Source organism: Dactylosporangium sp. CA-092794 (assembly GCF_050948465.1).
In the GTDB taxonomy this organism is placed as follows: Bacteria; Actinomycetota; Actinomycetes; order Mycobacteriales; family Micromonosporaceae; genus Dactylosporangium.
The window spans coordinates 10,340,370-10,393,091 of the sequence record NZ_CP192044.1; the positions used below are offsets into that span (position 1 = coordinate 10,340,370).

The 52,722-nt window shown below is 72.2% G+C and carries 61 protein-coding genes, 4 tRNA genes and 1 pseudogene (2 of these 66 running past the window's edge); 32 read left to right on the top strand and 34 right to left on the bottom strand.

The window, feature by feature from the left end; translation table 11 throughout:
- Positions 1-540 carry the 3' end of a LamG-like jellyroll fold domain-containing protein gene (locus ACQPXD_RS44440; RefSeq protein WP_432829155.1) on the top strand. The gene continues 1,452 nt to the left of window position 1, outside the view, so 540 of the gene's 1,992 nt are visible here — the last part of the coding sequence; its start codon lies off the left edge, out of view; its stop codon occupies positions 538-540.
- Positions 541-917: 377 nt separating this feature from the next.
- Here the strand turns inward: ACQPXD_RS44440 and ACQPXD_RS44445 are convergent, their stop codons facing one another.
- From ACQPXD_RS44445 to ACQPXD_RS44465, 5 genes are all read right to left on the bottom strand, one after another.
- Positions 918-1,334, bottom strand: a complete 417-nt coding sequence (locus ACQPXD_RS44445) for a PIN domain nuclease (protein WP_432829157.1) — start codon at positions 1,332-1,334, stop codon at positions 918-920.
- A complete protein-coding gene (locus ACQPXD_RS44450; RefSeq protein WP_432829159.1) occupies positions 1,331-1,549 on the bottom strand; it encodes a hypothetical protein in 219 nt (72 codons plus the stop codon). The genes ACQPXD_RS44445 and ACQPXD_RS44450 overlap by 4 nt, the downstream gene beginning before the upstream one ends.
- A 414-nt stretch (positions 1,550-1,963) precedes the next feature.
- Entirely contained in the window at positions 1,964-2,317 is a 354-nt protein-coding gene (locus ACQPXD_RS44455) for a hypothetical protein (RefSeq protein ID WP_432829161.1), read from the bottom strand.
- On the bottom strand, positions 2,314-2,784 hold the full coding sequence (locus ACQPXD_RS44460) for a hypothetical protein (protein WP_432829163.1): 471 nt from the start codon (positions 2,782-2,784) through the stop codon (positions 2,314-2,316). Before ACQPXD_RS44460 ends, ACQPXD_RS44455 begins: the two co-directional genes overlap by 4 nt.
- Complete coding sequence (locus ACQPXD_RS44465; RefSeq protein ID WP_432829165.1) at positions 2,781-3,095, bottom strand: helix-turn-helix domain-containing protein; 315 nt, start codon at positions 3,093-3,095, stop codon at positions 2,781-2,783. The genes ACQPXD_RS44460 and ACQPXD_RS44465 overlap by 4 nt, the downstream gene beginning before the upstream one ends.
- A 156-nt stretch (positions 3,096-3,251) precedes the next feature.
- Between ACQPXD_RS44465 and vapB the strand changes: the two genes are divergently transcribed.
- Both vapB and ACQPXD_RS44475 read left to right on the top strand, forming a co-directional pair.
- Positions 3,252-3,476, top strand: coding sequence for a type II toxin-antitoxin system VapB family antitoxin (gene vapB / locus ACQPXD_RS44470; RefSeq protein WP_432829167.1), 225 nt, complete (start codon positions 3,252-3,254; stop codon positions 3,474-3,476).
- The gene (locus ACQPXD_RS44475; protein ID WP_432829169.1) at positions 3,467-3,883 is read left to right on the top strand and encodes a PIN domain nuclease; all 417 of its coding nucleotides are present in this window, start codon (positions 3,467-3,469) and stop codon (positions 3,881-3,883) included. The genes vapB and ACQPXD_RS44475 overlap by 10 nt, the downstream gene beginning before the upstream one ends.
- 540 nt (positions 3,884-4,423) lie before the next feature.
- Here ACQPXD_RS44475 and ACQPXD_RS44480 read toward each other — a convergent pair.
- Complete coding sequence (locus ACQPXD_RS44480) at positions 4,424-4,807, bottom strand: PIN domain-containing protein (protein ID WP_432829171.1); 384 nt, start codon at positions 4,805-4,807, stop codon at positions 4,424-4,426.
- 22 nt (positions 4,808-4,829) lie between these two features.
- On the bottom strand, positions 4,830-5,162 hold the full coding sequence (locus tag ACQPXD_RS44485) for an AbrB/MazE/SpoVT family DNA-binding domain-containing protein (protein WP_432829173.1): 333 nt from the start codon (positions 5,160-5,162) through the stop codon (positions 4,830-4,832).
- Between the two features lie 151 nt (positions 5,163-5,313).
- Here ACQPXD_RS44485 and ACQPXD_RS44490 point away from each other — a divergent pair.
- A pseudogene (locus ACQPXD_RS44490) lies at positions 5,314-5,578 on the top strand (site-specific integrase); the annotation flags it as partial.
- A 57-nt stretch (positions 5,579-5,635) separates the two neighbouring features.
- Here ACQPXD_RS44490 and ACQPXD_RS44495 read toward each other — a convergent pair.
- The 3 genes from ACQPXD_RS44495 to ACQPXD_RS44505 form a co-directional block, all read right to left on the bottom strand.
- A tRNA-Val gene (locus ACQPXD_RS44495) sits at positions 5,636-5,707 on the bottom strand.
- Positions 5,708-5,740: 33 nt separating this feature from the next.
- Positions 5,741-5,811, bottom strand: a tRNA-Cys gene (locus ACQPXD_RS44500).
- A 14-nt stretch (positions 5,812-5,825) separates the two neighbouring features.
- Positions 5,826-5,898: transfer RNA gene (locus ACQPXD_RS44505), tRNA-Gly, on the bottom strand.
- Between the two features lie 383 nt (positions 5,899-6,281).
- On the opposite strand from ACQPXD_RS44505, the gene ACQPXD_RS44510 reads away from it, so the two are divergent.
- The 4 genes from ACQPXD_RS44510 to ACQPXD_RS44525 all read left to right on the top strand — a co-directional run bounded on the left by ACQPXD_RS44510 (position 6,282) and on the right by ACQPXD_RS44525 (position 8,029).
- Positions 6,282-6,354 (top strand) — tRNA-Gly (locus ACQPXD_RS44510).
- 409 nt (positions 6,355-6,763) lie between these two features.
- The gene (locus ACQPXD_RS44515) at positions 6,764-7,117 is read left to right on the top strand and encodes a hypothetical protein (RefSeq protein ID WP_432829175.1); all 354 of its coding nucleotides are present in this window, start codon (positions 6,764-6,766) and stop codon (positions 7,115-7,117) included.
- A gap of 18 nt (positions 7,118-7,135) precedes the next feature.
- Positions 7,136-7,666, top strand: a complete 531-nt coding sequence (locus tag ACQPXD_RS44520) for a hypothetical protein (protein ID WP_432829177.1) — start codon at positions 7,136-7,138, stop codon at positions 7,664-7,666.
- Positions 7,667-7,771: 105 nt separating this feature from the next.
- Positions 7,772-8,029 (top strand): hypothetical protein, encoded by a 258-nt coding sequence (locus ACQPXD_RS44525; protein ID WP_432829179.1) that lies wholly within the window; start codon positions 7,772-7,774, stop codon positions 8,027-8,029.
- Positions 8,030-8,065: 36 nt separating this feature from the next.
- Here ACQPXD_RS44525 and yaaA read toward each other — a convergent pair whose 3' ends face one another.
- Both yaaA and ACQPXD_RS44535 read right to left on the bottom strand, forming a co-directional pair.
- Complete coding sequence (gene yaaA / locus ACQPXD_RS44530) at positions 8,066-8,806, bottom strand: peroxide stress protein YaaA (protein ID WP_432829181.1); 741 nt, start codon at positions 8,804-8,806, stop codon at positions 8,066-8,068.
- Between the two features lie 713 nt (positions 8,807-9,519).
- Entirely contained in the window at positions 9,520-9,939 is a 420-nt protein-coding gene (locus ACQPXD_RS44535) for a GntR family transcriptional regulator (RefSeq protein WP_432829183.1), read from the bottom strand.
- Positions 9,940-10,541: 602 nt separating this feature from the next.
- Between ACQPXD_RS44535 and ACQPXD_RS44540 the strand changes: the two genes are divergently transcribed.
- From ACQPXD_RS44540 to ACQPXD_RS44560, 5 genes are all read left to right on the top strand, one after another.
- Positions 10,542-10,967, top strand: a complete 426-nt coding sequence (locus ACQPXD_RS44540) for a hypothetical protein (protein ID WP_432829185.1) — start codon at positions 10,542-10,544, stop codon at positions 10,965-10,967.
- 125 nt (positions 10,968-11,092) lie between these two features.
- Positions 11,093-11,593 (top strand): hypothetical protein, encoded by a 501-nt coding sequence (locus tag ACQPXD_RS44545; protein WP_432829187.1) that lies wholly within the window; start codon positions 11,093-11,095, stop codon positions 11,591-11,593.
- The gene (locus ACQPXD_RS44550) at positions 11,590-12,033 is read left to right on the top strand and encodes a roadblock/LC7 domain-containing protein (RefSeq protein WP_432829189.1); all 444 of its coding nucleotides are present in this window, start codon (positions 11,590-11,592) and stop codon (positions 12,031-12,033) included. The genes ACQPXD_RS44545 and ACQPXD_RS44550 overlap by 4 nt, the downstream gene beginning before the upstream one ends.
- A 13-nt stretch (positions 12,034-12,046) precedes the next feature.
- Positions 12,047-13,330, top strand: a complete 1,284-nt coding sequence (locus tag ACQPXD_RS44555; protein WP_432829191.1) for a hypothetical protein — start codon at positions 12,047-12,049, stop codon at positions 13,328-13,330.
- A gap of 100 nt (positions 13,331-13,430) precedes the next feature.
- Entirely contained in the window at positions 13,431-13,892 is a 462-nt protein-coding gene (locus ACQPXD_RS44560; protein WP_432829193.1) for a hypothetical protein, read from the top strand.
- 17 nt (positions 13,893-13,909) lie between these two features.
- Here the strand turns inward: ACQPXD_RS44560 and ACQPXD_RS44565 are convergent, their stop codons facing one another.
- Positions 13,910-14,797, bottom strand: coding sequence for a sigma-70 family RNA polymerase sigma factor (locus ACQPXD_RS44565; protein WP_432829195.1), 888 nt, complete (start codon positions 14,795-14,797; stop codon positions 13,910-13,912).
- Positions 14,798-14,987: 190 nt separating this feature from the next.
- Between ACQPXD_RS44565 and ACQPXD_RS44570 the strand changes: the two genes are divergently transcribed.
- From ACQPXD_RS44570 to ACQPXD_RS44580, 3 genes are read left to right on the top strand one after another with little or no spacing between them, the layout of a single operon-like run.
- Entirely contained in the window at positions 14,988-16,709 is a 1,722-nt protein-coding gene (locus tag ACQPXD_RS44570; RefSeq protein WP_432829197.1) for a RecQ family ATP-dependent DNA helicase, read from the top strand.
- A gap of 5 nt (positions 16,710-16,714) precedes the next feature.
- The gene (locus ACQPXD_RS44575; RefSeq protein ID WP_432829199.1) at positions 16,715-16,963 is read left to right on the top strand and encodes a hypothetical protein; all 249 of its coding nucleotides are present in this window, start codon (positions 16,715-16,717) and stop codon (positions 16,961-16,963) included.
- Between the two features lie 10 nt (positions 16,964-16,973).
- Positions 16,974-17,402, top strand: coding sequence for a nitroreductase/quinone reductase family protein (locus ACQPXD_RS44580; protein WP_432829200.1), 429 nt, complete (start codon positions 16,974-16,976; stop codon positions 17,400-17,402).
- A gap of 13 nt (positions 17,403-17,415) precedes the next feature.
- On the opposite strand, the gene ACQPXD_RS44585 is transcribed toward ACQPXD_RS44580, so the two are convergent.
- On the bottom strand, positions 17,416-17,766 hold the full coding sequence (locus ACQPXD_RS44585) for a DUF6980 family protein (protein WP_432829202.1): 351 nt from the start codon (positions 17,764-17,766) through the stop codon (positions 17,416-17,418).
- Positions 17,767-18,026: 260 nt separating this feature from the next.
- Here ACQPXD_RS44585 and ACQPXD_RS44590 point away from each other — a divergent pair, with 260 nt between their 5' ends.
- The 3 genes from ACQPXD_RS44590 to ACQPXD_RS44600 all read left to right on the top strand — a co-directional run bounded on the left by ACQPXD_RS44590 (position 18,027) and on the right by ACQPXD_RS44600 (position 20,196).
- A complete protein-coding gene (locus ACQPXD_RS44590) occupies positions 18,027-18,449 on the top strand; it encodes a hypothetical protein (RefSeq protein ID WP_432829204.1) in 423 nt (140 codons plus the stop codon).
- A 382-nt stretch (positions 18,450-18,831) separates the two neighbouring features.
- Complete coding sequence (locus tag ACQPXD_RS44595; RefSeq protein WP_432829206.1) at positions 18,832-19,647, top strand: isocitrate lyase/PEP mutase family protein; 816 nt, start codon at positions 18,832-18,834, stop codon at positions 19,645-19,647.
- Between the two features lie 120 nt (positions 19,648-19,767).
- Positions 19,768-20,196 carry a hypothetical protein gene (locus tag ACQPXD_RS44600; RefSeq protein ID WP_432829208.1) on the top strand — a complete coding sequence of 143 codons (429 nt, stop codon included), beginning with the start codon at positions 19,768-19,770 and terminating at the stop codon, positions 20,194-20,196.
- Here the strand turns inward: ACQPXD_RS44600 and ACQPXD_RS44605 are convergent.
- Positions 20,193-20,561, bottom strand: a complete 369-nt coding sequence (locus ACQPXD_RS44605) for a VOC family protein (RefSeq protein WP_432829210.1) — start codon at positions 20,559-20,561, stop codon at positions 20,193-20,195. The genes ACQPXD_RS44600 and ACQPXD_RS44605 overlap by 4 nt on opposite strands.
- Before the next feature lie 60 nt (positions 20,562-20,621).
- Between ACQPXD_RS44605 and ACQPXD_RS44610 the strand changes: the two genes are divergently transcribed.
- Complete coding sequence (locus tag ACQPXD_RS44610) at positions 20,622-21,107, top strand: MarR family winged helix-turn-helix transcriptional regulator (protein WP_432829212.1); 486 nt, start codon at positions 20,622-20,624, stop codon at positions 21,105-21,107.
- Here the strand turns inward: ACQPXD_RS44610 and ACQPXD_RS44615 are convergent.
- Both ACQPXD_RS44615 and ACQPXD_RS44620 read right to left on the bottom strand, forming a co-directional pair.
- Positions 21,083-21,670, bottom strand: coding sequence for a hypothetical protein (locus ACQPXD_RS44615; protein ID WP_432829214.1), 588 nt, complete (start codon positions 21,668-21,670; stop codon positions 21,083-21,085). The genes ACQPXD_RS44610 and ACQPXD_RS44615 overlap by 25 nt on opposite strands.
- 121 nt (positions 21,671-21,791) lie before the next feature.
- Complete coding sequence (locus tag ACQPXD_RS44620) at positions 21,792-22,280, bottom strand: beta-class carbonic anhydrase (protein ID WP_432829216.1); 489 nt, start codon at positions 22,278-22,280, stop codon at positions 21,792-21,794.
- Positions 22,281-22,366: 86 nt separating this feature from the next.
- Between ACQPXD_RS44620 and ACQPXD_RS44625 the strand changes: the two genes are divergently transcribed.
- A complete protein-coding gene (locus ACQPXD_RS44625; protein WP_432829218.1) occupies positions 22,367-23,482 on the top strand; it encodes a geranylgeranyl reductase family protein in 1,116 nt (371 codons plus the stop codon).
- Between the two features lie 36 nt (positions 23,483-23,518).
- Here ACQPXD_RS44625 and ACQPXD_RS44630 read toward each other — a convergent pair whose 3' ends face one another.
- From ACQPXD_RS44630 to ACQPXD_RS44645, 4 genes are all read right to left on the bottom strand, one after another.
- A complete protein-coding gene (locus ACQPXD_RS44630) occupies positions 23,519-24,169 on the bottom strand; it encodes a pentapeptide repeat-containing protein (protein ID WP_432829220.1) in 651 nt (216 codons plus the stop codon).
- Between the two features lie 234 nt (positions 24,170-24,403).
- Complete coding sequence (locus ACQPXD_RS44635) at positions 24,404-25,147, bottom strand: SRPBCC family protein (RefSeq protein WP_432829222.1); 744 nt, start codon at positions 25,145-25,147, stop codon at positions 24,404-24,406.
- 1 nt (position 25,148) lies between these two features.
- Complete coding sequence (locus tag ACQPXD_RS44640) at positions 25,149-25,763, bottom strand: ArsR/SmtB family transcription factor (RefSeq protein WP_432829224.1); 615 nt, start codon at positions 25,761-25,763, stop codon at positions 25,149-25,151.
- 94 nt (positions 25,764-25,857) lie between these two features.
- Complete coding sequence (locus tag ACQPXD_RS44645; protein WP_432829226.1) at positions 25,858-27,768, bottom strand: Hsp70 family protein; 1,911 nt, start codon at positions 27,766-27,768, stop codon at positions 25,858-25,860.
- 204 nt (positions 27,769-27,972) lie between these two features.
- On the opposite strand from ACQPXD_RS44645, the gene ACQPXD_RS44650 reads away from it, so the two are divergent.
- From ACQPXD_RS44650 to ACQPXD_RS44670, 5 genes are all read left to right on the top strand, one after another.
- The gene (locus ACQPXD_RS44650) at positions 27,973-29,325 is read left to right on the top strand and encodes a GH1 family beta-glucosidase (RefSeq protein ID WP_432829228.1); all 1,353 of its coding nucleotides are present in this window, start codon (positions 27,973-27,975) and stop codon (positions 29,323-29,325) included.
- A 263-nt stretch (positions 29,326-29,588) separates the two neighbouring features.
- Entirely contained in the window at positions 29,589-30,029 is a 441-nt protein-coding gene (locus ACQPXD_RS44655; protein WP_432829230.1) for a DUF5709 domain-containing protein, read from the top strand.
- A gap of 83 nt (positions 30,030-30,112) precedes the next feature.
- The gene (locus tag ACQPXD_RS44660) at positions 30,113-30,637 is read left to right on the top strand and encodes a GntR family transcriptional regulator (RefSeq protein WP_432829232.1); all 525 of its coding nucleotides are present in this window, start codon (positions 30,113-30,115) and stop codon (positions 30,635-30,637) included.
- 187 nt (positions 30,638-30,824) lie between these two features.
- Entirely contained in the window at positions 30,825-31,685 is an 861-nt protein-coding gene (locus ACQPXD_RS44665) for a L,D-transpeptidase (protein ID WP_432829234.1), read from the top strand.
- Between the two features lie 181 nt (positions 31,686-31,866).
- Positions 31,867-32,523 carry a histidine kinase dimerization/phospho-acceptor domain-containing protein gene (locus tag ACQPXD_RS44670; RefSeq protein WP_432829236.1) on the top strand — a complete coding sequence of 219 codons (657 nt, stop codon included), beginning with the start codon at positions 31,867-31,869 and terminating at the stop codon, positions 32,521-32,523.
- Positions 32,524-33,155: 632 nt separating this feature from the next.
- Here the strand turns inward: ACQPXD_RS44670 and bioD are convergent.
- Positions 33,156-33,845 (bottom strand): dethiobiotin synthase, encoded by a 690-nt coding sequence (gene bioD / locus ACQPXD_RS44675; protein ID WP_432844180.1) that lies wholly within the window; start codon positions 33,843-33,845, stop codon positions 33,156-33,158.
- Positions 33,846-34,090: 245 nt separating this feature from the next.
- The gene (locus ACQPXD_RS44680) at positions 34,091-35,284 is read right to left on the bottom strand and encodes an 8-amino-7-oxononanoate synthase (protein ID WP_432829238.1); all 1,194 of its coding nucleotides are present in this window, start codon (positions 35,282-35,284) and stop codon (positions 34,091-34,093) included.
- A gap of 87 nt (positions 35,285-35,371) precedes the next feature.
- Here ACQPXD_RS44680 and bioB point away from each other — a divergent pair, with 87 nt between their 5' ends.
- Both bioB and ACQPXD_RS44690 read left to right on the top strand, forming a co-directional pair.
- Entirely contained in the window at positions 35,372-36,355 is a 984-nt protein-coding gene (gene bioB, locus ACQPXD_RS44685) for a biotin synthase BioB (RefSeq protein ID WP_432829240.1), read from the top strand.
- Entirely contained in the window at positions 36,352-36,543 is a 192-nt protein-coding gene (locus ACQPXD_RS44690) for a hypothetical protein (RefSeq protein WP_432829242.1), read from the top strand. The genes bioB and ACQPXD_RS44690 overlap by 4 nt, the downstream gene beginning before the upstream one ends.
- Here the strand turns inward: ACQPXD_RS44690 and ACQPXD_RS44695 are convergent.
- Together ACQPXD_RS44695 and lgt are read right to left on the bottom strand one after the other, a co-directional pair.
- Positions 36,533-37,705 carry an FAD-dependent oxidoreductase gene (locus ACQPXD_RS44695; protein WP_432829244.1) on the bottom strand — a complete coding sequence of 391 codons (1,173 nt, stop codon included), beginning with the start codon at positions 37,703-37,705 and terminating at the stop codon, positions 36,533-36,535. The two genes, ACQPXD_RS44690 and ACQPXD_RS44695, sit on opposite strands and share 11 nt — an antisense overlap.
- Positions 37,705-38,700, bottom strand: coding sequence for a prolipoprotein diacylglyceryl transferase (lgt, locus tag ACQPXD_RS44700; protein WP_432829246.1), 996 nt, complete (start codon positions 38,698-38,700; stop codon positions 37,705-37,707). The genes ACQPXD_RS44695 and lgt overlap by 1 nt, the downstream gene beginning before the upstream one ends.
- A gap of 123 nt (positions 38,701-38,823) precedes the next feature.
- On the opposite strand from lgt, the gene ACQPXD_RS44705 reads away from it, so the two are divergent.
- Positions 38,824-39,309 carry an NUDIX hydrolase gene (locus tag ACQPXD_RS44705; protein ID WP_432829248.1) on the top strand — a complete coding sequence of 162 codons (486 nt, stop codon included), beginning with the start codon at positions 38,824-38,826 and terminating at the stop codon, positions 39,307-39,309.
- A gap of 11 nt (positions 39,310-39,320) precedes the next feature.
- Positions 39,321-40,004: an SGNH/GDSL hydrolase family protein gene (locus ACQPXD_RS44710; RefSeq protein WP_432829250.1), complete on the top strand. Its 684-nt coding sequence runs from the start codon at positions 39,321-39,323 to the stop codon at positions 40,002-40,004.
- Positions 40,005-40,197: 193 nt separating this feature from the next.
- On the opposite strand, the gene ACQPXD_RS44715 is transcribed toward ACQPXD_RS44710, so the two are convergent.
- Genes ACQPXD_RS44715 through trpC form a run of 4 tightly spaced genes read right to left on the bottom strand, consistent with a single transcriptional unit; the run spans position 40,198 to position 44,238 of the window.
- The gene (locus ACQPXD_RS44715; protein ID WP_432829252.1) at positions 40,198-41,400 is read right to left on the bottom strand and encodes a PQQ-binding-like beta-propeller repeat protein; all 1,203 of its coding nucleotides are present in this window, start codon (positions 41,398-41,400) and stop codon (positions 40,198-40,200) included.
- 26 nt (positions 41,401-41,426) lie between these two features.
- The gene (trpA, locus tag ACQPXD_RS44720; RefSeq protein WP_432829254.1) at positions 41,427-42,224 is read right to left on the bottom strand and encodes a tryptophan synthase subunit alpha; all 798 of its coding nucleotides are present in this window, start codon (positions 42,222-42,224) and stop codon (positions 41,427-41,429) included.
- The gene (gene trpB / locus ACQPXD_RS44725) at positions 42,221-43,408 is read right to left on the bottom strand and encodes a tryptophan synthase subunit beta (RefSeq protein WP_432844182.1); all 1,188 of its coding nucleotides are present in this window, start codon (positions 43,406-43,408) and stop codon (positions 42,221-42,223) included. Before trpB ends, trpA begins: the two co-directional genes overlap by 4 nt.
- Before the next feature lie 26 nt (positions 43,409-43,434).
- Complete coding sequence (gene trpC / locus ACQPXD_RS44730; protein WP_432844184.1) at positions 43,435-44,238, bottom strand: indole-3-glycerol phosphate synthase TrpC; 804 nt, start codon at positions 44,236-44,238, stop codon at positions 43,435-43,437.
- 174 nt (positions 44,239-44,412) lie between these two features.
- On the opposite strand from trpC, the gene ACQPXD_RS44735 reads away from it, so the two are divergent.
- Entirely contained in the window at positions 44,413-45,477 is a 1,065-nt protein-coding gene (locus ACQPXD_RS44735; protein WP_432829256.1) for a hypothetical protein, read from the top strand.
- On the opposite strand, the gene ACQPXD_RS44740 is transcribed toward ACQPXD_RS44735, so the two are convergent.
- From ACQPXD_RS44740 to hisI, 5 genes are read right to left on the bottom strand one after another with little or no spacing between them, the layout of a single operon-like run.
- The gene (locus ACQPXD_RS44740) at positions 45,402-46,037 is read right to left on the bottom strand and encodes a Uma2 family endonuclease (RefSeq protein ID WP_432829258.1); all 636 of its coding nucleotides are present in this window, start codon (positions 46,035-46,037) and stop codon (positions 45,402-45,404) included. The genes ACQPXD_RS44735 and ACQPXD_RS44740 overlap by 76 nt on opposite strands.
- A 16-nt stretch (positions 46,038-46,053) precedes the next feature.
- Positions 46,054-47,352 (bottom strand): non-homologous end-joining DNA ligase, encoded by a 1,299-nt coding sequence (gene ligD, locus ACQPXD_RS44745; protein ID WP_432829260.1) that lies wholly within the window; start codon positions 47,350-47,352, stop codon positions 46,054-46,056.
- A gap of 52 nt (positions 47,353-47,404) precedes the next feature.
- A complete protein-coding gene (locus ACQPXD_RS44750) occupies positions 47,405-47,965 on the bottom strand; it encodes a Trp biosynthesis-associated membrane protein (protein ID WP_432829262.1) in 561 nt (186 codons plus the stop codon).
- The gene (locus ACQPXD_RS44755; protein WP_432829264.1) at positions 47,962-49,497 is read right to left on the bottom strand and encodes an anthranilate synthase component I; all 1,536 of its coding nucleotides are present in this window, start codon (positions 49,495-49,497) and stop codon (positions 47,962-47,964) included. Before ACQPXD_RS44755 ends, ACQPXD_RS44750 begins: the two co-directional genes overlap by 4 nt.
- Complete coding sequence (gene hisI, locus ACQPXD_RS44760; protein WP_432844186.1) at positions 49,494-49,850, bottom strand: phosphoribosyl-AMP cyclohydrolase; 357 nt, start codon at positions 49,848-49,850, stop codon at positions 49,494-49,496. Before hisI ends, ACQPXD_RS44755 begins: the two co-directional genes overlap by 4 nt.
- 288 nt (positions 49,851-50,138) lie before the next feature.
- On the opposite strand from hisI, the gene ACQPXD_RS44765 reads away from it, so the two are divergent.
- Positions 50,139-52,722: the 5' portion of a hypothetical protein gene (locus tag ACQPXD_RS44765; protein WP_432829266.1), read on the top strand. 452 nt of this gene lie beyond the right edge of the window; 2,584 of the gene's 3,036 nt are visible here — the first part of the coding sequence; its start codon is at positions 50,139-50,141; the stop codon falls past the right edge of the window.

The following is a 52,722-nucleotide window of genomic DNA, read 5'->3' on the forward strand; positions in this document are numbered from 1 at the left end:
AACGGCGGCGTCCAGCTCGACGGCGTCTCCGGCTACGTCTCCACCCGGGACGACAAGGGCACGTGGGACACGGCCGACGACGTCGAGCGGCCCGTCCTTCGCACCGACCAGTCGGTGACGGTCACCGCCTGGGCCAAGCTCGACACGATCACCAATGTCGACCAGATCGTGGTCAACCAGGGCCCGTTCCACCTGTACTTCCGCGGCTCGGATCACAAGTGGGGCGTCACCGTTCGCCAGCCCAACGGCTCCGGCGGATACGTCAACATCGAGGCGACCTCCAACGTCGTCGCCACGACCGGGCAATGGGTACACCTCACGGGCGTGTTCGACGCGGCGATGGGCGACGTGCGGCTCTACGTCAACGGCGTGCGACAGAACACGATCGGCCACGGCGCGGTCGGCAACGAGTCGACAACCAGCCTCATGATCGGCAACCAGCCGGACCCCCATCCCCTCGGCGGTGCCATCGATGACGTCCACGTGTACCAGGGCGTCCTCAACGACCGAGAAATCGCGGACACCTACTCCGGCACGTGACCGTTCCAGCACATCCAGCGCGGGCCCGCCACCGGTGGCGGGCCCGCGCGCTGGGCGCTCCCCCTCCCGGCCGGTCCACGATCGGCCGCCGCCCGCCTCGCCGGGCACCTCGTCCACATCATCAGCGACGGTGCCCTCGTCAAGACCGCGTCCGGCCCGGCGATCACCGCATCCGTAACGCCGGCCTTCGGTCTGTCAATCGCGTGCCTGGAATGGGGACTTCGAGCGAGGCATCCCTCACCGGATCGCCCCGGTCTTCCTCCGAACAAGTGTCAACGTGTGGCGGCGGTGCGGGCCTTGGTAGCTGTGCCGAGCGCGGGGCGTTCCGGTCTGAACGCCATCGCGAAGCCGTCGGCGTTCAACCCCTTCGCAGGGGTTCAAGGAGTCGTCGGCTGGTCGATCCGGACCATCGCGATGCCAGGGCGCACCTTGGCGATCGCGTCGAAGTCGGCGTCGACGTGCGCGATGGTCAGGCCGTGTGACTCGGCCGTCAGCGCGATCACGAGGTCCATCGGCGACGCCCCGCGGTGATGGCCGATCTTGATCAAGTCCCGCTGGACTGCGAGTACCTGCCGCCACGGGTCATCCAGCGCAGGTACCCAGCCGAACGTGCGGCGCAGCACCGCGGCGAACGGCTCGAAGTCACGATCCGCCCGAACGCCGACCATGAGCTCGGCCTCGACCGGCGGGCAAATCGCGACGACACCCTGAGCGACCAGCCGGGGCCACGGCTCACCGATCTGCCCGCGCAGCAGCCGCCACACCGCAGAGGTGTCGGCCAGATAGGCGGTCACCGGCCCGAGCGCTCGTACTCTTCCAGTGCCTCGAAGTCCAGATAGTCCCCGGCATTTTCCTGCAACCAGGCCAGCCCCCGGGCCCGGTCTTCACCGTTGGTGCCGGCCGCGATCACCAACGCCTGATTGATCGTGTCCCGTTTGGTTTTGGTTCCCAGTTGCCGCTGCGCCAATGCGAGGCTCGCTTCGTCAAGGTCAACCACGGTTCGGCTCATTCGGCACCTCCACAGCGATATACGGTCCGGTACACGTATATCAGTCTAGGCACATCGGGCCTGCGGGGCCACTGTCAAGCGAGGCCGGCTTCCGGCCGCTCCGCAGCTCGGCGGCCAAGTGCGGACCAGCCCGAGCCTTGCTCACTCCGAGGTCGCTGCGATCCTCGGATGCGACGGAGGTCCTCAGCGCGGATCTCAGCCCGCTCGGCCTCGGCGGTGGTCAGCCACGGCTGTCGAGTCATCGCTTCGGCTTTGAGGTCGCACTGGCGGACGGTCATGACATCCCCTCGTTCTTGCGCCCGATAAGAGCTGCTCATGACGCCGCTCGCCGAGCGATTGCTGGAGGTATACCAGGCCACCGACTGTCTCGTCCTCGAACGGCCTCGATCGCGAACCGCATTGGCGGCCCGGCACTCAGTCAGTCTTCTTGGGATGGCCGGTGCCGGCGTGCTTGATCCAGCAGGTGCGGGTCTCCTGGTCGACCAGATACCAGATTCGGCCTCCGGCCGTGACTTCGTACTGCCACTGCGGCAGCGCCTTTCCGCTGTACACGTCAGTGGACAAGGTACCCTTGAGCGGATGCTGCCGGCCGGTAGGTGCGGCGGGGCAGGGATCGGCTTCGATCGCGTCGAATGCCGCACGAGTATTCGTAGCAGCTTGTCGGCACAGTTCTTCCCAGCCCTTGGCCGCGTCGTTGGACGCGAAGCGCAGGACGTAGCCGCTGGGGCGAGGTGGTGGTGCCGCTCGATCGCCTCGTTTGGCGCTCACTGGTCGATCGGCCGCGGCACCGGCCCGAAGTCGCCGAGTGGTCGGCTTGTCAGAGCCCGATGTAGGTCGGGGTCGGCGTGGATTTCGGCAGTGTGCCGCCACTCGATCAGCAGTTGTGACACTGGCGCGGTGTTGCCGATCGCTGCGGCAGCTTCTGTAGTGGCCACAAACTCGTCCACCATGGCGTCGATGTCCGCCGCGGGCAGAAACCGAACCCAGGGCAGAGCGGTCGGCAGAACCTCACGCAAGAGACCCGCGTCGCGGCGGGCGACGCCGGCAAGCAGGCGTGCGGTGACGTCGATGACCTCGGCCTCGGCCTCGGCCCGGTCGGCGGACATCAGGACCAGGTCGGCGGCGTCGCGCCGGCGCAGACGCAAAGCTCGGGCGCGGGTCAGCCGGTCGGTCGTCTCGACCGGCTGACGCAGCAGCTCAGAGAAAGGTACAGACTCCAAAGGAGCAGCGCTCATACTTCAACACTACTTCGGAAGTCTGGGGTCGCGCCAGCCCGCGCTTCGGCGTAGGCGCGCAACGTGTCCAGGCTGTCAACCTGTCCATGCTCGATCTGGGAGATACGGGCCCGGCTGAACTCGAGCATCGCGGCGACCTCGGCCTGAGTGAGGCCAGCGGACTTGCGCATCTCTGCAAGTCCATGCCCTCGGATGCGGCCGAGGTTCTCGGCTCGGATATCTGCCCGTCCAGCCTCGGCCTCGTCGCTGGCCAGCCACGGCTGCCGTGCCATCGCCTCCGCCCTGATGTCGCTCCACCGGCGAGCGGTCATGATTCCTCCTCGTCCGTGCGTTCGACCCAGCCGACCCGGCGACACGAAGTCCTTGGCAGGTCCGCGGCGGGTCCACCTGAGCCACGTCGGCAGGCTCCAGCCAGCACGCGACGATCCTCAGTGATATCGTGATATCATCAGCCCTGGAGGTGCCGTATGCCAAATATTCTCATCCGCGACCTCAGCCAGGAGGCCGTCGACCGCATCGACGCTGCGGCAGGAAAACTCGGCCTCTCCCGGAACGAGTACCTGCGCCGCAGATTCGAGGAGGGCACGGCCCCGACCGGTGAGCGGACAGTCACCGCCGATGATTGGCAACGGTCAGCAGAGGTGTTCGCCGATCTGGCCGACCCTGAAGTGATGGACGCCGCATGGCGGTGACATCCTGGCTCATCGACAAGTCCGCCTACGTGCGGTTGCAACTCGGCCAGGCGGCGGACCGCGACGAGTGGAGCGCGCGCATCAGCCGGGGGCTGGTCCGGCTCTCGACGATCACCCGGCTTGAGCTTGGCTATTCGGCTCGGTCCGGAGAGGCAGGACGGGGGCAGTTCGCATTACCCCCGCTGGCACTGATGCCGATCGAGCATCTGACGCCGGCCATCGAGGACCGCGCCTTCGAGGTCCAGATGCTCCTAGCCGACCGCGGCCAACACCGCGCCCCATCCATCCCCGACCTACTGATCGCGGCCACCGCCGAGAAGGCGGACCTGACGGTCCTCGCCGTCGACAAGGACTTCGACCTGATCGCCGCCATCACGAACCAGCCCGTCGAAACCCTCGCAGGCTAACCCGCGCAGGCGACGGTGGCCGATCACCGGCCACCTCAAGGCCGCAAGTCACAGGCTCGCGAAGCGCAGCGACCGCACCCCGGCGACCGCCGACACCAGCCACCTCAAGGACCGCAAGTCACAGGCTCGCGAAGCGCAGCGACCGCACCCCGGCGACCGCCGACACCAGCCACCTCAAGGACCGCAAGTAACGGGCTTGCGAAGCGCAGCGACCGCACATGGGGGTGTGGGTGGCGAAGCCCCCACTGGGGAGCGGCGAAGCCGCGCGAGGAATCCACCACCGAGACGCCGAAAAGGGGCGAAGCCCCTTGAGCAGGCTCCACCCCTCGGTGGTGGGCGATACTGGGTTTGAACCAGTGACCTCTTCCGTGTCAAAGATCTCTGCGCAGGGTCTGAGCAGGATCAACCTGCAGCGCTAGCTGCCCGAACGGTCCTGCTGCGTCCGTGATCGTCCGCCACCGTGTGCACTGGTCAGCACTCAGTTCGACACTCGGCCGTAAGGCGTCGGCCTTCTAACGGCATCGAAGCCGGAGCGGTCGGCTATCGGAACTGGTGAAAGTCGACTTCCAGGGGAAGCTGGGTCCAGAGGCCGTCGTCGCCCACAAGCGGCAGCTGAAGCCGCTCCGCCACGGCGATGCACAACGCGTCGCCGAGCGACAACTGCGCATTGGCCTGCCGGTCCGCGAACAGGAGCAACTCGGCGGCCCGCGGCGCATCCACATCCATGAACGGCTCAACCACAGCACACGATGCCTCCAGTCTGGAGTACAGCTGGTCGCTGGTCATTCGATGGCCGTGCTTCCGTGCTGTTCGAATCGACTCGGTCACGTTCGGCGCCGGCAGCACGGCAAACTGCAGGAGCCGGCCAACCGTCGCCGCCCCCCGTTCGTTCAGCAACCAGGCCACGATTGCCGACGCGTCCATGACGACTCGCCGATCCGACATGTCAGGCTCCGAACTGTGCCAGCAAAGCGGACCCGATCCGGTCTGACTGCTCCTCGCCGATCGCCGCAGTGCCGGTCTCCGTGCGCCGCCGTTTCGCCGCGACCGCGGCGTTGTCCGCATCCCGCTCGGCCCGCACGTCCGCGGCTGCCCCGTTTACCGGGGCCAAGGACCACACCTCGTCCTGGATCGCGGTCCTCGTGGTCAGCACGATCCGGCCTGGGCCAGCAACGATCACGACCATCTCGTCGCCCTTGCCGATTCCCGCCTGATCACGTGCCGAAGCCGGTAGCCTCAGCAGACCTCGCTCACCCAAAGTCGTCGTAGCCACAGTCACCGTTGCCTCCCAACACGAACTTCTGAGCGGATACCATTGTATCATGATCGGTTACCATCGTTCGAGTCTGGTAACCAAGCAACGCTACCCCGCCACCGGGCAGGGTGCTCCCTTCAGCCGGGCTGAACGCCTGCCCCGCACGACTGCGGCGAACGTCCGTCGCGGCCTCCGCTCGGTCGCACGACGCTCCGGCATCGATTGCGGAGAACCGGACACTCCGCGAGCTACGGCACAGCTTCGTGTCGCTGCTCTCGGCGAAGGGGATGAGTATAGAGGCGATCGCCGACCTGACGGGCCGCGCCGGCGCGCGCGTCGCGGAGGCCGTCTACCGGCACCAACTCCGGCCCGTCCTGCTCGGCGGCGCGGTCGCCATGGACCAGATCTTCGAGGAGCCCGAAGACACTCAGGCAGCGTAGGCACTCAGCGCATGCAAGAAAGCCTGTCGATCATCTCGACAGGCCCTCTGAGCTGCGTGGGCGATACTGGGTTTGAACCAGTGACCTCTTCCGTGTCAAGGAAGCGCGCTCCCACTGCGCCAATCGCCCTCTGAGCTGCCCCACCTGTGGTGTGGCTTCTCGAGGTGGGAACGGGATTTGAACCCGTGTACACGGCTTTGCAGGCCGTTGCCTCGCCTCTCGGCCACCCCACCGTGGTGACTTCCCGAGCGGACGACGGGATTCGAACCCGCGACCCTCACCTTGGCAAGGTGATGCGCTACCAGCTGCGCTACGTCCGCACCGCCATCCACTACCTGGCGACGGATGCAAACTTTAGCCGACCGTCATCCCCCATGCCAAACCGGTATCCCGATTCGGCGCGTCCGAGGGGTCTACCTGGGGCTTCGCGCGGGTGCAGCGGCCGGGCCGGCACCGGCTCGCAACCCTGTGTGTGGCTGGCTGAGCTTGGTGGCCGGTGCGCCGTGAGCAGGACGAGTCCAGAAGTGGACCTCGCCGGCGAAGGCCAGGCGCAGCTCGGCCGGGGGCGACGATAGGGCAACGGCGGTCGCGAAAGAAACTCGAGCCGACCGGAGCGGCGGGCGAGGGGCTGGCGCGGCGCGTGAGTGGATGGTGGACCCGGCCGAGAGCCGCGGTGCGCAATGCGCTAGAGTGTTTTCTCAGTGCGGACGTAGCGCAGCTGGTAGCGCATCACCTTGCCAAGGTGAGGGTCGCGGGTTCGAATCCCGTCGTCCGCTCTCGCACTGAGGGAATTGGCCGTTTCGGTCGTGATGCGAGCACCCACATGGGGTTTGACGCGCCTATCACGTCGCCATTGGCCGAGCGGACCTGCACTCGCGCATAGTGGCCCGGCGGCACGGTGAGTGTTTTCGCTTTCGTGGTTTCCGTTTGGGGTACCGTCGCCGCCTCGTCGGCCGGGCCTAGCACCACTTCCGCAGTTGCCCCGGATGGTAGCCCGGTGGCGATCACGTCCACCTTCACCGGGCTTTTGGTGAGCAGCACGGCGCCGAGCTGTGAAACGCCGCCGCTGCGCAAGTCGAGTCGGCCGCGGTACCGGGCCAAATCAGCGAACCACGCCGCGCCCTTTTGCAGCGCGGCCAGCAGGTCGGTGGGCGACTTCGAGGCGGCCCAGACGTAGGTGATGTGGTGCTCTTCGGCCGCCGCCCAATCCGTCGCTTCATGGTCGTCGCTGCTGCCGACTGCGGTGAAGAACAGCGCGTTGCGGGCCGCCACGTCGAGCACCCACAGCAGGTCCGCGTACGGTTTTCGGCCGATCTCGACGAGGTCGACGCCGAGGAAGTCGCGCTCCAGCATGAGGCGGACGAGTTCGTCGCGCTTGGCGACGTCCATCGGGTGGTTCCAGCAGACCAGGCCGCCGTGCGATTTGAGGTAGCGCACCATCGACTGGGTGAGCTTCGGGTCGTTGTCGCGGATCGGCGGGGTCGGAAACGCCGGGAAGGTCTGGTCGCCGCCGAACCAGTTCAGGTGGCGTACCAATGAAACCTCCATCGCCCGGAAATGCGTCACGCCGGCGCCGTGGCGGCGGGCGGCGGCCGCGATGACCTCGGCCCGCAGCTGCTCGGCGGCCGGGCCGGCGCGGCGGGCGCGGCGGAACGTGAGCCGGTCGGCGACGAAGCCGGCCCGCTGCACGCCGAGTTGGAGGCCGGTGAGCGCATTGTCGGCGGCGGCGATGTCCGGCCACAGTTTCGCGACGTCGTCGACGAGGGAGAGCGTCAATGTCTGCCATTGTTTCGGTTTTACCGGTACCCGCACTGTGCCGCTCGCGCCGGTGGCCGAGTGCGACGGTTCGCCGGGCGGCCCGATCTGGTACCGCAGCCGCAGCAAACCCTTGCCGGGGTGGTTGGACAGTTGCAGGTCCAGCAGCAGGGCACCGTCGCCGCCGAGGGTCTCCGGCAGCACGTCGAGCGTCAATGTCGTGTCGGCGATGCAGGCATTGGCCATCGCATTCCAGGCCGTCCCGCGGTACCACAGCCGGCCCTTTCCCTTGGCGGACAGCCGCAGCGCCTTGCCGCTGCCGTCGCGCGGTGAATGGGGCGTGGCGACGAACTCGGTCGTGGCGGCGGTGACGGTGCCCTCGACGGCCTTCGTCCATTTCCAGTCCATGCCGTTCTCCGGCTCGGACGGCCCGTCGAAATGCACCGCCTGCCGGTGTCCGAATGCCGCGATGCGGAAGTCGTGGTCGGTCCACCAGATGACGTCGACGGCGTACTTGCGGGCCTGTTCCAGGTGCGCGGAGAAGCTCGCCAGACCCTCGCTGAACGGGCCGTGAATGTGCATCGCCATGCTGATCGGCTGCAGCGTTTCGGGCACCGTGACGGCGCCGGCGGTGAGCGCGGCGCCGGCCGCGCCGAGCAGGGTACGTCGGGTCAGCGTGTGGTCCACATTCCCTGACGCTCCCCGATCATGGCGGGCCCGCGCAGGCGTTTCCTAAAGCTGCTCCACATGAATGTCGAGCTGGCCGGCTTTCGGTTCCTCGACCCGATATCCAAGCGCGCGCAGCGTTTCGGTGAGCTTCGCCGCGGTGCGCGGGCGGTCGCCGGACTGCAGCAGCGCGCGCACGATCCGGCCCTTGGTGGCCTTGTTGAAGTGGCTGACGACCTTGCCGCCGTGCAGTACCCGCACGGTGACGCCGTGTCGCGGGGCCCACATCGCCGCATACGCCGACGAGCGCAGGTCCAGCACCAGCTCACCGCCGGCGAACTCGTCCAGCGGCGCGGCGAGGGCCCGCCGCCAGTGCGCCGTGAGCGGACCGGTGGAGGGCAGGCGAATGCCGATGGAGCAACGGTACGGCGGGATCCGGTCGCCGACCCCGACCACGCCCCACAGCCCGGAGAAGATCAGCAGCTGCCGCCCCGCCCGCCGCCTCGCCGCGGCGTCGAGCTCGTCGAGGGCGAGCGCCTCGTAGAGAACCCCCGTATAGACCTTCCCAGCCGGCATCGCCGGTGCGGTGTACACCCGGGTGTTCCGCTCGACCTCGCCAGCCTGCCCGGCCCCGATCCCCAGCGTCTCCAACGCCCCCGCGGGATCAGCGCCGAGCTTCACCAGCTCGTCGAGGACGGTCTCCCGAGCCTCACGCAGCCCAGGCAACGTCAGCCGATCGAGGTCAAGCGCCTTGCCCCGCCGGGGCGCGTCAGCCTTACCCTCGGAGGGCGGCAACAGGATGAGCACCCGCCGACGCTACCGCGCCCCTCCCCCGCCCCGCCCACGCCACCTCCGCCCCACCTCCGTACCACGCGCCGAGCCAGCACCCCGGGCACGACCGCAACCAAACGCGCCAAAGGCGCAACAAAAAACCCAGCCACCGCCCCGCAGGCGCAACAGGGACCGGCGACGACTGCGCCGGAGGCGCAATAGGGGCCAGCAACCAGGACGCCAGGGGCGCGCAGCGCAAAAAAAAGTGGCCGCACAGCGGCCATGGGCGGCGTGGGGCGGGAACAAAGAACGGCGCCCACTGCGCCGAAGGCGCAACAAACCACCGCAACCAGGACGCCAGGGGCGCGCAGCGCAAAAAAAGTGGCCGCGCAGCGGCCATGGGGGGTGTGGGGTGGGAACCTCCCACCGGCGCTCAAGCGAAGCAAAGAGCCAAAGACTAGAAAACAGCGCACAGCGGCCATAGGGGGCATGGGGCGGGACCAAGAACGGCGCCCACTGCGCCGAAGGCGCAACAAACCACCGCACCCAGGACGGCAGGGGCGCGCAGCGCAAAAAAAGTGGCCGCGCAGCGGCCATGGGGGTGTGGGGTGGGAACCCCCCACCAGCGCTCAAGCGAAGCGAAGAGCCAAAGACTAGTGACAGCGCAAAAAAAGTGGCCGCGCAGCGGCCATGGGGGGTGTGGGGTGGGAACCCCCCACCAGCGCTCAAGCGAAGCGAAGAGCCAAAGACTAGCGACAGCGCAAAGGCACGACCAGTTCGACCGATTCCGCGTCGAACGTCTCGATCGTGCCGTCGGCCCGGCGGATCTCCAGTACCGGCACCCCGTGCTCCACCCCGAGCCCGGTGCGCTCGTCGGCCGTCGGCATCCGGCTGACCAACCGGCTGCCGGCCTCCAGCGCCACGGCCCGCCGGGGCGGGCGCGCCCGTACCCGGGCCTGCCGGCCCCGCGCGGTGGTGACCAGCCCCTCCTCCCTGAGCACCGCGAGCGCGCGCCGCATGGTCATGAGGCTGACCGCGTGCAGCGCGACGAGCCTGCTTTCGGAGGGCAGCGCCTGGCCCTCCCGGTACTGGCCGAGCGCGATCTGCTCGCGGAGCGCGTCGGCCACCTGGTGGTACTGCGCCTTACTTCCGTCATCCCGACTCACCATGCCGCCACAATACCGAGGAGGGCCATAGGGCCTCAAGGCCATTTATGGATCTTTTTGTCGGAAGCTGGATAAGGCGCTTAACTTTCCCAACAAGCTGGAGTCGGGCGGTGGCACAGGGTAGTGTGTTGTCCCGCCGTTGACGGTGCCTCGGCAAGACGCGTAGCTGATGCCGTTCGGTCATGATCCGTCCCCATATGTGCATCGGCCGGGTTGCCGCAGAATCTGGCCTTCGGATCACTCGGTCGTCCGACGATCGGGCACTATCGCCATCGCCCTGTGTGCGATCGGCGAGCAGCGTGCAACGCTCCAGCCCGGGATCAGTGCGGCGCCGGACCGGTCACGCATTTCCGGGCCGCGGCTGCGGGCATCCGGCCCGGGCGGCAGTACACGGACTGCGGAGGCAAGTCGATGGTGGACCTAAACACCGTGCTCAGGGACGCGACGACGGTCGAGGGGTCGATCGTCGCCGCCCGCCACCGGCTCCGCCGCAGTCGGACGGGGCTGCACCGCTGAGTCGTCGCCACCGGCGTTCGCGACACCGCGCCGCCGCCGTGTCCCGCGCCGCGCGCGCATCGATCAAGTTCAGGTTTTGAGGGAGCGCTATGTCCGAAAGAAGCATGAGCCACGTCGTCACGGACGCGGTCAAGGATTTCCGGGGCTCCGTTCCCGAATGCGTCGCCGCGGGCATCGTCGACATGTCGACCGGAATGCTGCTCGCCGTCGACACCGTCGACAACCACCCGAACGAGGTGCTCGACCTGCTCGCGGCGGCGACCTTCGACATCTTCCAGGGCCGCAACGTGGTCATGATCGAGGACGTCTTCAACCGGCGCCGCGGCATCAACACGACGAGCCACTACTTCCAGGAGATCCTGGTCAACAGCCAGAACCTGGTGCACCTGTTCATGCGCAGCGCGACCAACTCCGAGATCGTGGCGGTCGTCGTCTGCCGCCGTACCGTGAACATCGGCATGCTCTTCGCACAGGCCCGGCTGGTGATGAAGAGGCTGGACGGCGGGGTGGGCTGAGCGGGCGGGAACCAGGCCCGCGCGAACGTCAGAGCCCCGGAGGTATGCGGAGCGTGCCAGAGGAACATTCCGCTCTTCGCTCGGCGATGCGGATCCAGGGAGCGCGGTCGGTCACCGTCGTGTCGGTGGCGACCGAGGCCGTCGTGTGGTCGGTCACGGCCGAGGACCCGATCGCCGACGACGTCGTCGGCGTGCTCACCGAACTGGTCGGCGTGGCCGCGCGGATGGTACGCCTGACCGACGGCGCGGACGTCCTGGACGACCTCGTGATCACCAGCCCGGCCTGGTTCCACGTGCTGCGCACCGCCGGAGCGCAAGGCGACGATACCCACGTCGTCCACCTCCTGCTGGACCGGCGCAGCGCGAACCTGGCGCTCGCCCGCCTCGAGCTGCGCACCCTGGTCGACGCCGCGGCCAGCGCGCCGGAGCCGGTCCGCGCGCTCCCGGCCGCCCCCCAGCAGCCGGGCCTGCCGCACCGGAGCTCCAGAAAGGCCACCGCGACCCGGCCCGCCCGGAGCGCGACGGCGGCGGTCCCCGCGTGGCTCGCGCAGTTCGCCGGGGAGACCTTTGAGATGGACGAAGAGATACTCGACCGCGTGCTGGCCGGGTTGCGGAGGTTGGTGTGACGGAAGAGGGCGGCGCGGTCGCGCAGGACACCGGTGTCGCCGCCATGATGCAGGAGCTGTCGGCGCTGCGAGACCGCGTGACCGGCGCCCTGGGCTGCGTGCTCGCGGCCGTGGACGGACTGCTGCTGATGTTCGACCCCGACGTGGGCCCGGAGCCCTACGAGCTGGCCGCCCTCGCCGCCGCCGCGGTCGGCGTCGGCCGCCAGAGCAGCCAGTCCCTGCGCCAGGGCGTGTACCGCGAGTCGACCATCCACAGCGACCACGGCTACTTCACCGTGTACGCGGTCGGCGACACGGCCCTCCTCGCGGTCGTCGGCGACGAGGGCATGAACGTGGCCCGGCTCCACCTCGAGGCCCGCGCGATCGCCCCCCGCCTTGCGACCCTGCTGCACGCCAACCCCGTACCGCTGCCCGCACTCACCTGGGGCCGCGCCGTCTGACTATCCTGTCGCAATGCCGGTATCACGGAAGCGCAAGAAGGGCCGTGGCTCCAATCGGCCGTCCCGACCGCAGCGCCGCTCCCCGGAGCAGTCCGGCGGGCAGCGGGAGCTGGCCGAGGCTTTCTCCGGGCTCGCCGCGTACGGCGGGCGGTTGGACGAGCACCGGGCCGGCCTCGCGGCCGCGGTCACCGAGCCGATGGTCGCGGACCTGGTCAAGCTCGCGGCGACCCGGTCCGACGCCGAACTCGAAGACGAACTGTGCGTCCGCATCGGCAGCATGCTGACCACGTTCGACGAAGCCCCGATCGATGATCATGTCAGTCCCCACATCGGCGGCGCCGCCGTCATCGGCGCCGCCCTTCACGGCGTCGAAACCGCCGAGCCCGACGCCTCGCCGGACGCGTGGCGCGTGCTGCACGCGGTGGCCGGCATCGTCCACCGCCCGCTGCGCGACCGGGCCGCGGCGCAGATCGCCGAGCTGGGCGGCCCGGCCGGCCGCCGGCGGTCACCCGGGGCGGCGCTGACCGGCCCGGTGTTGTGGACCCGCGACGCCTACGGCAGCCGGTTCGGCATTGTCGCCCCCTTCCGCACCGGCGACGGTCCGCAGCGGTGGTATCTGTGGGACATCGACGCCTGCGGTTACGAGGCCTTCACCGTCCACAGCCGCTACCACGCCGGCCCGGACGAGGCACTGGCCGACTGGCAGGCGGGCGTCGGCTCGCCGGCCGCCGACGGGACCGTCCTCGCCCCGGTCGACGACCTGCGGCTGCTCTACGAGCTGCTGCCCCGCGACCCGGGGCTTACGCGGCCCGGTGGAGAGAACACGGAGCAGTTCGCCGAGTACCACCGCAGCCGGCGCCTGGCCGAGGTCGTGCTCGACACGCTCGACCGGCCCCGCACCGCCGCGCGGCCCGCCCTCGACGCGACGGTCGCCGCGGGCGCGTTCACCACCTGGCTGCGGGAGCACCACCCCGACCGGTCCACATCGGCCGACCTCGACGAGATCGTCGCGGAGCTGGCCGATTCCTGGCACATCGAAGGCCCGGCCTCCCTCTACCACACCTGCTCACCACACCGGGTCGCCCTCACCGCGGCCCACATCGACAACTATTACGAGGCCGACTTCGCCGCCGACGTCCTGGCCCTGCTCCCCGCCTGGGCGGCGTGGCTCGCCGACCGCAGCGGCACGCCGGCCCACCTGGCCGACCGCACCGTCCCGTACGCCACCGGCAAGCCATACGAGGCCATAACCGGCCCGGACGGCACACCGGAATACCTCGCCCGCGTCACCGAGTAGGCAGGCCCAGCCGGCGTGGCCGCTGACGGCGTAGAAGCCGCTGGTCAAGTAGGATGCGACTCCGCAAGTCGTATCCCGGTGCGCAGTCTACGAGGTGAAGATGTTCGACCTGGATGAGATCGCGCAGGCGCTGCAGGACCAGGACGCGGACTACTTCGACAGCCGCGTGGTGCTCGATCCGGCGACCGGGCGCACGGTGCTGTGGACGTCCGACGGCGGGATCGACGGGGAGACGCCGGCCGATCCGGAAGACCTCGGGCTCATTCCGATCGAACCGCTGCCGTCCTGGGTGTGGTACCGCGACATGGTCGACTTCGCCGCCGCGCTCTCCGACGAGCGGGCGGGCCGGGCGCTGGAGCGGGCGATCGAGGGGCGGGGCGCGTTCCGGCGGTTCGGCGACGTGCTGCACCGCGACCACCCGGAGCTCGTCTCGGTCTTCCTGGCACTGCGCGACGCGCGGGCCGCGCGCCGCGCAGTGCAGTGGTTGCTCGACAACAAGGTCATCGACGGGCCGGCCGCCGAGCGCATGCTCGCCGAGCATCCGGACCCCGCCATCCCCTGAGGCCGGTCGTGCCTGGCCTAGCCGTGGCGGCCGGACTGGGTGAAGGGCATGCCGTGGTGGTTGGTCTGGGCCAGGCGGCTGTTGAGGGTGCCGGCGCTGGCGATCTTGTCGTGGTAGGCCTCGCGGCGGCGGGCGACGCAGCCGGTGGGCTTGTCCGTCGTGGGCACCAGGTCCGGGTCGAGGTGGGTGTTGAGGCCGTCGCGCAGCAGCATCAGGGCCTCGGCGCGCAGCTGGGAGACGCGGGACTCGGTCACGCCGAGCTCGTGGGCGATCTCCATCATCGGGCGCTCCTGGAAGAAGTACCCCTTGACCACCTTGCCCAGGCGCTCGGGGAGGGCCTCGACGGCGTTGTGCAGGTAGCCGATCCGCTCGCGGTGCAGGATCAGGTCCTCCGGGCCGGCGGCGCGCTCGGGGACCATGTCCTCGGCGCTGCCCGCGGCGAAGCCCTGCAGTGACAGTACCGCCGCCCGCTGGACGTCGTCGTCGATGGACTGCAACTCGTCGACGCTCACGCCCAACGCCTCGGCCAGTTCCTGGTTCGTCGGCGTGCGGCCCAGCGCCGCGATGAGCTCCTGCTGCATCGCGTCGACCTGGCGGGCGCGGGCCCGCACCGAGCGGCTGGCCCAGTCCAGGCCGCGCAGCTCGTCGAGGATCGCGCCGCGGATCCTGGTCGTGGCGAAGCTGCCGAACGGGATGCCCCGGCTCGGGTCGAACGCCTTCGCGGCGCCGGCCAGGGCCGCCATGCCGGCGGAGACCAGGTCCTCGCGGCTGACGTGGGCGGGCAGGCGGCCGAGCGTCTGGCGTACCAGATGCCCGACGAGCGGCAGGTGCTCGCGGATGAGGTCCTCGAGCTCGCGGCCTTCCAACTGGACCTTGAGCGTGGCACCCTCAAGGGTCGTTGTCATCGGTTCCCCCTCGTGTCGGAGTGGACCCCGCGCAGGCGGTCCACCTGCTGACACGAAGAACATTCGACTACGAAGGGTGCTGGCGCCGTCACTTTCGGGTGCTTCTTGGTTGCGAGACGGTGAGAGTCCTCAAGGCTCGGCGTGTCGCACAACGCGCCGAGGAGATCGAACACCGGTACAGTCGCGCCCGATGAACCTTGTGCCCCTCGCGCCCCGCCTGCGCCGCGCCGCCCGCCGAGAGTTCGGCTGGGAGGCCCTCCGCCCCGGACAGCTCCCGCCGATGCGCGCTCTGCTCAAGAAGCGCGACGCCCTGGTGGTGTTACCCACCGGCGGCGGGAAATCCGCCATCTATCAGGTCCCGGCCACGCTGCTGACCGGGCCCACGCTCGTCATCTCACCACTGCTGGCGCTGCAGCAGGACCAGATCGCCGGACTCAACCGGCGCCGGGCGGGCCAGGCGGTGCGCGTCAGCTCCGCCGAGACGCCCAACCAGCAGCAGGCCGCGCTGGTGGCGGTCGCCGCCGGTACCGCCCGCTTCCTCTTCATCACCCCCGAGCAGCTGGGCAACCCGGAGCGCCTCGCCGCGGTCCGCGCGCTGCGTCCCGCCCTCGTGGCCGTCGACGAGGCGCATTGCGTTTCTGCCTGGGGGTACGACTTCCGACCGGACTATCTCCAGCTCGGACACCTGATCCGGGAGCTCGGACGGCCGCCGGTGGTGGCGCTGACGGCGACCGCGTCGCCGCCGGTGCGCGCCGACATCACCGCCGCGCTCGGGCTGCGCGACCCGTTCACCCTCGTCGCCGGCCTCGACCGGCCCAACCTGGAGCTGGCCGCCGTGCACTGCACGAGCGACGAGCAGCGCTGGCAGCGCCTGCTCGCCCAGGTACAACGCGAGGAAAAACCCGGGATCGTCTACGCCCCGACGCGGGCGATCGCCGAGCAGTATGCGGAGCGGCTCGCCGAGCGCGGCATCGAGGCCGTGGCGTTCCACGCCGGGCTGTCCGCGGGCGAGCGCAGCCGGCGGTACACCGAATTCATGGACGACCGGATCCCGGTCATGGTGGCCACGAGCGCCTTCGGCATGGGCGTGGACAAGCCCAACATCCGCTGGGTACACCACGTCGCCCTGCCTGACTCCCCGGACAGCTACCTGCAGGAGATCGGCCGGGCCGGCCGCGACGGCGCGCCCGCCCGCACGATCCTGTTCTTCCGCCCGGAGGACGTGGCCCTGCAGCGCTTCTTCGCCACCGGCGCGCCCGACGCGAAGGAGCTCACCCAGCTCGCCGCGGCGCTGCGCGAGGGCCCGGCCACGCGCGCCGGCCTGGCCACCCGCAGCGGGCTGACGGCCCGGCGGATCACGTCGCTGCTGAGCCTGCTGGAGCAGGTCGGCGCGGTCGACGTGGGCCCCGGCAACAAGCTCACCGCGCCCCGCTACGCGCCCACGCCGGCCGAGGCGGCGCGGCTCGCGCTGGCGCAGTTCGAGCGGCACCAGACGCTGCGCAAGTCTCGCATCGACATGATCCGGCGGTACGCCGAAAGCCCGGGCTGCCGCGGCAACGCCCTGCTCGGCTACTTCGGCGAGCAGGCGGAGCGGCCCTGCGGGCACTGCGACAACTGCGCCAACGGCACCGTCGTGGTCGACCCGGTCGTGCCTGCCCTCAAGTGGTACCAGCGGTTCTTCCGCAAGCCGGCCGCGCCCGTCGCCGCCGAGGAAGTCACCGTCCGGACGGCCAGGCCGGCCGACGCGGATCGCCCCTTCCCGGTCTCCAGCGAGGTCCGGCACAGCGCGTGGGGCACCGGCACCGTGATGGCCTACGAGCAGGACCGCGTCGTCGTGCTGTTCGAGGAGGTCGGGTACAAGACGCTCTCGGTACCCATCGTGCAGAAGTCGAAGCTGCTGGAGCCCGCGTAGGTCTCATGCCCCCGCAGGTCCTCGACCGCCGCTCGCTGAACCGGGCCACGCTCGCGCGGCAACTGCTGCTCGCGCGGTCCGGCCTCGGCGTGGCCGAGGCGGTCGAGCACCTGGTGGGGCTGCAGGTCGACGTGTCCGCCGAGGCCGCGGCCCTGCTGGAGTTCCTCGCCGCCGGCGCCGAGCATGAGACCCGGGAGGCCGGGCGTGGGTGGCAGGCGCTGCTCTCCGCGTCGTCGGCGAGGCGTCCGGCCTAAAGTAGTCGGCATGACGCAGCAGCCGAGCGACCACCGCGAGTACAACCGCCGGCTCATCACCGAGTTCCGGGCCGCCGGCCGCCGGTTGGGGGGTCGCGCGCTGCTGCTGCTCACCACCACGGGCCGGCGCAGCGGCCGGCCCTACACGACGCCGCTGATGTACATCCGGCTCGACGACCGGCTGCTCGTCATCGCCTCCGCGGCGGGCGCGCCCGAGCACCCCGACTGGTATCGCAACCTGGTCGCCGACCCGGCGGTCACCGTGGAGGTCGACGGCGAGCAGTACAAAGCGACGGCCACGCCGGCGACCGGCGCCGACCGGGATGCGTTGTTCGTGCGGATCGCCGAGCAGTATCCGTTCTTCACCGACCACCAGAACCGCATCGATCGCCGCATCCCGATCGTCGAGCTCGTCCGCCGGGCTGATGAGGCGGGCTGATTGGGCGGGCTGATTAGGCGGGGCTGATCACCTTCTCGGGTTCGACGAACTCGCGCGCCGAGCCCTCCGCGCCCGCCGCCTTGATCCACCAGGCGTCGGACTGGTACTCCTCCGGTACCTCGTCCTCCCACGGGTCAAGCCCGAGCCGCTCCATCTCGTCGAACCAGGCGTCCCGCCGCGACTGCGGCAGCCGGGCCCCGCACCACGGGCAGAACCCGATCACGATCACCGACGCGCCGCCGTCGCGGACGGGCAGCCCGTACTCGTCGAATTTCGGCAGATACACGACCACCACGTCGGGGTCGTCCCACGGATCTTCTTCTTCGTCGTCGTCGACAGCGGAGAGGTCGAGCTGAGCGCGCATTCCGTCGCAGCAATGTCGTAGCACCGCAGGAGTATGCACCCGCCCCATCGCCGGGACGAAAAGTAGCTGATCAGGTGTCATGTCGGGGATAGTTCGGGCACCGTGGCAGGGGTTACGCTGCGCGCAACAAGCTCGAACAACGCGTCCGGGCGCCTGGCACGTTTCCGGGATTTCCCGCCGCCGGGCCGCGCTTACCGTCATCTGTGAACGGCCGGACACCACATAGACCATCACCTCGGCACCATTTGGAAAGGACCACCATGAGCGACGGGTACGAGGCCGGCGACGGCGGCACCGAGTACGGCCAGTACGAGGCCGGCCAGGAGAGCGACCAGCTCGACGCGCTGCACCAGGAGCACGGCGCCGAGGCGGACGCGCAGTCGCAGTACGGCGTGTACGAGCAGGACCACCACGCGGCGGAGTCGACCGACTTCTCGCAGGGCCACCACGTCGAGTACGACCAGCCGGCCGCGGTGCACTACGAGTCGGACGACTACACCAACTACAGCCACAACGCCGAGGCCGACGACCACGTGTTCGCCGCCGAGGGCTCGGAGAGCTCGCACGAGGCGGAGTTCGACCGGCTGGACGCGCTGGAGCAGAAGTTCGACGCCGCTTTCGCCCGCGGCACGGTCCTCGAGACGGACGGCGGCACGGCCGAGCTCGGCCCGGCCAGCAGCTGACCCTCCACCAGTTCCCCAGCACCCGGGGCCGGTCGACGTCTTTCGCCGACCGGCCCTCTATTCGGTATATGTCGGATAAATCCAGCCACTCCGTGGCCGGATTTATCCGACATTTCGTATATGCCCGCCTGCGCGGGCCGGGGCGTATGTCTCCGTGATCATGAGTCCGCCGTGGCCGAACACCGGGTTTTCCATGATCCCGGAGACTTCTGGCACACGGGTGTACATCAGCACTCCGTGATCATGAAAAACCGTTGGTGTCGGCGGCGGGTGCGGCATGATCGCGGAGACTTCCGGTCGCTGCGGGCTCGCGCGAAGCGTGGGGTGGGTTCCGCAGCGGGCGGCGCCCGCCGTTCGGGGGCGGCGGCGACAGAATGGCCGCATGACGACCCGCGCCGCCCGCTTCCGGGCCCTGCACTCCACCGCCGCACCGCTCGTGCTCGTCAACGCCTGGGACGCCGCCTCGGCCCGGGTCATCGCCGCGGCCGGAGCGCCCGCCGTCGCGACCACCTCGGCCGGGGTCGCCTGGACGCTCGGCTCCCCCGACGGCGACTCGCTCCCCCGCGACGCCGCGCTCGAGCACCTGGCCCGCATCGTGCGCGCCGTGCCGGCCGAGCTACCGGTCACCGCCGACATCGAGTCCGGCTTCGGCGAGACGCCGGCCGCGGTCGCGGAGACGATCCGCGGCGTGCTCGCGACCGGCGCCGTCGGCATCAACCTGGAGGACAGCGTCCGCGAGGCGCGGGGTACGGCCGTGGGCCTGCGCGACGTCGCCGAGCAGCAGGCCCGCATCGCCGCGGCCCGCGGGGCGGCCGACGACGCCGGCGTGGAGCTGTACATCAACGCGCGCGTCGACACATACTTCCGCGGGGCGCCGGAGGAGACCGTGGTCCGTGCGGAGGCGTACCTGGCGGCCGGCGCCTCCGGCATCTTCGTCCCCGGCGTCGCCGCCGCGGACACGATCGCCGCGCTGGCCAAGGCGATCCCGGCGCCGCTCAACGTGCTCGCCCAGCCGGGCACGCCGACGGTGGCCGAGCTCGCCGCGCTGGGCGTGGCCCGGGTGAGCCTGGGCTCGTGGGTGGCCGAGGCGGCCTACGCCCTGGCCCGCCGCGCGGCGACGGAGGCCTACACGAGCGGCACCTACGGCGCGCTGTCCGACGCGTACGACTTTGCCGAGCTGAACCGCCTCATGTCATGAAATGTCGGATATGTCGGGCCGACGGAGGAGGCCCGACATATCCGACATCCAAGGCGCCGAGCGGGGTTACGGCCGTCCGGTGGGTGTCGCGGCGGGGCGGGAACCGGCCAGAATGCATCGGTGACGTTGCCGATCCCGTACAGCGGCGCCCCGGCGTACAACGGTCCCGACGTGCAGATCGGGGACGTTCGTGTCGACGGCGTCGCGATCTACACCCCGATGGGCGTGTGGCCGATCCAAGGTAGCCGCTGGATGGTGGTCTCCCAGCCGATCCCCATCACCACGACCGCCGGCTGGGGCGTCGGGCTGGCCGTCACCTGCGCGATCTTCGCCGTGCTGCTCACCCCGTTCACCTGCGGGCTGAGCCTGTTCCTGCTGCTCGGCCTGCTGTTCCTGACCGCCAAGACGCGCACGATGTCGGGGCCGCTCATCGTGTCAATCCAGTCCGGGCCGTATCACTACCTGGCCCAGGAGATCGTCTACTCCCCGGTGCACGCCGCCGAGGCGCTGCAGCGGGTCAACTTCGCGCAGGCCCTGGCGAGCCGCTAACGGTCATGGATGGTGACGGCGTAGCCGTCGGGGTCGGTGAAGGTGAAGGTCCGGCCGAACGGGCCGTCGAAGGGCGGCACGGTGATCGGGACGCCGTCGGCGGCGAGCCGGTCGTGCAGGGCCTGAGCGTCGTCGGCCTGCAGCCATAGGACGATGCCGGCTCCCGGGTGCGGCGTGACGGCGTCGAGGTCGACGCCGGGCTGCGGTTCCCGGACGGCGAACGCGATGGGCTCGGTGGCGAAAACGACCGCGTGGGGCGGGGCCACCGGCGCCCGCTTGAGGCCGAGCCGCGATTCGTAGAAGTTCGCGGCCTGCTCCAGGTCGCGGACCTGCAGGCCGATGAAGTCCGGTCCGGTGACAGTCATGGCGCTTCCCCTCGGGTATGTCAGTACGTTGACACGACCAGTGTGTGTCATCATGTTGACATGAGTCAAGGGTGGAGTCCCGAGCCGGTCGAGGAGTCGGTGGGGTACATGCTGAAAAAGGCGGCCACCGCGCTGCGCTCGGCGATGGACAGTGCACTGCGCCCGCTCGACCTGACCGTGTCGCAGTACGCCTGCCTCGAGGTGCTGCGGCAGCGGCCGGGCCTGACCGGCTCCGAGCTGGCCCGGGCCGTGTTCGTCAGCCGCCAGTCGATGAATCTGGTACTCAAAGGGCTGGAGCGCCGCGGGCTGCTCACCCGGCCGGCGGCACCGGCGCACGGCAAGGCGCTGCCGACCGAGCTCACCCCGGCCGGTCGCGAGCAGCTGGCCGCGGCCAACGAGGTGGTCGGCGCGGTGGAGCGGCGGATGCTGTCGGCGCTGACCCCGGCCGCCGAGCGCCGCCTGTGCGCGGACCTCACCGCGTGCGTGGACGCGCTCGGCGAGCCGGACGAAGACGAGGAGGATCAGTCGGTACCGAAAGCGTCGTAATCGGCGAGCAGGTGGGCGCGCGTGCCGGTCAGGTGCGGCTCGATGTCGCCGACCCGGGCCAGGCTGATCTCCGCCGGGGTCAGCCCGCACACCCGCAGCAGCAGGCCCGGTACCTCATCCAAAATGGCTAACCAGCCCCGGCCCAGGGTGTCGCCGAGCGGCTCGTCCGGCCAGCGGGAGAATGGGTGCGGCACGCCGTCGACCGCGATGCCGACCCGCTGCGCGGCCGGGGTCGACGCGGCGCGCAGGGTGCGCTCGGCGGCCCGCCGGTCGCCGGGGGCCTTCTCCATCGCCACGGCCATCCGCAGGTCGATCAGCAGCGGCATCGGCGGTCCGGCCGTCGTGATCACCTCGATCCAGGCACCGGAGGCGGTGTCGCCGTAGAGCAGCCCGGCATGCATCAGCCGCTCGTCTTCCCAGCCCCACGCCCCGATGCGGCACGGACCGGTCCAGCCGGCCGGGCCGTAGAGCGGCAGCGCCGCGGCGCTCGCGCGCGTCCGGTTGGCCTGCTGGTCGATGAGTGCCGTGAACTCGATGCGGTTGAGACGCCCCCCGTATCGCATGGGTCCGATCGTGCCGTATGAACCACCCGCGCAGGACCACCCGCCGCCCTCGGCGCAACCCCCGTCATATGCAAATTGCGGCGCGCTCGCCACGCACCGCATGCCACGGATGTACCGACGGTCAGACAACCTCGTCGATCTTCGCGGTGGCCACGTCGAAGATGAACCCCCGCACGTCCTCCCGGTGCGGCAGCCACGCGCACTCGCGCACGGTGCGGATCGAGCGGCGCATGGTGTCGTGCAGGTCGGTGAAGCCGGGCACGTCCCAGCCGGGCGCGACGCCCGACTCGGCGGTCAGCTCGGCGCGGAACTCCGGGTCGTCGAAGCCCTCCATGCCGCACTCGGTGTGGTGGATGAGCACCACCTCGCGGGTCCCCAGCTTGCGCTGGCTGATCGCGAGCGAGCGCAGCACCTCCTCGGTGGGCAGGCCGCCGGCGTTACGGATCAGGTGGGCGTCGCCGATCTCCAGCCCGAGCGCGCCGAAGAGGTCCAGCCGCGAGTCCATGCAGGCGACCACGGCGAGGCGCAGCTTCGGCCGCAGCGGGCGCGGTCCGGGGAACGACTCGGCGTACCGCCCGTTCGCGTGGATGAGGTGGTCGATCGCGGACATAACCGAAGTGAAGCAGATCCGTCATCCGAACGGCTGATGCGTTGGTCACACGAGTCCAATCTCACCTGCCCACTAAGGTCTCTCCCGTGGCTGCATGGGACGTGGTGATCATCGGTGGCGGGCCGGCCGGGCTGTCGGCCGCCTACGAGTCCGCCCGCAACGGGGCGCGGACCCTCGTCCTGGAGAAGGCGGTGCACCCGCGGTACAAAACGTGCGGCGGCGGTTTGATCGGTTTCACGGTGCGGGCGGTCGCCGACCGGATCACGATCCCCGCGGACGACCGCATCGAGCGTGCCGAGTTCACCCTGGACGGGCGGCACGCGTTCACCCGCACCGCCCGGCGCGGCCCGCTGCTGTCGATGGTGCGCCGGCCCGAGTTCGACGACGCGCTGCGGCAGGCCGCGGAGAAAGCCGGTGCGACGGTACGTCAGGCCACCGCCGCCCGCGCGCTGCGGCAGACCGGCGACGGCGTGCGGGTCCGGCTGGCCGACGGCGAGGAGGTCACCGCCGGGGTGGCGATCGGCGCCGACGGCTCGTCGGGGATCACCGCGCGGTACGTCGGCGTCGAGTATGACCAGGTGGACCTGGGCCTGGAGGTCGAGCTGCCGGTCGAGGGGGCGCGGCGCGAGCACTGGCGGGGGCGGCTGCTCATCGATTGGGGGCCGCTGCCCGGGTCGTACGCCTGGGTCTTCCCGAAGGGCGACGTGCTCACGGTCGGGGTGATCGCGGCCCGGGGCCAGGGCGAGGCGACCAAGGCCTACCTGCGCGCGTTCGTCGACCGGCTCGGCCTCTCCGGGATCACGCCGGTGCAGGACTCCGGCCACCTCACCCGCTGCCGCACCGAGTCCTCACCGCTGCGCCGCGGCACGGTCATTGTGGCCGGGGACGCCGCCGGCCTGCTCGAGCCGTGGACCCGGGAGGGCATCAGCTTCGCGGTCCGCTCGGGCGCCCTCGCCGGTGCCGCCGCCGCGGACGGCGACCTGCCCCGCTACGAGCGCGAGGTGGCCGCCACCCTGACCCCCGCCATGCGCGCGGGCCGCCGCCTGCTGGGCGCCTTCAACCGCCATCCGAGCCTGTTTCACAATTTGCTGCGTACCCCGCCGGGCTGGCAAATGTTCGAGCGGTTCTGCCGCGGCGAGGCGGCTTTCGAGCACACTGTTGAGCGTTTTCCGGTACGCCAGGCGCTGCGCCTGTTCAGCTGAGTCCGGCTCGCCTGCTACTCGCCTTTTACTCGACTTCTACTTGACGATGATGCCGAGCGCCGCGGCCAGCGCCGGCGCGAGCTCGATCAGCTGCCGCCCGTCGACCACCGCCCCGCGCAGCGAGCCGGCCCCGTCGGCGACGTCGAGCTCCCGCGCCCCGCGCAGGTCGACCTTCTTGCAGGTGGCCCCCGACAGTCGCGCGTTTCGGATGGCCGTGCCCGGAAACGAGACGTTGGTCAGCGTGGCTCCGGCACAGTCGAGCTCGTTGAGCTCACAGTCCTCGAACGCCACGTCGGCCACGGTCGCCCCGCGCAGGTTCAGCGTGTCAATCTTGCACCGCTGAAAGTTGACCCGCCGCAGCCGCGACCCGTAGGCCTGCACGCCGGCCAGCGAACTGTCCAACATGGACACATCGAGCCACTCGCCCCCGACGATCCGCACCCCGACCCACCGGTTGCGGCTCAACCACACCTCACTGAACCGCGCCCGCTCGAGCCCCACGTCGACCAGCGTCACACCGGTGAACGCCGACTCGATGAACTTGGCGCTGGTCGCCTCCCCACCCTCGTACTCGCCGCCGTCGACGTGCACCTCGGTGTAGTTACCGTCGGGCCGCAGCGGCTCACCGTCGTGCCGCTGCAGATACGGCCCGTACGAAAGCTGATCCAACGACTGCGCCACGGTCATGCCCCCACCCTAAGCAACTCCGCGCGCCGGTCCGAGCGCCACTCCACCACGCCGCCACCGCCATCCCCGCCACCGCCATCCCCGCGCCCTGCCACGATCGCCTCCACCGCCATCGCCTCTGCCGCCGCCCCACAGCACCACCGCCGCGCTGGCAGTCCGCACAAATACGAAATGTCGGATAAGTCAGGCGCGCCAGCGCCGGACTTATCCGACATCAGCCGTCTCCCGGCGGGACTAGGCGAAGACGGCGGCGAGCCAGGCGGTCCAGGCCCGCTCGGCCTCGGCCTGGTCCACGTCGGCGAAGATGTGGTGGCCGGTCAGGATCACGCCGCCGCGGCCCACGAAGCGCAGCAGCGCATCGTCGGTGCGCACGCCCAGGAAGCTCGGCTCCAGCGCCGTGTCCACCACGCCGTGGATCTCGCGGTCGGCGAAGGTCAGGCGGACCGGGTCGCCCTCGGCGACGTCCTTGGACAGGCCCAGCGCGCCGGTGACGGCGAGCCACACGGCGTCCTGGTCGCTCTGCTGCGGGCCGAACGCGGCGACCGGCACGCCGGTGCGGCCGGCGAAGTGCTCCAGGTACTGCGCGAGCGTCCGCAGGTACAGCGGGTTGCCCTTGCGCAGCGCGTCGTACTCGCCCTCCCAGTCGCCGGTCAGGATGCCGCTGTGCACCAGTCGCAGCGCGGTGGAGGCGCCGTCGCGGCCCTCGATGAGGTACTCGAAAGCCATGAACGAACCGTCCTCGGCCGGGTCGCTGCGGTAGGCGAAGCGGCGGCCGGGCTCGTAGGCGGTGACCGTCGCCGTGCCGGTGAACCCGGGCATCGCCATGCTCAGCGCGCCGCCCTCCCGGGCCTCGACCTCGTTGCGGCCCATGAACCACGAGTCGATCCCCGGGCCGGTGGCGATGGCGTCCCACACCTGCTCCGGCGTCGCGGCCAGGTCGATGTCATGGATCAGCTCAAACTCGTGCGCCTCGGACATTTCAAGATCCTTTCGCTTCGGTACCACTGGATTCGGTGCTTCGGCTGCTCGGATGGATCGCGACGATCACCCGGTGGTCGCGGCCGCCGGGGGCGCTCTCGTCGTGGTAACGGCCGACCAGCGCGGTCACGGCCGCGGTCAGCTCCTGGGCGAACGCGGCCCGGTCGGCGGCGGAGGCGAAGCGCACCGTGCCGTCGAGCGCGAACGTGGCCACCGGCTTGCCCGCCCGGGCCGCGCCGGTGATCAGCTGGCCGGTCTCCTTCACCAGCCGCGCGGCGAGGGCGAGCAGCCAGCGCGCGGAGAGCCGGTCGGGCGAGCGCGCGGGATCGGGCTGCACGGCGGCGAGCGCGACGGGTGAGATCACGAACGACGCCGCGGCGGCCCGCAGCACCCGCTCGGTGACGTTGCCCTTGCGCCGCTCCTCGACCAGCTCGACGAGGCCGTGCGCCTCGAGCGTCTTGAGGTGGTAGTTCACCTTCTGCCGCGGCAGCCCGACGATGGCCGCCAGGCCGGTCGCCGAGTGCGGCTCGGCGAGCAGGGCCAGCAGCCGCGCCCGCACCGGATCGAGCGCGACCTCCGCCGCCCCGGCCTCCTCGATGACTCCCACTTCGAACATGCCCCGACGCTAGCCGCCGACAACTTTAACTGTCAAGACAAGAAAAATTGTCTGTCTGCGAGCGCGGGTCGGCCGCGACAAGCAGGCAGGGAGATCAGGCGCGGCGCGCGGTGATCGCGGCGACCAGCTCACGCTGGGGCAGGCCGCCCGCGCCGACCTCGGCCGCGGCGTAGGCCTGGCGCTTCTCGTCGAAGCGGCACAGCGCGTTCGGCTGCGGGCCGGTGCCCTCCGCCGTGCGCACGAAGAGCACGCGGAAGAGCCCGGCCTGCTCGAATCCGGCGTCCCGCACGTCCGCCCAGCGGTACCGCCCCACGACCGCCCGCCGCTCGCCCTCGGAGGCGAGGGTGAGCCAGGCGAAGTGCCGGGCCCGCCGGCGGGCCATGAGGATCACGCCCAGCACCACGAGGACGATGCCGAAGAGCATCAGGTCGGCCTTGCCGTCCAGCACGCCGCCCAGCACGAAGGCGGTCGTCCCGGCGACGACGGGCCCGAGGCCGCGCACGATGTCCGGGCCGCCCGGGTCGTTGACGGTGACGGTCATGGTTTCGTCGTCGATCCGGACCCGCCACCGGGTGCAGAGCCGACCGATCCACGACACCGCGGCGGCCACCAGCGGGAGCGCGACGAACATCCAGGCCGCCGCGCCGCGGTTGGCGGACACGTCATCGGCGATGTAAGCCGCCAGTCCCCACGTGAGCCCGACCGAGCCGATCAGCAGCAGTACCGCCATCACGAGGTGCCACGGTTCCTGCCCCAGCTCGACCGGCGACCGCTCCGGCCGCGGCGCCAGCGCCGGCCGCGCGACCGGGGCGTGGGTGGGCACCGCAACGTGAGCCGGGGCGGCGACCGGCGCCGGGACCTCAACCGGGGCCGCCGCCGGAGCCTCGGCCGCGACCTCAACGAGGGCGGTAACGGTCGCCGGGACCGGCGCGACCGTCGGCGTGGGCAGGGCCTGCAGGCAGCCGCTGGCGACCACCAGCTCCGGCTGCTCGATGACCACCGGCGCGACGCCCAGCGCCCGGTGCAGCACCGTCGCGCACAGCGGCATCCGGCTGGAGCCGCCGACCAGGAACACGCCGGTCAGGTCGTCGGGCGCGATGCCCGCGGCCCGGATCGCGGCGCGGGTCGCCGCGACCGTGCGGTCCAGCAGCGGCCGGGCCAGGGACTCCAGCTGCTCGCGGCCCAGCAGCGCCTCGGTTTCCAGCAGCGGGAGGTACACAGTGGTGGTCGAGGCGCGCGACAGCATCTCCTTGCCGGCGCGGATGTCGTCCCACAGCGTGCGCGCGGCCCGCCGGTCTCCGCCGTTGACCGGCGCGGTCAGGCGGCCCCAGGCCTCGCGCCGGGCGCCGCCGTGCACGGCGCCGAGGTAGGCGAACACGGCCGCGTCGACGTCCAGCCCGCCCGCGTCGAGCAGGCCCTCGGCGGCGAGGACCTCGAAGCCGGTCGGGCCGGCCCGCAGTACCGAAGCATCGAACGTGCCGGCGCCGAAGTCGTAGACCGCCAGGCACTTGCCCACCGGCACCTCGTTGCCGAGGGTGTCGACGAAATACGTGCCGGCCGCGACCGGCTCCGCCACCAGGCTGACCGCGGGCAGCCGCGCGAGCTCGGCGGCCCGGCGCAGCACCGCCGTGCGCCGCGGACCCCAGCCGGCCGGGTGGGTCAGCGTCGTCTCGCCGATCGGCTCGCCGGCGGTGCGCGCCGCCTCGTCGAGCACCCGGCGCAGCACGGCGCCGATGAGCTCGGGCACCGGCAGCTCCGCGGTGCCCAGCAGCACCGTGCCGTCGTCGATGCGCCGCTTCGGGTTGGGCTCGAACGCCTCCGGCCAGACCCGGGCCGCGTGCAGGGCGTCGCGGCCGACGAGCAGCTCGCCGTCGGGGTTGACGCACACGGCCGAGGGCAGCACGGGCGTCTCGCCGAACAGCAGCGATCGCGCCGGGCCGCCCGCCGATGCAAGGACGGCGACGGTACTGGAGGTGCCGAAGTCGATCCCGAGCCGAACACCCATGGCGGCTTTGTAGCACGACCGTCGATGCCTCGGCACCCCGTCACTGCGGACCCTTGACGCAAAAGGGGCGCGGCACTTTAATGACGACATTAATTAAGTCTCGATAGAATCACCGTTCTCGATGGGCTATTCGGTCTCGGTGAGGCCCGCAGGCCTCGCTGGACCGGGACGACCGCCACCTCGTCTCGACAGGAGAACCGCCCCGTGCTGGAGCTGTCCGCACTACCGCCCGGTTTCATCTGGGGCGCCGCCACGGCGGCCTACCAGATCGAGGGCGCCGTCGCCGAAGACGGCCGGAAACCGTCGATCTGGGACACGTTCTCCCACTCCCCGGGAGCCGTCGACAACGGCGACACCGGCGACGTGGCGTGTGACCACTACCACCGCTGGCCCGAGGACATCGGGCTGATGCGCCGGCTCAACCTGGACGCGTACCGGTTCTCGGTGGCCTGGCCGCGGGTGCTGCCCGACGGCGTCGGCGCGGTCAACCAGGCCGGCCTGGACTTCTACGACCGGCTGGTCGACGGGCTGCTGGCCGAGGGGATCCGGCCGTTCGTGACGCTGTACCACTGGGACCTGCCGCAGGCGCTGCAGGACGCCGGCGGCTGGCCGAACCGGGCCACCGCCGAGGCGTTCGCCGACTACGCGGCGGTGGTGGCCGGGCGGCTCGGCGACCGGGTCGCGGACTGGAACACGGTCAACGAGCCGCTGTGCGTGTCGTGGATCGGCTACCTCGAAGGCCGCATGGCGCCCGGCGAGCGGGACCTGACCCGGGCGGTACACACATCGCATCACGTGCTGCTCGGGCACGGCCTGGTCAACCAGGCCATCCGCGCGGTGGCCCCGCTCGCGCCCAACGTCGGGATCGTGCTCAACCTCAGCCCCATCGAGCCGGGCACCGACCGCCCCGAGGACGCGGCCGCCGCGGTGCGCGCCGACGGGCATACCAACCGCTGGTGGCTGGACCCGGTCTTCGGCCGCGGCTACCCGGCCGACATGATCGAGTGCTACGGCGTGGAGCCACCGGTGCGCGACGGCGACCTGGCGGTCATCGGCGCGCCGACGGAGTTCCTGGGCATCAACTACTACTTCCGGCAGCTCGTCGTCGACGACCCGGCCGGTCAGGCACCGTTCGCCCGGCAGATCCCGGTGCCCGGCTCGCTCGAGACGGCGATGCCGTGGGAGGTGTACGCCCGCGGCCTGGAGGACATCCTGGTCTCGGTCGCCCAGACGTACTCCCCGCGCAGCATCCTGGTCACCGAGAACGGCTCGGCCTGGCACGACACCGTCGAGCCCACCGGCGAGATCCAGGACAAGGAGCGCACCGACTACCTGGAGCAACACCTCGAGGCGGTCCGCAACGCCGTGCTCCGCGGCGCCCCCGTCGACGGCTACTTCGCCTGGTCCCTGCTGGACAACTTCGAGTGGGCCTACGGCTACGACAAGCGCTTCGGCCTAATCCGCGTCGACTACAAAACCCAACACCGCACCATCAAGGCCAGCGGCCACCGCTACGCCGACCTAATCACCACACACAAACGCCAAAAAACCCCGTGATCTAGGCTCACAACGCACAGCTTGAGCGCACAGCCCACGCCCCGCCAAGAAACGCCGAGGGGACGCAGGGGGCGCGAAGCGCCGGAAAAAGCGCCCGCGAAGCCCGACCAAGAACGCCGAGGGGACGCAGGGGGCGCGAAGCGCCGGTAAAAGTGCCCGCGAAGCGGGCATGGGGGGTGTGGGGTGGGAACCCCCCACCAACGCTCGAGCGAAGCGAAGAGCTAAAGACTAGAAACAGCCTAGAAACAGTAAGGGGCATACGGATGACGCAGACCGGCAGTTGGGACCCGGATCCGGACGACGAGGGTCAGCTGTCCGCGGAGGACACCCTGTCCGACCGCGGCCTCGAGGACTCCCTCGACGAGGGCTACTCGCCGCCAGAGAGGCCGCGCGGCCTCAACGCCTTCGGCATCACCCAGGCGGAGGCCGAGCAGGGTGAGTCGCTCGACGAGCGGCTGCGCCAGGAGGAGCCGGACCCGTCGGCCCGGCCCGACCTGGACGACTACGGCTCGACCACGGAGTCCGGCGAGTTCTTCGACTCCGACGAGGTCGGCGACCGCCGGGCCGGCCGGATCGTCGCGCCCGACGAGGGCCTCGGCGAGGACGACGAGAAGGACGAGATCGGCGCCGACGTCGGCATCGACGGCGGCGCGGCCTCCGCCGAGGAGGCCGCCATGCACATCGTCGACGACCGCGCCCTCTGACCCGGGCCCGGGCCTGCGGCGACTCGAACCGCAGGCCCGGCCCCGCGCCCACCCGGGGCGGCGAAGGCGGCAGGATCCCGACGGTGGACCTGCACATCAGCATCGGGGGGCCGGGCGACCGTACCGACCGGATCTACCGGCAGCTGCGCGACGCGATCCTCGACGGGCGGCTGCGCCCCGGTGAGCGGGTGCCGCCGAGCCGCGAGCTGGCCCGCGACCTGTCGGTGGCGCGCAACACGGTGGCCGCCGCCTACGACCGGCTGGTCGGCGACGGGTTCCTGCGGGGCCGGGCCGGCGCCGGAACGTTCGTGGCCTATGCCGGCGAGCCCGCGTCGCCGCGGCGCGCGCCGGCCGGGCCGCTGCGGCCGGCCCAGCGCTGGGCCGCGCTGCCCGACGAGCCGCCGCCGACCCCGCCCGCCCGCTTCGACCTGCGGGTCGGCCACCCGGATCCGGCGCTGTTCCCGCTGGCGACGTGGCGGCGCCTGCTGACCCGCTCGCCCGGTGGTTCGCCCCGGTGCCGTCCAGCGCCGGCCTGCACCTGGCGCTGCAGCGCGCCGCCCCGCTGGACGTGCCCGCCCTGGTACACCGGCTGCGCGCCGACGACGTAGCGCTCGAACCACTGTCCAGCTTCTACGCGGCGCCGCCGCCGGTGCCCGACCCGGGCCTGGTCATCGGCTACGGCGGCATCGCCTGCCCGAGGCCCTCGATCGGCTCACGGAAGCCGCCCACGCGGTCGGCGGCCGCGATCCGTCATGATGACAGCGCCCGCGGGCCGCACCGGCTACGGTGTTGCTCATGCAGGTCCGCCGCGCCGCTGCCCTCGTCGCGCTCGCGGCGACCCTTGCTACCCCGCTCACGGCGTGCGGAAGCCGGCACGCGCCGCCGAAGCCCGCTCCCCCGGCGGTCGCGGCCGGAGCTTCCGCCGGCGCCTCCGCGGCGCCGAGCGGATCGCCGTCGTCGCAGGGCAGCCCGCCGCCGGCCGCCGCACCCGCCGCCGGGCTGCCGACGATCACCTACACGCAGGCGGCCACCGGATTTCCCGCCGACCCCGACCAGTCCTCGACCGCGCCGCTCACCGAGGCGTTGCAGGTGACCGCGAAGAGCCCGGTCTACGACGCGCCCGGCGGGCAGGCCCGGGCGTACCTCACCCCGCAGATCTCCGGCGTCGACCTGGTCATGCCGATCGTCGCGCGGCAGAGCGGCTGGGTCGCGGTACTGCTGCCGTCCATGAATCGCAGCGTCGGCTGGCTGCCGCCGGGCGGGTGGACCATCAGCCCGCTGCGCGACCAGCTCATCGTGCGCCGCGGTGCGTTCACGCTGACCTGGGTCCGCGACGGGGTGGAACAGCAGACCTGGACGGTGACGGTGGGCGCGCCGGCCACCGAGACGCCGCTGGGCCGCACGTTCGTGCTCGGGCGATCATCGCTGCCCAGCAAGGTGTACGCCGGGCTCGACGTCCTGGCGCTCGGCGCCGTGCCCGACGACAAGAACGCGGTCGCCGCCGGACTCGCCGACGCGCACACGGGGATTCACGCGTGGTACCGCAACGAATTCGGCTATCGCAAGTCCAACGGCTGCGTGCGGATGCCGCCCGCGGCGCAGAAGGTCCTGCTCGGCCAGATCGTCTCGGGCACCAGCGTGGTCGTGCTGCCCTGAGCCGTCTCCTCATATGCCGCGGTCAGCGGCGCGCCGGTATCCAGCAGCGTCGTGAGGCCGGCGATCACCTGCGGCGAGGTGGGTGCCTGGTCCCAATCGGCTGGCTATGAACGCGATCGAGTGACACCACATACCTTCGGCGCCGCTTGTCCGGTTTGATGGCGTGAGAGGGGGTTCGACCATGTTCGCCACCGGTGATGACCAGGCGGCCCGGATGCGGCACGAGCTGCACACGCCGCTGACCTCGATCCTGGCCTACACCCGCCTCCTGCGCGACGACCTGCCTCCGGGCGTCGTCGGCGACGGCGCGGCCTGCCTGGACGCGATCGACCGCAACGCGCAACGGCTGGAGCGGTACGTCGACAGCGTCGTCCTCCCGCTCGCCGCCACCGGCACACCGACCGATCGCGAGGGCACCACCGATCTGGTGGCGGTACTGCGCGACGCGGTCGACCTGGCCCGCCGCGTAGCGGTGGCCGGCGCGGTGAGCATCCACGCGGACCTGCCGGATTCGGCCCCGGTCGCGGTCGACGAGATGATCTGCCGCCACCTGGTCGGGCAGCTGGTGCTGTGGCTCGCGGTCGCGGCACCGGCCCGCGCGCACGTGGAGATCACCCTGCACCGCGACCCGGCACCGACGATCGACGCCCGGGTGGTCCCCCACACGGACCTGACGGCCGCCCCGCAACGCCGCCCGACAGAGGACCAACCGCGCCCCACCGCCGAAATCCGGGTGGCCCAGGCGGTCGCCGCCCTCTGCGGCGGCCAGATCCGCCTCGACGACGCCGCATTCCGCCTGACCCTGCCCTCCTCCGCCCTCGTCCCCACCTCCCGCTGACCCCGCGCCCGGTCACGGTCCGCGCTCCGAAAAGTCGGGCGCTCCGCGCCACGACTTTTCGGATTTATACCCCGACAGGCGATAAATCCGAAATATCCGGATGCGGAGCATCTGGATATTTCGCGTCGACCACAAGTCTCCGTGATCATGCAGGCGGCTACGCCGATGCGCGAGTTTTTCATGATCCCGGAGAGATGCGGTACCCAGGCGTACATTGAGTCTCCGTGATCATGAAAAACCCGCGGTGCACACCGCCGGTCGAGCATGATCACGGAGACATAACGCGCAACGGGCGGCGCGCCGCTGGACCATCCGCCGCCGGACGCCAGGACCGCGGCGCCCGCCACTGCCGGGCCGGGCGAGGCAGTGGCGGGTGCCGACCCGGCGACGACCGGCGGCGTGCCACATCGAGGTCGGCGGGTATAGGAGCGGAAGGCGACCAGCTCGAAGCGGCCGGGCAGGCACCGGACCCGCGAGGGCAACCCGCGCGCGCCAGGGCCAGCGGCGGTGGGAGCGGAAGGCGACCAGCTCGAAGCGGCCGCGCAGGGGCGAGACCGGCAAGGGCAAGCCCGCGCGCGGGGCCTAGCGGGTCGACCGGGTCGAAGCGGGCGTGCAGGGGCGGGATCGGCGGGTCAGCGGCTGTGGGAGCGGAAGGCGACCGGGTCGAAGCGGCCGTGCAGGCGGGGGTCCAGCCAGTGAGCTGCCTCGCGGCGGAACAGTGGTGGGGTCATCGCGCCGGCGCCCTCGGGGATCGCGCCGGCCAGGTCGCCGGGGAGGTCGTGGAGGTTGGTGCGGTGCACCAGCTCCGGGTCGGCGGGCCAGGCGCCGAAGACGACCAGGGCCGGAATGTCGCGGCGGGCCAGGGCCTCCAACGTCAGCGCGGTGTGGTTCAGCGTGCCGAGGCCGGGACGGACCACCACGATCGCCGTCGCGCCGATGGCCGCGGCCAGGTCCAGCAAGGTCCAGCCGTTCTCGCCCAGCGGCACGAGCAGGCCGCCGGCGCCCTCGATCAGGGTCATGTCGTGGTTGTCGGCGATGGAGCGTACCGCCAGCTGGGCCATCACCGCCGTGAGCGGATCCTCGCCGGCCACGCGGGCGGCGGCGAGCGGGGCCAGTGGGTCGGGGAAGCTCGCCAGGGTGCGGGTGCTGGCCGGCTCGGCCAGGCGGGCGACCGTGACCGCGTCCGGTTCGTCGCCCTCCGCCGTGCCGGTCTGGGCGGGCTTGACCACCGCGACGCTCAGGCCGGCGACCGTGGCGGCGGCGGCGATCGCGGCGGTCACGATCGTCTTGCCCACGCCGGTGTCCGTCCCGGTCACCACCACGGGACCGGTGACCGGCCCCGGAATCTCCTCGCTGAAGTCGAACCCGAACCCGGCACCGACCCGAGAGCCGACGCCGGAACCAAACCCAGGTCCAAGACCGGTGCCGGACCCCGGACCGAACCCGGAGCCGGACGCAGACACCGCGCCAAAGCCCGAGCCGGACGCAGACACCGAGCCGAGGCCGGACGCGTAGGTGGGGCCGAAGGAGGCGCGGGCGGGGGTGGGTGAGCCGTTGGAGGCGGCGGTCACGGGCGTTCCTTCAGGATGATGTCGATGGCGCGGTCGAAGGCCGGGGCGGGCACGCCCACGTTGACGGTGAGCCGCAGGCGTGAGCGACCGTCCGGAGTGGACGGTGGACGGAAGCAGCCTACCGCCACGCCCCGGTCGCGGCAGGCGGACGCCCAGGCCACCGCCTCGTCGGGGCTGGGGGCGGCGACCGAGATGACGCCGCCGGCCGGTTCGGAGACCTCCAGGCCGTCGGCGCGCAGGCGGGCGACGGCGCGGCCGGCGCGGGCGTGCAGCTCGGACCGCAGGGCGTCGCCGGCGCGGAGCAGGTCCAGCGCGGCCAGGGCGCCGGCGGCCACGGCGGGCGGGAGGGCCGTGTCGAAGATGAACGTCCGGCCGGTGTCGACCAGGGCGCGGCGCAGCTGTGCGGGGCCGGCGATCACGCCGCCGGCGGCGCCCAGGGACTTGGACAGGGTGGCGGTCAGTGCCAGGCCGGGGGCGCCCGCCAGGCCCGCGGCGGCCACGCCGCCGGCGCCGGACGGGCCGAGCACGCCCAGGGCGTGCGCGTCGTCGACGAGCATGAGGGCGCCGTGGGCCCGGGCGACCGCGTAGAGCTCCGGGAGCGGGGCGAGGTCGCCGTCGACGGAGAAGATGCTCTCGGTCACCACGACGGCGGGGCGACCCGGGTGGCGGGCCAGGAGCGCGGCGACCGCGTCCGGGTCGGCGTGCGGTGCGACGACGGTCTCCGCGCCCTCCCGGCCGGACCGGCCGGCGCAGGCCAGCCGGCAGCCGTCCACGAGGGACGCGTGGTTGTGCGCGTCGGAGACGACCAGGGCGCCGGGGCGCACCAGGGCCCGGACGGCGCCGAGGTTGGCGAGGTAGCCGGAGGAGTACACCAGGGCGGACGGCATGCCCAGCAGGGCGGCCAGCCCGTCCTCCAGATCGCGATGCAACTCCGTGGAGCCGCGGACCAGGCGCGAGCCGGTCGCGCCGAGGCCGAAGCCCTCCAGGGCGCGCACGGCGGCGGCGAGCACGTGCGGGTGGCGGGACAGGCCGAGGTAGTCGTTGCCCGCCAGGTCGGTCACGGGATCGGCGTCGCCCGCGGGGCGGGGCCGCAGCTCACGGCGCAGGCCGGCGGCGCGCCGGGCGGCGGCCTCGTCATCGAGCGCGGACAGCCACTCCACCGCGAACCTCCCGAAGGTGTTGTAGAACATCTACGATGCCAGTTGTGTGATGTGCACAACCTAGCCGAGCCCGTCGGGGACCGGACAGGCGACCCAAACGATTTGTAAGGTACGAGCATGCTTGCTGCTGCCAAGGCCGTGTTGGACACCGGCGTGGGCCTCGACGCCGACGGCGTGCTCGCCGTGCTGCGCTGCACCGACGAGGAGCTGCCGGAGTATCTGGCGCTCGCGCACGAGGTGCGGATGCGCTGGTGCGGGCCGGAGGTCGAGGTCGAGGGCATCGTGTCGCTCAAGACCGGCGGCTGCCCCGAGGACTGCCACTTCTGCTCGCAGTCGGGGCTCTTCGCCTCGCCGGTGCGGGCGGTGTGGCTCGACATCCCGGCGCTGGTCGAGGCCGCGAGGCAGACCGCGGCGACCGGGGCGACGGAGTTCTGCATCGTCGCGGCGGTTCGCGGGCCCGACGAGCGGCTCATGGCGCAGCTCGCCGACGGGGTCGCCGCGATCCGGGCGGCCGTGGACATCAACATCGCCGCGTCGCTGGGCATGCTCAGCCAGCCGCAGGTGGACCGCCTGGCCGAGTTGGGCATTCATCGGTACAACCACAATCTGGAAACCGCGCGCTCCTACTTCCCGCAGGTGGTGACCACCCACACCTGGCAGGAGCGGTGGGACACGCTGCGCATGGTCCGCGACGCCGGCATGGAGGTCTGCTGCGGCGGCATCCTGGGCCTGGGCGAGAGCCTGGAGCAGCGCGCCGAGTTCGCGGTCCAGTTGCAGCGGCTCGACCCGCACGAGGTGCCGCTCAACTTCCTCGCCCCGCGGCCGGGCACGCCGCTGGCCGAGCAGCCGGTGCTCGAGGCGAAGGACGCGCTGCGCGCGATCGCCGCGTTCCGCCTGGCGCTGCCGCACACGCTGCTGCGCTACGCGGGCGGCCGGGAGATCACGCTGGGCGACCTGGGCACCCGCGACGGCCTGCTCGGCGGGGTCAACGCGATGATCGTCGGCAACTACCTGACCACCCTGGGCCGCCCGCCGGCGCAGGACCTGGCGCTGCTCGACGAGCTCAGCATGCCGGTCAAGGCGCTCTCGGCCACGCTGTGAACGCCGTGCTGACCTACTGCGACCGCTGCGGGGAGCCGCTGGCCGGCGACTCTCACGCGGCGTGCGCGGCGGCCCGGGAGCTGGAGCCGCCGCGGTATTGCCCGCAGTGCCGGCGCCGGATGAAGGTGCAGGTGATGCCGACCGGCTGGACGGCCGCGTGCGTGGAGCACGGGACGATCAGCCGGTAGGCCCGGCCCACTCGGTCGCGGCCGCCGCGGCCCGCTCCAGCGTGCGCGGGTTGACGCGGGCGAGGGAGGATGCCAGCCGGCCGCGCATCTGCAGTACCGCCGCCGCTTTATGAGAATGCTGCAGGACTCGCAGGATCCGGGCGCGGCGCAGGCGGTTGTATTCCTGCAGGGCCGGCCCCAGCGCACCGCTCACGAGCACGGTCTGCAGCGTGGCCACGTCCTCCAGGGCCAGCGAGGCGCCCTGCGCCAGGTGGTGCGGCATCACGTGCGCGGCGTCGCCGACCAGCGCGTAGCCGCCCGGCCCGGCCGGCACACCGAAGGTCTCCGGCAGCGGCGCCAGCTCGCCCACCGGCTCCTGCACCAGGTCGTCGGCCTCGGTCGCGGCGAGCAGCTGCACGACCGGCGCGTGCCAGCCGGCGAACCAGCGGCGCAGCAGGGTCAGCTGGCCGGCGGCCGGCTCGGGGCGCAGCGCGCCGGGCACGGTGGCCACCCAGTAGATGCCGCCGCGGGTCGAGCCGCCGGCCGAGCCCCGCTCCCCCAGCGAGGCGAAGGCGAAGCGCCGCCCCTCGCCGAGCGTCTCGCCGTGCGGGGCGGTGCCGGAGGGCAGTTCCGGGGCGCGGTACCACGGGATGACGGCCCGCCACGCGGCGAACCCGGCGCTGGCGAAGGTGCTCGCGGCGGCGAGCCGGCGGCGGATCGCGCTGTCCGGCCCGTCGGCGGCCACGACCAGGTCGGCCTCGAAGGTGACCCGCCCGTCGCCGACGGCCGGGCGGTCCCGGCGCACCCGGGCCGACTGCACCTCGATGCCGCCGCGCACGTCAACCTGCTCGCCGAGGCCGGCGATGAACGCGTCGTGCAGGTCCTCGCGGTGCACGACCACCGGTGGCGACTCCAGGTCGGCGGCGCCGGGCTGGACCAGCCAGGTGCCGTCCGGGCGGCGGATGCCGGCGGGCGGGACCGGCGTGGAGATGCCGTCCAGGCCGCCGGCCAGGCCCAGGGCGCGCAGCGCGCGGATGCCGTTGGGCCACAGCACGAGCGCGGCCCGGCCGGGGCGGAGCCGGTCGTCGCGCTCGAGCAGGGTGACCTTCCAGCCCGCCCGGGCCAGCGCGCCGGCGGCGGCGAGCCCGCCGACGCCGGCGCCGACCACGACCGCGGTCCGCATCAGCCCTTACCGGCCGCGTCGCTGCTCTCGCTCTCGCGCTCCCCGTCGGATTGCTCTTGCGGCGCTTCGTCCTCGGCCGCTGCCGCCGGCTCCGCTTCCGCCGGGGACCCGTCCGAAGCGACGACCGGCTGGATGTGGCCATCGTCGTCGACGGTCACGTGCTGCTGGGCGCCGCGGACGCGCAGGAAGTAGACCAGCGCGCCGAGGAACACGACGATCGAGGTCCAGTTGTTCAGCCGCATGCCGAGCACGTGGTGGGCGTCGTCGACGCGCAGGAGCTCGACCCAGAACCGGCCGACCGTGTAGAGCATGACGTACAGCGCGAAGGCCCGGCCGCGGCCGAACTTGTACCGCCGGTCGAGCAGCCAGACCGCCACGGCCACGCCGATGCACCACAGCGACTCGTAGAGGAACGTCGGGTGGAACACGCCCAGCACGATGGGCTGGCCGGCGGCCTCCAGCGCGCGGCCGTGCTCGGTGTCCCAGTTGTACACCTTGAGGCCCCACGGCAGGGTCGTCGCCTTGCCGTAGAGCTCGTTGTTGAACCAGTTGCCCCACCGCCCGATGGCCTGGGCCACCGGCAGGCCGACCGCCAGCGCGTCGGCGGCCATGCCGAAGGGCAGGCCGATGCGGCGGCAGGCGATGTAGGCGCCGAGCGCGCCGGCCGCGACGCCGCCCCAGATGCCGAGGCCGCCCTTCCAGATGTACAGCGCCTCGACCAGCGAGCCGTTCTCGCCGAAGTACGCCTCCGGGGAGGTGATCACGTGGTACAGCCGGGCGCCGACGATGCCGAAGGGCACCGCCCAGATTGCCACATCGAGAATCACCCACGGCGGCGCGCCGCGGGAGCGCAGGCGCCGGTCGGCGATGAAGCAGGCGGCAATGATGCCCAGCACGATGCAGAGTGCGTAGGCACGCAGGGGAATCGGTCCCAGGTCCCAGACGCCACGGGTCGGGCTCGGGATCTCGGCCAGCGGTGATAGGGGAGCTTCCACGGGTGCACACGCTACCGCCGATCCGGCGGAATGCGACGACCGCCCCGGCCTCGGCGCCCACGGAGAGAGATCACCATCAGCGAAGCTCTCGCGACGCTGAGCGGCGGCGCCTAAAGTGCGAACATGAGCTACTCAACGCTGAGTAACGGCAGCAAGGTCACCTCGGCGGTGGCCGCCGTCATCGAGGACGCGTCCGGCCGGGTGCTGTTGTGCCGCCAGGCCGGCGGGCACCGGCTCTGGGGCCTGCCCGGCGGGAAGATCCGCGCGGCGGAGAGCCCGGTGCACGCGGTGATCCGGGACATCCGCGAGGAGACCGGCCTGGAGACCGAGGTGGTCGAGCTGATCGGGATGTATCAGCTGACCGGCGACGGCTGTGGCCAGACCACGCCCGACCTGTTCGTCAGCGTCTTCCGCGGCCGGCTCGACGGCGGCGGCCCGGCCCTCAACGCCCCCGGCCGGATCAGCGGCCTGGCCTGGCACTCCCCCGACGCGCTGCCGGAGCCGCTCACCGCCACGACCCGCACCGCGATCGCCGACGCGGCCGCCGGGCGCACCGGCGTGATCCGCGAGGTCGAGCGCGACAGCGAGCCGGACATCGTCGAGGCCTGAAACTTCCCCGAATGTTCTTGGCCCGCCGGGGCAGCATCGGCGATGATCGCTACATGGCCCCGCGGTACTTCGCGCTCGGCGACTCCATGTCGATCGACGACTACGCGGGCGGCCCCGGCCTGGGCGCCGCCTCCCTCCTCGCCGACGACCTCGGCATCGAGCTGGCGCTACTCGCGCGCGACGGTGCGACGAGCGACGACGTGCTGCGCCGGCAGGTCGGCCAGGTCGGCGACCGCCCAGCCTTGATCACGCTGACGATGGGCGGCAACGACCTGCTCACGGCCATGGTCGAGAATCCGGACAAGGTCTCCGGCGCGGTCGAGACGGTCGCGGCCAACTACGACGCCACCCTCGCGAGCCTCGCCGCCACCGGCGCCAGGATCGTGGTCAGCACCGTCTACGACCCCACCGACGGCACCGGCGACCTGTCCTGGGCCGGGCTGCCCGACGTCGCCGACGGCCCGGTGGTGCTGGCCGCGCTCAACGACGCGATCCGCGCGGCGGCGGCCCGCCACGGCGCGGCCGTGGCCGACCTGCACGCGGCGTTCCTCGGCCACGGCGCCCAGGCCGGCGACATCACCGGGTCCGACTCCCACCCGGCAAACCCCGAGCTGTGGTTGTGCGGCCACATCGAGCCCAACGCCTGGGGCGCCCAGGCCATCCGCGACACCTGGCGCGCCGCCCTACGCCGATAGCGCCTGTTTCATAGCTGAGGCGGGGCTGCGTCGGGCCCATGTCTCTCGCCCAGGCCGACCCGGCGCACTGCGCCAGGCCGGGTCGCCCAAGGCGCCAGCGGCGTCCCACGAAAGCCCGGTTACAACACCGGTAGCCTGGCTTCCGCGGGCCACCACTGGACGAAACCTGGACTCCGCCTCGCACCCACCCCAGCTACGAAACAGGCGCTAGGGCGTAGAGCTTCCGCAGCGCGGCGAAGTAGACGTGGTCGCCGGAGAGCAGCAGCGGCTCGCCACCGTGCAGGGAGTCGACGTCGAGGTCCAGGCGGCGCACCAGGCGCCCGGTCGCGGCGTCGGCGGCGATCAGCTCGACCCGATGGGTGCTCACGCCGTCACGGATGGCGAAGTGGTACACCACCGCGTAGACCACCCCGCCGCCGTTCACGGGCGCCCAGTAGGCGGCGTCGACCTCGGAATACAGGCCGTAGCCGGTGCGCCAGCGCGGGGCGCCGGTCGCGAGGTCGAGCGCGGCCAGCCCGCCGTGGCCGTCGATCACGTACAGCGCGCCGTCCGGGGCCGAGACGCTCGCGAATACCGGCGACTCGAGCGCCTCCGCGTCACACCACCGCCGCGCTCCGTCACGGGCGGCGAAAGCGCACACGCCCCGCTCACCCACCGAGAACACACTGCCGACCGCCGCGACCAGTTCCGCACCGCTCGCGGTGGCCTCCCAGGCCGGGGCGCCGGTACGGGCGTCGAAGGCCTGGAGCCGGTCGGGCTCGGCGGCCTGCACGACCAGGTCCCCGGCGCCGACCGGCGGATGAAACCCGGGCTCCCCGCGCAGCGGCGCCGACCAGGCCAGGCCGCCGTCGGCGACGCGGTAGGCACTGAGCGTCGCGCCCGCGCTGCGCAGGATCAGCCCGTCACGCAGCGTGTAGCCGCCGGACACCGCATCGGCGAGGGTGATCTCCCAGCGTTGTTCGCCATTGGTGTGGTACCCGCTGAGGAACCGCCGCAGCCCGGGGCGCTCGATCGACTCGACGACCAGCGTGTCCCCGGCGGCGGCCAGTTCGCCGAACGCGCGGCCCGGCACGTCCACGACCGGGCCGAGGTCGTTGCCGGTGACGGCGTCGTAGCGGCGGATCTGGCCGGACGGGCCGCCCGCCGACCGGAACAGCGTGCCGTCGACCACCACCGCCCCGCCGATCTGCTCCTCCGGGCGGGTGGCCGGGGCGGTCCAGGTCAGGCGGAGGTTCCGGGCGGTCGCCGCGTTCAGGCCACCGGTGATCGCCTGGTGCCCGGAGCGCCCGGCATCACCGCCGTCCTGGCGCCAGTCCGAGTCGGCCGGCGATCCGAGCAGGGCGGGCACCACCACGAGGGGGAGCACCCGCAGTACCAAATCGGGAAAAAGACCCACGGAGGGCTCAACGCCCCAGCGGGCGCTCAGTGGCGGCGGACGCCCTCGGAGAGCTCGGCGCTGAGCTTGGCGACCGCGGCGACCCCGGCCGCCGGCGTCTCGGCGTCGAGCAGGCACCGGACCAGGGCGCTGCCGACGATCACGCCGTCGGCGAAGGCGCCCACCTCGGCGGCCTGGGCGCCGGTGGAGACGCCGAGGCCGACCGCGACCGGCGTGCCGGGCGCGAGCCGGCGGACCCGCTCCACCAGGGCGGGCGCGGCACTGCTGGTCGTGCTGCGGGCGCCGGTGACGCCCATGACGCTGGTGGCATACACGAAGCCGCGGCAGGCGGCGGCCGTCGTGGCGATGCGCGCGTCGGTGGAGGACGGCGAGACCAGGAAGACCCGGTCGAGGCCGTGCTTGTCGGAGGCGGCCAGCCACGGCTCGGCCTCGTCGGGGATGAGATCGGGCGTGATCAGCCCGGCGCCGCCGGCCGCGGCCAGGTCGGCGGAGAAGCGCTCGACGCCGTAGCGCTCGACGAGGTTCCAGTAGGTCATGGTGAGGATCGGCGCGCCCGCGCCGGCGGCGGCCTCGACGGTGCGCAGGCCGTCGCGGACCCGGAACCCGCCGGCCAGGGCGGCCTCGGTGGCGCGCTGGATGACCGGGCCGTCCATGACCGGGTCGGAGTAGGGCAGGCCCACCTCGACCGCGTCGACGCCGTTGTCCACCATGGCCCGGACCGCCTCGACCGCGGTGGCGAAGTCGGGGAACCCGGCCGGCAGGTAGCCGATCAGCGCGCTGCGGCCCTCGGCGCGGGCCCGCTCGAACGCGGTCAGGACGCTCATACCTCGAACCATTCGCGCGCGGTGTCCATGTCCTTGTCGCCGCGGCCCGACAGGCAGATGATCACGGTCGGCTCGCGGCCGAGCTCGGCGGCCAGCCGCGGGGCGACCCGCAGCGCCCCGGCCACGGCGTGGGCGCTCTCGATGGCCGGGATGATCCCCTCGGTGCGGCACAGCAGCTTGAAGGCGTCCATCGCCTCGGCGTCGGTGACCGGCTCGTACTCGGCGCGGCCGGTGTCGTGCAGGTAGGCGTGCTCGGGGCCGACCGCGGGATAGTCCAGGCCGGCCGAGATCGAGTGCGACTCGACGGTCTGGCCGTCCTCGTCCTGCAGCAGGTAGGTGCGGGCGCCGTGCAGCACACCGGTCGCCCCGCCGGTGATGCTGGCCGCGTGCCGGCCGGTCTCCACGCCGTCGCCGCCGGCCTCGAAGCCGAACAGCCGCACGCCCTCGTCGGGCACGAACGCGTGGAACGCGCCGATCGCGTTGGATCCGCCGCCGACGCAGGCCGCGACCGCGTCGGGCAGCCGGCCGGTCTGCTCGAGGATCTGCCGGCGGGCCTCGACGCTGATGCCGCCGACGAAGTCGCGCACCATCGCCGGGAACGGGTGCGGGCCGGCGGCGGTGCCGAGCAGGTAGTGGGTGTCGTCGACGTTGGTCACCCAGTCGCGCAGGGCCTCGTTGATCGCGTCCTTGAGCGTCTTGGAGCCGGTCGAGACCGGTATCACGGTGGCGCCCAGCATTCGCATCCGGGCCACGTTGAGCGCCTGCCGCCGGGTGTCCTCCTCGCCCATGTAGACGACACACTCGAGGTCGAGCAGCGCGCAGGCGGTGGCGCTGGCCACGCCGTGCTGGCCGGCCCCGGTCTCGGCGATCACGCGCGTCTTGCCCATCCGCTTGGTCAGCAGCGCCTGCCCCAGCACGTTGCGCACCTTGTGGGCGCCGGTGTGGTTGAGGTCTTCGCGCTTCAAGAAGAAATTCGCGCCGGTACCGCGGGAGAGCCGCTCGGCCCGGTAGAGCGGGCTGGGCGTGTTGGCGTAGTCGCGCAGCAGCCGGCCGAACTCCGCCTGGAACGCCTCGTCGGCCTGCGCGTGGCGGTAGGCGGCGTCGAGCTGCTCCAGCGCCGAGATGAGGGCCTCGGGGACGAACCGCCCGCCGTAGGTGCCGAAGTGCCCGGCGGGGTCGGGCATCAGGCCGGCGGCGGAGAGATACGCACTCACCGGGCCGCCCGCGGCGTCGCCGGGTGGCTGCCGGCGGTGACCAGCTCGGCGACCGCGTCCCGGGGGCTCTTCTGCGTGACCAGGCCCTCGCCGACCAGCACCGCGTCGGCGCCGGCGGAGGCGTAGCGGATCAGGTCGTGCGGCCCGCGCACGCCCGACTCGGCGATCTTCACGACCTCGGCGGGCAGGCCGGGCGCGATCCGCTCGAACACCGTGCGGTCGACCTCGAGGTTGCGCAGGTTGCGGGCGTTGATGCCGATGACCCGGGCGCCGGCCTCCAGCGCGCGGTCGGTCTCCTCCTCGTCGTGCACCTCGACCAGCGCCGTCATCCCGAGGCTCTCGATCCGGTCGAGCAGCCCGGTGAGCGTGTTCTGGTCGAGCGCGGCGACGATGAGCAGGACGAGGTCGGCGCCGTAGGCACGGGCCTCGTGCACCTGGTACGACGACACGACGAAGTCCTTGCGCAGCATCGGCACGTCGATCGCGGCCCGCACCGCGGCGAAGTCGTCGAGGCTGCCGCCGAACCATCGGCCCTCGGTGAGCACGCTGACGCAGCGGGCACCGCCGGCCGCATACTCCTTGGCGAGCTCGGCCGGGTCCGGGATCTCGGCGAGCTGCCCTTTCGACGGCGACGCGCGTTTGACCTCGGCGATCACGCCGACGCCGGGGGCGCGCAGCTTGGCGTAGGCGTCCAGCGGCGGCGGAGCCTGCGCGGCGCGCTGCTTGATGTCTGCCAGGGGCACCTGGGTCTCGCGGACCGCCAGGTCCTCGCGCACTCCGGCGAGGATCTCTTCGAGCACCCGGCCGCTTTCCGCGTTGATCAAGGAGCTCCCCTCTCCGGTGGTCATGCGACCGATGCTAGGTCGCCCCCGGTCAGTGGAAGGCCGCGGGGGTATGGCCGACGTCACCTGAGGGACTAGGGCATAATGCCTCGCCGCCGGTTTTTGTCGTACCCCCGCTCTAGGGTGTCCCGCATGAGCGTCGAGCGGGCGAACACATTGACGGCCGGCTGGGCGTCCGTGTCACCCGTGCGGGTGTTCTCGGCCGCCGCGGTCTATCCGCTCCTGGCCCTGCTCGCCACCGTCGCCGCCGACCCGGCCCGCGCCGAGCTGCGCGCGGTCGCGCCCACGCCGCTGGAGCTGCCAATCCGCGCCGCCCTGGGCGTCTGGACCCGCGAGGGCGCCGCGCTCACCCTGGACTGGGCGGCCCGCTGCGACCCGCGCCTGACCGGCGACCCGGCCATCGACCGCCCGCTGCTCGACGCCTGGGCCGCCGCCCAGACCGGCGCCCCCGTCCCACCGCTGCCGCTGACGACCGCCGACACCTCGTTGACACTCGCCTGCGCCCTGTCCGTCGTCGCCGACTGGCGTGAGCCGTTCACCGACGGCATCCTGCGCCCCACCGCGGGCCCCTGGTCCGGCCGCCGCCTCGCGTCGCTGCACCGCCGCGGCTCCGACCTGTCGGCGCTGCGCGTCGCCGCCACGCCGCTGGGCCCGCTCACGCTGCTCACCGTCCCCGGCACCGGCCCCGTGGACGTGGTCCTGTGCACCACGGCCGGCGCCGCCCCACCGGGCGCCGTGCTGTCTTCGGCCGTCACCGCCCTCGCCGGCTCCCCGCCCGCGTCCACCGACGGCCCCGGCGTGACCGCCACCGTGGTCGCCGCCGACGACCCGGAGCCGGAGCTGGTGGTGAAGGTGCCGCGCTTCGCCGCGTCGGCCGCCCACGACCTGCTGCCCCTCGCCGACCTCCTGGGCCTGACCGCCGCCACCCGCGCCGCCGCTTTCCCGGGCATCGCCCCGGGCCTGCGGCTCGGCGCGGCGGGCCAGAGCGTCGCGGCCGCCTTCACCGCTCCCGGCTTCCGCCCCGCGCCGACGACCCCCGCCCCGGTCGTCCCCGTGCCGGCCCGCCCCGCCACGACCACCCAGCGGCTGCGCGTCACGGCCCGCTTCGACACCCCGTTCGGCTATTTAGCCGTCGACCGCCCCTCCGGCCTGGTCCTCCTGGCCGGCTGGGTCGACGCCCCCGAGGAGGCCCGGTGACCGTTCTGGTCTGGACGGCCGCGCCGCAGAGAACCGGTGTTGAGCGCGTCGCCTGGTTCGGCCACCGCGCGCTCGACGTAGTCGGAGCCTTCGAGCCGCAGCAACCGCAACGTCACCTCGCCCGGCGGCTCCTGTTCCACGAGCAGATACAGCGGTATTCGGGCGGCCGCGTAAAGCTGCGTCTTGATCAGCCGGTCCGTGCCCGCGTTGCCGGGCGAAACCACCTCGACGACCAGCGCCACGTCGCGGGCCTCGATCACGTCGCCCTCTTCGTCGGCGTCCGCCACGACCAGGTCCGGAATCATGATCCGTCCGGTGTGGAGGCGGACGTTGACGGCCTTCCAGGTGAGCAGGCCTGCCTTCGCGGCGGCGGCATCGAGCTCGAAGAACAGCAACGAGGCGAGGCGCTGGTGCCGCTTGCTCGGAACCGGGCTTATCAGCAGGCTCCCGTCAAGCAGCTCGATCCGATCGGCCGTCTCACCCAGCGCAAAATATTCCGCCTCGGTCCACGGGCCCTCGTGCTGGCTCAACTCCCGACGGCCAACGTCCCCGGCTCTCACGCCGAGCAATCTACCCCTAATGGCCCTGTGGCCCCGAGGGGTCATCTTCGTCCGCGTCGGGCTTTGGGGGTGTGGGGCTCGGGCGTTGCCAGCGGGCCGGGATCTGGCCTCGGGCCTGCATTTCCTTCCAGCGGGCGAAGGGGTCGAAGTCGTGTTCCAGCGGCTCCTGCGGCGGGCGGTCGGCCTCGGGGACGTGGACCAGGTTGATGCGGATGCGATACCACACCGAATTGATCCCGCGCATCGAGTCGACCAGGACGTCGGCCGGCTCCAGCAGCGGCCACACCGTGGGGTGGCGCTCCTTCCAGCGGTCGAGGTCGGCCAGGGCCTCCTCGCGGGTGGCGGTGCGGGTGATCTCGATGAGGGGCATGCTCGGCTGGCGGCGGCCGGTGCCCTTCTTGGCCGGCGGGCGCTTCTTGAAGGTGGCCGCCAGCTCCAGCAGCGGCTCCAGCGAGCCGCGGGCGTCCTCGATGCCCTGCCACGGGTCCGGGCGGCCGGGGACGGTTTCCATCGTGTAGGCGGCCGGGTCGCAGGCGGGCACCTCGTCCCAGGAGAGCGGGGCGGAGACCCTGGCCTCCTCAGACGGGCGCACCGAATAACCGGAGGCGGTCGTGTGATCCTTGGCGTTCTGGTTGTAGTCGACGAACACCCCCTGCCGCTCCTCCTTCCACCACGCGCCCGTGGCCAGGTCGGGCGCGCGGCGGGCGACCTCGCGGGCGAAGCCCTCGGCGGCGCGGCGGACCTCGGCGAAGGTCCAGCGGGGCTCGATGCGGGCGTAGACGTGGAAGCCGCGCGAGCCCGACGTCTTCGGCCAGGCGGCCAGGCCGTATTCCTCCAGGACCTCGCGGGCGATCAGCGCCACGTCCACCACCTGGCCCCACGGCACGCCCGGCACCGGGTCGAGGTCGATACGCAGCTCGTCGGGGCGATCGAGGTCCTCGGCCAGCACGGAGTGGGTGTGCAGCTCCAGGCAGCCGAGGTTGACGACCCAGGCGAGCTGGGCGGCGTCGCGCAGCACGACCTCCTCGGCGGTGCGCCCGGAGGGGTAGCGCAGCTCGGCCGTCTCGATCCACTCGGGGCGCTTGGCGGGCGCGCGCTTCTGGAAGAAGGCCTCGCCCTCGATGCCGTTGACGTAGCGCTTCAGCGCCATCGGGCGGCCGCCCGCGCCGCGCAGGGCGCCGTCGGCGACGGCCAGGTAGTAGCGGACGACGTCGAGCTTGGTGCGGCCGGACTTCGGGAAGTACACCTTGTCGGGATTCGTGACGGTCACCTCGCGCCCGGCGACCTCGATCACTTCCTCGGTGCTGCTCGCCATGGGCCCGACCCTACCCGCGGCGCTCCTGGCCGGCCGGGCCTTCGCCGTGCTCCTAGCTCGTCGGGCCCTTGCCGCGATCCCGCCCGTCGCCGCGCTCGGTCGGGTCCTCGCCGCGGTCGAGGGCGTCCCACAGCTCCGCCTGCGAGACCGGGCGGTCCGGCCGCTTCGCCGGGGCGGCCGGCCGCTCGTAGCGCGCGCCCATGCCCGGCCACGACCGTCCGGCACGCACCGTGACCGCGCCGGCACCGAGCACCAGCAGGCCGCCCAGCACGCACAGCAGCGGCCAGGCCACCCCGGCGCCGTCGCCGAGGGTGAGCAGCGCGGCGACGACCACGCCGGCGCCGGACAGCAGCAACAGAATCCCCACGACGAGCCGGGCCGCGGCCCGGGTGGCGAAGAGCGCGCCGGCGCCGGCCAGGGCCACGACGCCCAGCGCGGGCAGCCACGGCGCGATGTCGGCGCCGGTGCGGTGCTCGACCGTCGGCGCGAGCGGGGCCGGGCGCGCGGTGACCACGTCCTGCCAGCTCCGGGTGGCGGCGATCAGGACCAGCGCGGCGCCGGCGGCGCAGGCCACGGCCGTGATGGCCAGGCCCCGCCGCCCCGAGAGGTTCACCGCGCCGGCCGCAGCGTCTCGGCGGTCGCGATCGCGGCGAGCACGGCGGCGGCCTTGTTGCGGGTCTCGGTCTCCTCAGCCGCGGGGTCGGAGTCGGCGACGATGCCGGCGCCGGCTTGGACGTAGGCCATCCGGTCGCGGATCAGCGCGGTGCGGATCGCGATGGCGGTGTCCATGTCGCCGCCGAAGCCGAAGTAGCCGACGACCCCGCCGTAGAGCCCCCGGCGGGTCGGCTCGAGCTCCTCGATGATCTCCATCGCGCGCACCTTGGGCGCGCCCGACAGCGTGCCGGCCGGGAAGGTCGCGGCGAGGGTGTCGAAGGCGCTGCGATCGTCGTAGAGCTCGCCGACGACGGTCGAGACGATGTGCATGACGTGGGAGTACCGCTCAACCGTCATGAACTCGGGCACCTCGACCGTGCCCGGTTTGCACACCCGGCCGAGGTCGTTGCGGGCCAGGTCGACGAGCATCACGTGCTCCGCGCGCTCCTTCGGGTCGGCCAGCAGGTCGGCGGCGAGCGCGGCGTCCTCCTCCGGCGTCGCCCCGCGCCAGCGCGTGCCCGCGATGGGATGCAGCAGAGCCCGCCGCCCGTCCACCTTCACGTGTACCTCGGGTGAGGATCCCACTACGTCGAACCCGTCGAAGCGCAGCAGGTACATGTACGGGCTCGGGTTGGTGGTCCGCAGCACCCGGTAGACGTCGAGCGGGTCGGCGTCGGACGGCCGCTCGAAGCGCTGCGCGACGACGATCTGGAAGCACTCCCCGGCCCGGATCGCCTCCTTGGCGACCTCGACCGCCTTCGGGTACTCCCCGACCGGCGTCCGGCTGACCACCTCGCCGACCGGCACGACGTCCACAGTGGACACCAGCGGGGGCGTCGGGCGGGACAGCGCGGTGGTCATCGCGTCGAGCCGGCCGATCGCCTGGTGGTACGCCGCCGTCACCACCGCGTCGTCCGCCCCGGCCGCCGGCAGCACCGCGTTGGCGATCAGCAGCGCCGCGCCCTCGAAGTGGTCGAGCGCCACCAGGTCGGTGGCGAGCATCATGCCCAGCTCGGGGTGGTGCAGGTCGTCGAGGGCCAACTCGGGGAGGCGCTCGAAGCGGCGGACGGCGTCGTACGACAGAAACCCGACGAGACCGCCGGACAGCGGCGGCAGGTTCAGCGCGCGCAGGTCGGCGTCGTCGGCGGTCAGCGCCGCGATGGTGGCCCGCAGCACCTGGGTCGGGTCGCCCTCGGTGGGCACGTTCGCCGGCGGCGCGCCCAGCCAGTGCGCGCGCCCGTCGCGCTCGACGAGCGTGGCGGTGCTGCGGACGCCGATGAAGCTGTACCGCGACCAGACCGCTCCCGCCGCCCCGGCGCCCTGCTCGGCGGACTCGAGCAGGAAGGTGCCCGGGCCGCCGGCGAGCTTGCGGTACACGCCGACGGGCGTCTCGCCGTCGGCCAGCAGGCGGCGGGTCACCGGCACCACCCGGCGGGTGCGGGCCAGCTCGCGGAAGGTCCCCTCGTCCGGGGCCACGGCGCCGGTGGTCATCCGGTCACCTCCAGTGCGGTGAAGAAGCACGTGTGGTTGCCGGTATGACAGGCCGCACCGGTCTGCTCGACGGTGAGCAGCAGCGCGTCGCCGTCGCAGTCGACGGCCACGCCCTTGACGTGTTGCGCGTGGCCGGAGGTCTCGCCCTTCACCCAGTACTCCTGGCGGCTGCGCGACCAGTAGGTGGCCCGCCCCGTGGTGAGGGTGCGATGCAGCGCCTCGGCGTCCATCCAGCCGAGCATCAGCACCTCCCCCGTGCCGTACTCCTGGACGATGGCCGCCACCAGCCCAGCCTCGTTCCACCGCAGGCGGCCGGCAATTTCCGGATCAAGGTTCGATGCCACAGCGGCAATTCTCGCGCACCTCGGACACTCGGCGGTTTTGGGTCTATGGCAGCTGGTGCGGAAGGGGTACCTTGGCGGTGCGCCGCACGGAAGAACTGCGCGGTCGCCCACCCTTCCCCGCCTGCCGACGGCCGCCCCCTACCCGTCTACCCCGGGGGCATCCGCTAACGCCGGTCAAGCGGTCGTCGGTCCCGGGCGCCGCTCGGCCTCCCGGCGTCCGCGACCCCCAGCGCTGAGCCAACAGCAGTCCGAACGGGTGGCTGCCCCCGTTCGGACCGAGCGGACGGAGGACCAACCATGCACCCCAACTTCACCCCGCCGAACGACCAGTCGAAGCCGTCCCCAGAAGTCGCCACTTCCGAGGAGCACCCGGCCGAGGCCGTGGTGCCCGAGCCGCGCCAGCCGCTCGACGACGCCCCCGCGGCCGCCGCCGAGCCGCCGGCCGCCCCCGCCGCCGAGCCCGAGACCGAGGCGCCGGTCGAGGTCGCCCCGGCCGCCGCCGAGCACCTGGCCGACACCCCCGCCATCTCGGTCGCCGTGCCGGACGACATCTCGGGCATCGTCGGCCCCGCTGCCGAGGAAGAGGCCGCCGCCCCGGAGGCGGAGGAGGCGACCGCCGAGGTGACCGACGCTGGGGCCGCGGACACGGAAGCTGTAGCGGAAACCTCCGAACCGACCACCGAGGACGCAGCCGCGGAGCCGGAGGCCGTCCTCGCGACCGCCGAGGACGCTGACGCTCCGGAGGCTGCAGCCGCTCCGGACGCTGAGGTCGTGGAGGAGACCGCCGCTCCCGAAGCCGAGGCCGTCGAGACCGAAGCTGTGGAGGACGCCGCCGAGGAGACCGAGGCCGTCGACGCCGCCGCCGACGCTGTCGAGGACGCCGCGGAGGCCGCGGAGGCCGCGGAGGCCGCGGAGGCCGCGGAGGCCGCGGAGGCCGCGGAGGCCGCGGAGGCCGAGACCATCGACGCCGCCGCCGAGGCTGTCGAGGACGCCGCCGAGGAGACCGCGGAAGCCGAGACCATCGACGCTGCCGAAGCCGAGGCGCCCGAGGCTGTCGAGGAGACCGCGGAGGCCGAGCCGGACGCGGAGGCCGGCGACGAGCCCGAAGCGGTCGTGGAGAACGGGGAGCCCGAGGCCGGCGAGGAGGAGCCCGCCGCCGAGGCCGAGGCGACCGTCGAGCCGGAAGCCGAAGCCACCGAGGACGCCGAGCCCGAGGCGGAAGCGACCGAAGAGGCCGAGCCCGAGGCCGAAGTCGCGGCCGAGCCCGAGGCCACCGACGACGCTGAGGTGGAGGCCGAAGCCACCGAAGAGGCCGAGCCCGAGGCGGAAGTCGCGGCCGAGCCCGAGGCCACCGACGACGCGGAGGCGGAGGCAGCTGCGGAGGCTGAGCCCGAGGCCGAGGCGGGCGAGGACGTCGAGGCCGAGGCCGAGACGGCCGAAGAGGCAGAGGCGGGCGACGAGGAGCCCGAGGCGGTCGCGGAAACGGGCGACGAGGAGCCCGAGGCCGTCGCGGAAACGGCGGAGGAGGCGGCGACGGACGAGGTCGACGCCGAGGCGGTGGCCGAGGAGGCCGCGACGGACGACACGGCAGCGGAGCCCGAGGCGGAAGAGCCCGCCGCGGCCGAGGACGAGGAAGGCCCGGTCGCGGAGAGCGAGACCGAGGCGGCAGAGAGCGAGACGGATGAGGATGCCGACCCGGTCGCGGAGGTCGAGGCAGCGGACGGCGACGAGCCGGCTGCGGAAGCGCAGGACGTCCCGGCTGAGGACGAACCCGAGGCGGTAGCCGAGGAGGCCACCACCGACGAGGAGCCCGCCGAGGACGCGGAGCCGGCCGCCGAGGCCGAGGAGACGGTCGCCGAGGAGCCGGCGGCCGAGTCGGCCGAGGAACCCGAGGCCGAGGCCGAGGCCGACGAGGATGTTGAGATCGTCGCCGTCGTCGTGGTCGAAGAGTCCGAGTCCGACGCCGCCGATGAGCCGGCCGAGGAGATCGTTGCCGTCGTCGTGGTCGAGGAGCCCGCGGCCGAGGACGACGTCGAGGAGCCGGCCGGCGAGGCGGAGGAGGCCGACGAGCCCGCCGCCGAGACCGAGGAGACGGTCGCCGAGGCCGAGGAGGCAGCCGCCGAGGAAGCGGTCATCGAGGCCGCCGAGGAAATCGCCGCCGAAGAGGCAGCCGCCGAGGCAGCGGAAGAAATCGCCATCGAGGAAGCAGCCGCGGAACTCGTAGAAGAAATCGCCGCAGAGGAAGCAGCCGCCGAGATCGCCGAGGAAATCGCCGCGGAAGAGGCAGCGGAAGAGGCAGCGGAAGAAATCGCCGCCGAGGTCGCGGAAGAAATCGCCATCGAGGAAGCGGCCGCGGAACTCGTGGAAGAAATCGCCATCGAGGAAGCAGCCGCCGAGGCCGCCGAAGAGATCGCCGCGGAGGAAATCGCCATCGAGGAAGCGGCCGCGGAGCTCGTCGAGGAGATCGTCGCCGAAGCCGAGGAAGCCGCCGAGGAAGCGGCCGTTGAGGAAGAGATCGCCGCGGAGGCGGAGGCCGAAGCCGAAGAGGAAGCGGTCGCCGAGGCCGAAGAGTCCGAGGACGCCGAAGAGGTCGCGGAGCCCGAGGCCGAGAGCGACGAGGACGAGCCCGCCGCGGAGGCTGAGGAGGTCGCCGAGGCCGGCGACGAAGAGCCCGAGGTCGTTGCGGTGGCCGTGGTCGAGATCGAGGACGACGAGGTCGTTGTCGTCGCGGTGGCCGAGGTCGAGGTCGAGGAGATCGACGACGACGAGGACGAGGTCGTTGCCGTGGTCGAGGCCGACACCGACGAGGACGAGGAGCCCGAGGCCCTCGCCGACGCGGCGGACGATGAGGACGAAGACGACGAGGAAGACGACGTCGTCG

What these genes read in the sequence shown, in the direction of transcription:
- ACQPXD_RS44535 (WP_432829183.1), bottom strand. Translation starts at nt 9,939, where the DNA reads ATGGTGAGTCGGGATGACGGAAGTAAGGCGCAGTACCACCAGGTGGCC.
- ACQPXD_RS44635 (WP_432829222.1), bottom strand. Translation starts at nt 25,147, where the DNA reads ATGTCCGAGGCGCACGAGTTTGAGCTGATCCATGACATCGACCTGGCC.
- trpB (WP_432844182.1), bottom strand. Translation starts at nt 43,408, where the DNA reads ATGCCCGACCCCGCCGGGCACTTCGGCACCTACGGCGGGCGGTTCGTC.
- ACQPXD_RS44525 (WP_432829179.1), top strand. Translation starts at nt 7,772, where the DNA reads ATGCACCGCCTGCCGGTGTCCGAATGCCGCGATGCGGAAGTCGTGGTC.
- ACQPXD_RS44570 (WP_432829197.1), top strand. Translation starts at nt 14,988, where the DNA reads ATGAACCTTGTGCCCCTCGCGCCCCGCCTGCGCCGCGCCGCCCGCCGA.
- ACQPXD_RS44640 (WP_432829224.1), bottom strand. Translation starts at nt 25,763, where the DNA reads ATGTTCGAAGTGGGAGTCATCGAGGAGGCCGGGGCGGCGGAGGTCGCG.
- ACQPXD_RS44655 (WP_432829230.1), top strand. Translation starts at nt 29,589, where the DNA reads ATGACGCAGACCGGCAGTTGGGACCCGGATCCGGACGACGAGGGTCAG.
- ACQPXD_RS44540 (WP_432829185.1), top strand. Translation starts at nt 10,542, where the DNA reads ATGTCCGAAAGAAGCATGAGCCACGTCGTCACGGACGCGGTCAAGGAT.
- ligD (WP_432829260.1), bottom strand. Translation starts at nt 47,352, where the DNA reads ATGGCGAGCAGCACCGAGGAAGTGATCGAGGTCGCCGGGCGCGAGGTG.
- ACQPXD_RS44450 (WP_432829159.1), bottom strand. Translation starts at nt 1,549, where the DNA reads ATGAGCCGAACCGTGGTTGACCTTGACGAAGCGAGCCTCGCATTGGCG.
- ACQPXD_RS44630 (WP_432829220.1), bottom strand. Translation starts at nt 24,169, where the DNA reads ATGACCGTGGCGCAGTCGTTGGATCAGCTTTCGTACGGGCCGTATCTG.
- ACQPXD_RS44595 (WP_432829206.1), top strand. Translation starts at nt 18,832, where the DNA reads ATGACGACCCGCGCCGCCCGCTTCCGGGCCCTGCACTCCACCGCCGCA.
- ACQPXD_RS44680 (WP_432829238.1), bottom strand. Translation starts at nt 35,284, where the DNA reads ATGTTCTACAACACCTTCGGGAGGTTCGCGGTGGAGTGGCTGTCCGCG.
- ACQPXD_RS44580 (WP_432829200.1), top strand. Translation starts at nt 16,974, where the DNA reads ATGACGCAGCAGCCGAGCGACCACCGCGAGTACAACCGCCGGCTCATC.
- ACQPXD_RS44645 (WP_432829226.1), bottom strand. Translation starts at nt 27,768, where the DNA reads ATGGGTGTTCGGCTCGGGATCGACTTCGGCACCTCCAGTACCGTCGCC.
- ACQPXD_RS44585 (WP_432829202.1), bottom strand. Translation starts at nt 17,766, where the DNA reads ATGCGCGCTCAGCTCGACCTCTCCGCTGTCGACGACGACGAAGAAGAA.
- ACQPXD_RS44615 (WP_432829214.1), bottom strand. Translation starts at nt 21,670, where the DNA reads ATGCGATACGGGGGGCGTCTCAACCGCATCGAGTTCACGGCACTCATC.
- ACQPXD_RS44475 (WP_432829169.1), top strand. Translation starts at nt 3,467, where the DNA reads ATGGCGGTGACATCCTGGCTCATCGACAAGTCCGCCTACGTGCGGTTG.
- vapB (WP_432829167.1), top strand. Translation starts at nt 3,252, where the DNA reads ATGCCAAATATTCTCATCCGCGACCTCAGCCAGGAGGCCGTCGACCGC.
- ACQPXD_RS44695 (WP_432829244.1), bottom strand. Translation starts at nt 37,705, where the DNA reads ATGCGGACCGCGGTCGTGGTCGGCGCCGGCGTCGGCGGGCTCGCCGCC.
- ACQPXD_RS44590 (WP_432829204.1), top strand. Translation starts at nt 18,027, where the DNA reads ATGAGCGACGGGTACGAGGCCGGCGACGGCGGCACCGAGTACGGCCAG.
- ACQPXD_RS44610 (WP_432829212.1), top strand. Translation starts at nt 20,622, where the DNA reads ATGAGTCAAGGGTGGAGTCCCGAGCCGGTCGAGGAGTCGGTGGGGTAC.
- ACQPXD_RS44520 (WP_432829177.1), top strand. Translation starts at nt 7,136, where the DNA reads ATGCGTCACGCCGGCGCCGTGGCGGCGGGCGGCGGCCGCGATGACCTC.
- ACQPXD_RS44665 (WP_432829234.1), top strand. Translation starts at nt 30,825, where the DNA reads ATGCAGGTCCGCCGCGCCGCTGCCCTCGTCGCGCTCGCGGCGACCCTT.
- ACQPXD_RS44710 (WP_432829250.1), top strand. Translation starts at nt 39,321, where the DNA reads ATGTTCTTGGCCCGCCGGGGCAGCATCGGCGATGATCGCTACATGGCC.
- bioB (WP_432829240.1), top strand. Translation starts at nt 35,372, where the DNA reads ATGCTTGCTGCTGCCAAGGCCGTGTTGGACACCGGCGTGGGCCTCGAC.
- ACQPXD_RS44605 (WP_432829210.1), bottom strand. Translation starts at nt 20,561, where the DNA reads ATGACTGTCACCGGACCGGACTTCATCGGCCTGCAGGTCCGCGACCTG.
- ACQPXD_RS44735 (WP_432829256.1), top strand. Translation starts at nt 44,413, where the DNA reads ATGAGCGTCGAGCGGGCGAACACATTGACGGCCGGCTGGGCGTCCGTG.
- ACQPXD_RS44705 (WP_432829248.1), top strand. Translation starts at nt 38,824, where the DNA reads ATGAGCTACTCAACGCTGAGTAACGGCAGCAAGGTCACCTCGGCGGTG.
- ACQPXD_RS44560 (WP_432829193.1), top strand. Translation starts at nt 13,431, where the DNA reads ATGTTCGACCTGGATGAGATCGCGCAGGCGCTGCAGGACCAGGACGCG.
- ACQPXD_RS44670 (WP_432829236.1), top strand. Translation starts at nt 31,867, where the DNA reads ATGTTCGCCACCGGTGATGACCAGGCGGCCCGGATGCGGCACGAGCTG.
- ACQPXD_RS44620 (WP_432829216.1), bottom strand. Translation starts at nt 22,280, where the DNA reads ATGTCCGCGATCGACCACCTCATCCACGCGAACGGGCGGTACGCCGAG.
- ACQPXD_RS44480 (WP_432829171.1), bottom strand. Translation starts at nt 4,807, where the DNA reads ATGGACGCGTCGGCAATCGTGGCCTGGTTGCTGAACGAACGGGGGGCG.
- ACQPXD_RS44755 (WP_432829264.1), bottom strand. Translation starts at nt 49,497, where the DNA reads ATGACCACCGGCGCCGTGGCCCCGGACGAGGGGACCTTCCGCGAGCTG.
- ACQPXD_RS44565 (WP_432829195.1), bottom strand. Translation starts at nt 14,797, where the DNA reads ATGACAACGACCCTTGAGGGTGCCACGCTCAAGGTCCAGTTGGAAGGC.
- trpA (WP_432829254.1), bottom strand. Translation starts at nt 42,224, where the DNA reads ATGAGCGTCCTGACCGCGTTCGAGCGGGCCCGCGCCGAGGGCCGCAGC.
- ACQPXD_RS44555 (WP_432829191.1), top strand. Translation starts at nt 12,047, where the DNA reads ATGCCGGTATCACGGAAGCGCAAGAAGGGCCGTGGCTCCAATCGGCCG.
- ACQPXD_RS44465 (WP_432829165.1), bottom strand. Translation starts at nt 3,095, where the DNA reads ATGACCGCTCGCCGGTGGAGCGACATCAGGGCGGAGGCGATGGCACGG.
- ACQPXD_RS44460 (WP_432829163.1), bottom strand. Translation starts at nt 2,784, where the DNA reads ATGAGCGCTGCTCCTTTGGAGTCTGTACCTTTCTCTGAGCTGCTGCGT.
- ACQPXD_RS44575 (WP_432829199.1), top strand. Translation starts at nt 16,715, where the DNA reads ATGCCCCCGCAGGTCCTCGACCGCCGCTCGCTGAACCGGGCCACGCTC.